The organism is Vibrio sp. S9_S30 (assembly GCF_014694455.1).
Classification (GTDB): domain Bacteria; phylum Pseudomonadota; class Gammaproteobacteria; order Enterobacterales; family Vibrionaceae; genus Vibrio.
Window position 1 is genome coordinate 173,014 of record NZ_JAAUWT010000001.1, and the last position, 57,671, is coordinate 230,684.

Annotated in this window: 50 protein-coding genes (2 of these 50 only partly in view); 31 read left to right on the forward strand and 19 right to left on the reverse strand. The window is 45.1% G+C overall.

What is annotated here, in order from left to right:
• The 8 genes from hpf to HC752_RS00865 form a co-directional block, all read left to right on the forward strand.
• A protein-coding gene (gene hpf / locus HC752_RS00830; RefSeq protein WP_190333188.1) for a ribosome hibernation promoting factor crosses the window boundary here: on the forward strand, nt 1-75 show its end. It extends 213 nt beyond the left edge of the window; 75 of the gene's 288 nt are visible here — the last part of the coding sequence; the start codon falls outside the window, past its left edge; the stop codon is at nt 73-75.
• Between the two features lies 1 nt (nt 76).
• On the forward strand, nt 77-520 hold the full coding sequence (ptsN, locus tag HC752_RS00835) for a PTS IIA-like nitrogen regulatory protein PtsN (RefSeq protein WP_190333189.1): 444 nt from the start codon (nt 77-79) through the stop codon (nt 518-520).
• A 2-nt stretch (nt 521-522) separates the two neighbouring features.
• A complete protein-coding gene (rapZ, locus tag HC752_RS00840; RefSeq protein ID WP_190333190.1) occupies nt 523-1,416 on the forward strand; it encodes an RNase adapter RapZ in 894 nt (297 codons plus the stop codon).
• A 29-nt stretch (nt 1,417-1,445) separates the two neighbouring features.
• A complete protein-coding gene (locus HC752_RS00845) occupies nt 1,446-1,718 on the forward strand; it encodes an HPr family phosphocarrier protein (protein WP_190333191.1) in 273 nt (90 codons plus the stop codon).
• A 92-nt stretch (nt 1,719-1,810) separates the two neighbouring features.
• On the forward strand, nt 1,811-3,169 hold the full coding sequence (gene mgtE, locus HC752_RS00850; RefSeq protein ID WP_190333192.1) for a magnesium transporter: 1,359 nt from the start codon (nt 1,811-1,813) through the stop codon (nt 3,167-3,169).
• 256 nt (nt 3,170-3,425) lie between these two features.
• The gene (locus tag HC752_RS00855; protein WP_190333193.1) at nt 3,426-5,063 is read left to right on the forward strand and encodes an amino acid adenylation domain-containing protein; all 1,638 of its coding nucleotides are present in this window, start codon (nt 3,426-3,428) and stop codon (nt 5,061-5,063) included.
• Complete coding sequence (locus tag HC752_RS00860; RefSeq protein ID WP_190333194.1) at nt 5,060-6,400, forward strand: hypothetical protein; 1,341 nt, start codon at nt 5,060-5,062, stop codon at nt 6,398-6,400. The genes HC752_RS00855 and HC752_RS00860 overlap by 4 nt, the downstream gene beginning before the upstream one ends.
• 13 nt (nt 6,401-6,413) lie before the next feature.
• Nucleotides 6,414-7,178 (forward strand): enoyl-CoA hydratase, encoded by a 765-nt coding sequence (locus HC752_RS00865; RefSeq protein WP_190333195.1) that lies wholly within the window; start codon nt 6,414-6,416, stop codon nt 7,176-7,178.
• A gap of 79 nt (nt 7,179-7,257) precedes the next feature.
• Here the strand turns inward: HC752_RS00865 and HC752_RS00870 are convergent, their stop codons facing one another.
• From HC752_RS00870 to HC752_RS00880, 3 genes are all read right to left on the reverse strand, one after another.
• Nucleotides 7,258-8,703, reverse strand: coding sequence for a sensor histidine kinase (locus HC752_RS00870; protein WP_190333196.1), 1,446 nt, complete (start codon nt 8,701-8,703; stop codon nt 7,258-7,260).
• Nucleotides 8,700-9,506 (reverse strand): response regulator transcription factor, encoded by an 807-nt coding sequence (locus HC752_RS00875; RefSeq protein ID WP_190333197.1) that lies wholly within the window; start codon nt 9,504-9,506, stop codon nt 8,700-8,702. Before HC752_RS00875 ends, HC752_RS00870 begins: the two co-directional genes overlap by 4 nt.
• 273 nt (nt 9,507-9,779) lie before the next feature.
• Entirely contained in the window at nt 9,780-11,153 is a 1,374-nt protein-coding gene (locus HC752_RS00880; RefSeq protein ID WP_190333198.1) for a PhoH family protein, read from the reverse strand.
• Nucleotides 11,154-11,555: 402 nt separating this feature from the next.
• Here HC752_RS00880 and rapA point away from each other — a divergent pair, with 402 nt between their 5' ends.
• From rapA to HC752_RS00895, 3 genes are all read left to right on the forward strand, one after another.
• Nucleotides 11,556-14,465: an RNA polymerase-associated protein RapA gene (gene rapA / locus HC752_RS00885; protein ID WP_190333199.1), complete on the forward strand. Its 2,910-nt coding sequence runs from the start codon at nt 11,556-11,558 to the stop codon at nt 14,463-14,465.
• A gap of 75 nt (nt 14,466-14,540) precedes the next feature.
• Nucleotides 14,541-15,278 (forward strand): bifunctional tRNA pseudouridine(32) synthase/23S rRNA pseudouridine(746) synthase RluA, encoded by a 738-nt coding sequence (rluA, locus tag HC752_RS00890; protein ID WP_190333200.1) that lies wholly within the window; start codon nt 14,541-14,543, stop codon nt 15,276-15,278.
• A 27-nt stretch (nt 15,279-15,305) separates the two neighbouring features.
• Nucleotides 15,306-16,259 carry a D-2-hydroxyacid dehydrogenase gene (locus tag HC752_RS00895; protein ID WP_190333201.1) on the forward strand — a complete coding sequence of 318 codons (954 nt, stop codon included), beginning with the start codon at nt 15,306-15,308 and terminating at the stop codon, nt 16,257-16,259.
• A 152-nt stretch (nt 16,260-16,411) separates the two neighbouring features.
• On the opposite strand, the gene HC752_RS00900 is transcribed toward HC752_RS00895, so the two are convergent.
• From HC752_RS00900 to argR, 4 genes are all read right to left on the reverse strand, one after another.
• On the reverse strand, nt 16,412-16,852 hold the full coding sequence (locus tag HC752_RS00900; protein WP_190333202.1) for a universal stress protein: 441 nt from the start codon (nt 16,850-16,852) through the stop codon (nt 16,412-16,414).
• 74 nt (nt 16,853-16,926) lie between these two features.
• Nucleotides 16,927-19,506, reverse strand: coding sequence for a TRAP transporter permease (locus HC752_RS00905; RefSeq protein WP_190333203.1), 2,580 nt, complete (start codon nt 19,504-19,506; stop codon nt 16,927-16,929).
• A 256-nt stretch (nt 19,507-19,762) separates the two neighbouring features.
• Nucleotides 19,763-20,743: a TAXI family TRAP transporter solute-binding subunit gene (locus HC752_RS00910; protein ID WP_190333204.1), complete on the reverse strand. Its 981-nt coding sequence runs from the start codon at nt 20,741-20,743 to the stop codon at nt 19,763-19,765.
• A gap of 316 nt (nt 20,744-21,059) precedes the next feature.
• Nucleotides 21,060-21,530 carry a transcriptional regulator ArgR gene (gene argR / locus HC752_RS00915; protein ID WP_101113429.1) on the reverse strand — a complete coding sequence of 157 codons (471 nt, stop codon included), beginning with the start codon at nt 21,528-21,530 and terminating at the stop codon, nt 21,060-21,062.
• Between the two features lie 394 nt (nt 21,531-21,924).
• Here argR and mdh point away from each other — a divergent pair, with 394 nt between their 5' ends.
• The gene (mdh, locus tag HC752_RS00920; protein WP_190333205.1) at nt 21,925-22,860 is read left to right on the forward strand and encodes a malate dehydrogenase; all 936 of its coding nucleotides are present in this window, start codon (nt 21,925-21,927) and stop codon (nt 22,858-22,860) included.
• 290 nt (nt 22,861-23,150) lie between these two features.
• Here mdh and ispB read toward each other — a convergent pair whose 3' ends face one another.
• Complete coding sequence (gene ispB / locus HC752_RS00925; RefSeq protein ID WP_190333206.1) at nt 23,151-24,122, reverse strand: octaprenyl diphosphate synthase; 972 nt, start codon at nt 24,120-24,122, stop codon at nt 23,151-23,153.
• Between the two features lie 267 nt (nt 24,123-24,389).
• On the opposite strand from ispB, the gene rplU reads away from it, so the two are divergent.
• From rplU to folA, 6 genes are all read left to right on the forward strand, one after another.
• Nucleotides 24,390-24,701, forward strand: coding sequence for a 50S ribosomal protein L21 (gene rplU / locus HC752_RS00930; RefSeq protein WP_101113345.1), 312 nt, complete (start codon nt 24,390-24,392; stop codon nt 24,699-24,701).
• 22 nt (nt 24,702-24,723) lie between these two features.
• On the forward strand, nt 24,724-24,981 hold the full coding sequence (gene rpmA, locus HC752_RS00935; RefSeq protein WP_190333207.1) for a 50S ribosomal protein L27: 258 nt from the start codon (nt 24,724-24,726) through the stop codon (nt 24,979-24,981).
• Between the two features lie 249 nt (nt 24,982-25,230).
• A complete protein-coding gene (gene cgtA, locus HC752_RS00940; RefSeq protein ID WP_190333208.1) occupies nt 25,231-26,397 on the forward strand; it encodes an Obg family GTPase CgtA in 1,167 nt (388 codons plus the stop codon).
• A gap of 103 nt (nt 26,398-26,500) precedes the next feature.
• Nucleotides 26,501-27,268 carry a threonine/serine ThrE exporter family protein gene (locus HC752_RS00945; protein ID WP_190333209.1) on the forward strand — a complete coding sequence of 256 codons (768 nt, stop codon included), beginning with the start codon at nt 26,501-26,503 and terminating at the stop codon, nt 27,266-27,268.
• On the forward strand, nt 27,265-27,729 hold the full coding sequence (locus HC752_RS00950) for a threonine/serine exporter family protein (protein WP_190333210.1): 465 nt from the start codon (nt 27,265-27,267) through the stop codon (nt 27,727-27,729). Before HC752_RS00945 ends, HC752_RS00950 begins: the two co-directional genes overlap by 4 nt.
• An 18-nt stretch (nt 27,730-27,747) precedes the next feature.
• The gene (gene folA / locus HC752_RS00955) at nt 27,748-28,233 is read left to right on the forward strand and encodes a type 3 dihydrofolate reductase (RefSeq protein WP_190333211.1); all 486 of its coding nucleotides are present in this window, start codon (nt 27,748-27,750) and stop codon (nt 28,231-28,233) included.
• A 64-nt stretch (nt 28,234-28,297) separates the two neighbouring features.
• Here the strand turns inward: folA and HC752_RS00960 are convergent, their stop codons facing one another.
• The 6 genes from HC752_RS00960 to lptD form a co-directional block, all read right to left on the reverse strand.
• Nucleotides 28,298-29,110: a symmetrical bis(5'-nucleosyl)-tetraphosphatase gene (locus HC752_RS00960; RefSeq protein ID WP_190333212.1), complete on the reverse strand. Its 813-nt coding sequence runs from the start codon at nt 29,108-29,110 to the stop codon at nt 28,298-28,300.
• Nucleotides 29,111-29,120: 10 nt separating this feature from the next.
• Nucleotides 29,121-29,501, reverse strand: coding sequence for a Co2+/Mg2+ efflux protein ApaG (gene apaG, locus HC752_RS00965; RefSeq protein WP_190333213.1), 381 nt, complete (start codon nt 29,499-29,501; stop codon nt 29,121-29,123).
• Between the two features lie 94 nt (nt 29,502-29,595).
• The gene (gene rsmA / locus HC752_RS00970) at nt 29,596-30,405 is read right to left on the reverse strand and encodes a 16S rRNA (adenine(1518)-N(6)/adenine(1519)-N(6))-dimethyltransferase RsmA (protein ID WP_190333214.1); all 810 of its coding nucleotides are present in this window, start codon (nt 30,403-30,405) and stop codon (nt 29,596-29,598) included.
• The gene (gene pdxA / locus HC752_RS00975) at nt 30,402-31,391 is read right to left on the reverse strand and encodes a 4-hydroxythreonine-4-phosphate dehydrogenase PdxA (RefSeq protein ID WP_190333215.1); all 990 of its coding nucleotides are present in this window, start codon (nt 31,389-31,391) and stop codon (nt 30,402-30,404) included. Before pdxA ends, rsmA begins: the two co-directional genes overlap by 4 nt.
• Nucleotides 31,381-32,691 (reverse strand): peptidylprolyl isomerase SurA, encoded by a 1,311-nt coding sequence (surA, locus tag HC752_RS00980; protein ID WP_190333216.1) that lies wholly within the window; start codon nt 32,689-32,691, stop codon nt 31,381-31,383. Before surA ends, pdxA begins: the two co-directional genes overlap by 11 nt.
• A gap of 46 nt (nt 32,692-32,737) precedes the next feature.
• Nucleotides 32,738-35,029 carry an LPS assembly protein LptD gene (gene lptD / locus HC752_RS00985; protein WP_190333217.1) on the reverse strand — a complete coding sequence of 764 codons (2,292 nt, stop codon included), beginning with the start codon at nt 35,027-35,029 and terminating at the stop codon, nt 32,738-32,740.
• 150 nt (nt 35,030-35,179) lie between these two features.
• On the opposite strand from lptD, the gene djlA reads away from it, so the two are divergent.
• Nucleotides 35,180-36,046, forward strand: coding sequence for a co-chaperone DjlA (gene djlA / locus HC752_RS00990; RefSeq protein WP_190333218.1), 867 nt, complete (start codon nt 35,180-35,182; stop codon nt 36,044-36,046).
• A gap of 113 nt (nt 36,047-36,159) precedes the next feature.
• On the forward strand, nt 36,160-36,696 hold the full coding sequence (locus HC752_RS00995; RefSeq protein ID WP_190333219.1) for a DUF924 family protein: 537 nt from the start codon (nt 36,160-36,162) through the stop codon (nt 36,694-36,696).
• A gap of 36 nt (nt 36,697-36,732) precedes the next feature.
• On the opposite strand, the gene HC752_RS01000 is transcribed toward HC752_RS00995, so the two are convergent.
• The 5 genes from HC752_RS01000 to leuA all read right to left on the reverse strand — a co-directional run bounded on the left by HC752_RS01000 (nt 36,733) and on the right by leuA (nt 42,617).
• Entirely contained in the window at nt 36,733-37,518 is a 786-nt protein-coding gene (locus tag HC752_RS01000) for a DUF547 domain-containing protein (RefSeq protein ID WP_190333220.1), read from the reverse strand.
• A gap of 129 nt (nt 37,519-37,647) precedes the next feature.
• Entirely contained in the window at nt 37,648-38,250 is a 603-nt protein-coding gene (leuD, locus tag HC752_RS01005) for a 3-isopropylmalate dehydratase small subunit (protein ID WP_190333221.1), read from the reverse strand.
• 10 nt (nt 38,251-38,260) lie between these two features.
• A complete protein-coding gene (leuC, locus tag HC752_RS01010) occupies nt 38,261-39,664 on the reverse strand; it encodes a 3-isopropylmalate dehydratase large subunit (RefSeq protein ID WP_190333222.1) in 1,404 nt (467 codons plus the stop codon).
• A 177-nt stretch (nt 39,665-39,841) separates the two neighbouring features.
• Nucleotides 39,842-40,933, reverse strand: coding sequence for a 3-isopropylmalate dehydrogenase (gene leuB / locus HC752_RS01015; RefSeq protein WP_190333223.1), 1,092 nt, complete (start codon nt 40,931-40,933; stop codon nt 39,842-39,844).
• A 130-nt stretch (nt 40,934-41,063) separates the two neighbouring features.
• Nucleotides 41,064-42,617 (reverse strand): 2-isopropylmalate synthase, encoded by a 1,554-nt coding sequence (gene leuA / locus HC752_RS01020; RefSeq protein WP_190333224.1) that lies wholly within the window; start codon nt 42,615-42,617, stop codon nt 41,064-41,066.
• Between the two features lie 446 nt (nt 42,618-43,063).
• On the opposite strand from leuA, the gene HC752_RS01025 reads away from it, so the two are divergent.
• The 11 genes from HC752_RS01025 to HC752_RS01075 form a co-directional block, all read left to right on the forward strand.
• Nucleotides 43,064-43,744: a TetR/AcrR family transcriptional regulator gene (locus tag HC752_RS01025; protein ID WP_190333225.1), complete on the forward strand. Its 681-nt coding sequence runs from the start codon at nt 43,064-43,066 to the stop codon at nt 43,742-43,744.
• Nucleotides 43,745-43,747: 3 nt separating this feature from the next.
• Nucleotides 43,748-45,058, forward strand: a complete 1,311-nt coding sequence (locus HC752_RS01030) for an efflux RND transporter periplasmic adaptor subunit (protein ID WP_190333226.1) — start codon at nt 43,748-43,750, stop codon at nt 45,056-45,058.
• Entirely contained in the window at nt 45,055-48,159 is a 3,105-nt protein-coding gene (locus tag HC752_RS01035; RefSeq protein WP_190333227.1) for an efflux RND transporter permease subunit, read from the forward strand. The genes HC752_RS01030 and HC752_RS01035 overlap by 4 nt, the downstream gene beginning before the upstream one ends.
• Before the next feature lie 307 nt (nt 48,160-48,466).
• Nucleotides 48,467-49,261 (forward strand): SH3 domain-containing protein, encoded by a 795-nt coding sequence (locus tag HC752_RS01040; RefSeq protein WP_190333228.1) that lies wholly within the window; start codon nt 48,467-48,469, stop codon nt 49,259-49,261.
• 261 nt (nt 49,262-49,522) lie between these two features.
• Nucleotides 49,523-50,065, forward strand: coding sequence for a phosphatase PAP2 family protein (locus HC752_RS01045; protein WP_190333229.1), 543 nt, complete (start codon nt 49,523-49,525; stop codon nt 50,063-50,065).
• Nucleotides 50,062-51,114 (forward strand): MJ1255/VC2487 family glycosyltransferase, encoded by a 1,053-nt coding sequence (locus HC752_RS01050; protein ID WP_190333230.1) that lies wholly within the window; start codon nt 50,062-50,064, stop codon nt 51,112-51,114. Before HC752_RS01045 ends, HC752_RS01050 begins: the two co-directional genes overlap by 4 nt.
• 379 nt (nt 51,115-51,493) lie before the next feature.
• Nucleotides 51,494-52,453 carry a transcriptional regulator LeuO gene (leuO, locus tag HC752_RS01055; protein ID WP_190333231.1) on the forward strand — a complete coding sequence of 320 codons (960 nt, stop codon included), beginning with the start codon at nt 51,494-51,496 and terminating at the stop codon, nt 52,451-52,453.
• A 366-nt stretch (nt 52,454-52,819) separates the two neighbouring features.
• Nucleotides 52,820-54,628 (forward strand): AMP-dependent synthetase/ligase, encoded by a 1,809-nt coding sequence (locus HC752_RS01060; protein WP_190333232.1) that lies wholly within the window; start codon nt 52,820-52,822, stop codon nt 54,626-54,628.
• Between the two features lie 228 nt (nt 54,629-54,856).
• Nucleotides 54,857-55,390, forward strand: a complete 534-nt coding sequence (locus HC752_RS01065; protein WP_190333233.1) for a DUF6795 domain-containing protein — start codon at nt 54,857-54,859, stop codon at nt 55,388-55,390.
• Nucleotides 55,390-56,541: a lipase family protein gene (locus HC752_RS01070; protein ID WP_190333234.1), complete on the forward strand. Its 1,152-nt coding sequence runs from the start codon at nt 55,390-55,392 to the stop codon at nt 56,539-56,541. The genes HC752_RS01065 and HC752_RS01070 overlap by 1 nt, the downstream gene beginning before the upstream one ends.
• Before the next feature lie 513 nt (nt 56,542-57,054).
• Nucleotides 57,055-57,671 carry the 5' portion of an acetolactate synthase 3 large subunit gene (locus HC752_RS01075; protein WP_190333235.1) on the forward strand. It continues 1,105 nt past the right edge of the window, so 617 of the gene's 1,722 nt are visible here — the first part of the coding sequence; it begins with the start codon at nt 57,055-57,057; the stop codon falls past the right edge of the window.

Below are 57,671 nucleotides of genomic sequence, written 5' to 3' on the forward strand. Positions count from 1 at the left end.
GCTGCCATTGACTCTTTAGTCGATAAATTAGTTCGACAACTCAATAAGCACAAAGAAAAGCTAAGTAGCCACTAACATGCAATTAAGCGAAGTACTAGCATTGGACTGCACAAAAAGTGCAGTCCAATGTACAAGCAAGAAACGAGCACTGGAAATCATCAGTGAAATCGCCGCCACACACACGGGGCAAAACTCTACAGAGCTGTTCGAGTGCATGCTCAACAGGGAAAAAATGGGCAGTACCGGAATCGGAAATGGCATTGCTATTCCACATGGCCGAATGATGGACAGTGACCAAGCCGTTGCGGTTTTGCTGCAATGTCAGGAACCGATTGAGTTCGATGCCATAGATAACCGCCCAGTGGACTTGCTGTTTGCATTATTAGTGCCTGATGCACAATGCAAAACCCACCTGAAAACCTTATCCGCCATGGCTGAACGCTTAAACGATAAGTCGATCCTCAAATCGCTTCGTAATGCTCAATCCGATCAGGAGCTTTACGACATCATTACTCAATAGCCATGACGAACTCTGCCCAGCCATCAAACAAAAAACGCTTGATAGTGATCAGTGGTCAATCAGGGGCGGGAAAGAGTGTGGCGCTTCGAGTGTTAGAAGACCTCGGTTATTATTGTGTCGATAATTTGCCCATTTCCTTGTTGGAAAACTTTGTACAGTCTATTCAAGGGGGGCAGCAAAACGTTGCCGTTAGCATCGATATTCGAAATCTTCCTCAAGATCCTGCTTTGGTCACGACGACATTAACCAAACTTAAGTCCGAACTTGACGTGAATGTGCTGTTTTTAGATGCCGATGAAAATACGCTCCTAAAACGCTACAGTGAAACCCGCCGGATCCACCCATTATCGATGAGGCCGAAAGAAAGGCTCTCACTTGAGCAAGCGATTCGATTAGAGAAAGGACTGTTGCTAAACCTTAAAGAATACGCTGATCTGGTACTGGACAGCAGTAATCAATCGCTGCACGATTTGAGTGAAACCGTACGCCAGCGAGTTGAAGGTAGAGAAAGCAAAGAGCTTGTGATGGTGTTTGAATCTTTTGGGTTCAAATACGGATTGCCTAACGATGCCGATTACGTTTTTGATGTCCGTTTTCTACCTAACCCGCATTGGGAGCCTGAATTGCGCTCTCAAACCGGATTAGATGCTCCCATTAAAGCTTTCTTAGAAAACCACGATGAAGTACTGGAGCTGAAAGAGCAGATACAAACCTTTATCGAACACTGGCTACCACTACTGCAAAAAAACAATCGCAGTTATCTGACGGTGGCGATTGGGTGTACTGGTGGTAAGCATCGTTCTGTGTACATCACTCAGCAGCTTGGTGAGTATTTCACCAAGCAAGGTCATCAAGTGCAGATTCGCCATACGAGCTTGGAAAAACACCACCAATAATTATCAAACTGAGAGAGTAAAAATTAGCAATGGAATGCTGTAGAACCGTTTTTATTCAAAATCGCTTAGGGTTGCACGCTCGTGCAGCCATCAAATTAGTCGAACTAGCCCAAAGCTTTAATGCCGATATCAGTGTCAGCAACGGTGAAAAAACCGTGGTTGCGGAAAGTGTGATGGGGCTACTGATGCTGGAGTCTTCACAAGGGCAAAGCGTTACCATTTCTGCGGTTGGGGACGATGCCGAACAAGCCTTAAGCGCCGTGTGCGATCTGATTGAGCATCGTTTCGACGAAGAGGAATAATTTCTCGCCTCTTTCACAATATGTTAGTAAAGTCCTTTTAGAATTATGTATACTCAACATATTGTAAACGAATGTAAAAATAGGGGACGAGAATGGCTGAGCAGTTAGAAATTGACCAAACTCATCAAACCCTACAAGAAGTAAGCGATGCGTTAGACAGCGGTCGATTTGTCCATGTTCGCCGTATACTCCAAGATATGGAGCCGGAAGACATCGCCCATCTTTTGCAAGCTTCTCCGCGTAAAAGCCGTGATGTGCTTTGGCAACTCACGGATCCTGAAGATTACGGTGAAATCCTCGAAGAGCTTTCGGAAGATGTGAAAGACAGCTTGGTGTCCAAAATGGCACCAGAGAGTCTGGCTGAAGCAACAGAAGGGCTTGAAACCGATGACGTTGCCTACGTACTTCGAAGCCTACCTGATGATCTTTCTCGTGAAGTCTTATCCCAGATGGATACGGCGGATCGCCATCGCATCGAAACGGCGTTAGGGTATGACGCAGATACCGCTGGTAGTCTAATGAGCACCGATGTCATTACGATTCGTAGTGATGTGGATGTGGATGTGGTGTTACGTTACTTGCGCATAAAAGGCGAACTTCCAGAAGCGACAGATGCACTGTATGTGATTGATGAAAATAGTAAACTCAAGGGGTATTTACACCTAACAACTTTATTGACTTCTCAGCCTGATGTGCAGATCAGCGAAATCATGAAAGATGCGGATGAAGCCATTTCTGTCAATGCCAGTGACAGTGACGTCGCCAGTTTGTTTGAACGTAGAAATTGGGTATCGGCTCCCGTCGTTGACGAAGACAACCAATTGGTCGGTCGAATTACCATTGATGATGTTGTTGACGTCATCCGTGAAGACGCCGAACACTCGATGATGAGTTTGGCAGGTTTGGATGACGAGGAAGATACCTTTGCTCCTGTTGTAAAATCCGCCCGCAAGCGGAGCGTTTGGCTGGGTGCGAATGTGTTAGCAGCCTTAACTGCGGCGTCGGTTTCTAACCTTTTTGAATCCACCCTACAGGAAATGGCGGCAATAGCCGTACTCATGACCATTGTACCGTCTATGGGGGGAGTGGCGGGTAACCAAACGGTCGCTCTTGTGATCCGCGGCTTGGCGCTTGGGCATATTGGTGACACCAATAAACGTGAATTATTGCTCAAAGAAGCGGCGATCGGGTTTCTGAATGGGTTGCTATGGGCACTGATTATTGGTGGTATTGTCGTCGTTTGGAAAGGCGATTGGCTACTTGGTGGCGTGATTTCTGCTGCAATGATGACGAACTTACTGGTTGCTGGTATAGCTGGAGTGAGCATTCCTATCTTTTTAAAAAAACGGAATATCGATCCGGCTTTAGCTGGAGGAATGGCGTTAACAACGGTGACGGATGTTGTTGGGCTTATGGTGTTCTTAGGGTTAGCTACCTTGTTTATAGTGTAGCGGTTTGTTTGATCAACAAAAAACGCGCTTGCTGCTTCAGTAAGCGCGTTTTTGCTTTCTATCGCTCTGATTAATGTCAATCCAGAACGTCTGGACCTTCCATACTAAAGAATGCCAGAAAAAGAATGTCAGAAAAATATTAGGCGTTTTTCACAAAGTCGAGTAAGGAATTTGTGAAAAACTCAGTATCTCTCTGTGAGAAATTTGTGAACTTCTCTTGTTAGCTTTTTAGCAAGCCAATAACAAGGAGAAAATCATGAAGCTCCCTAAATTACAGCCAGGGAAAAACCTCAATAGTTCGCAGCATTACAACGCACTTCAACCGACACGACGTTTTCATTTTCAACGAGAAGCCATTGCTGAATTGCCATTGAGTGATCAGGTTTTGTTCGAGCAGTTTGGACAAGGTCCTTACGCCACTCCTGAATACTCATGTCTTCATACCGCCATTGAAGCCCAAGCGGACTTCATGCCAAATCAAATCGCTGCGGTTCATGAAGGAGAAAAGATCACGTACGGAGAGCTGAACCAAAAAGCAAACCAACTCGCATTTTTTCTTCAAAAGCGAGGAATTCAACAGGGAGATGCCGTCGGTATTTTTCTCACACGCTCAATTCCCATGCTCATTGGTATATTGGCGACCCTGAAATTAGGTGCTTGTTATGTTCCTCAGCATGCTGGTGTCGCCCCCAAAAAAGTACTTAAACATGTTTGTGAAACCGCTGACGTGAAAATAGTACTGAGTCTTTCAGACTTAGAACCGCATTTGCCAGAATTGACACATCAACATGTCTGTTTCTTAGATGAATTGCTGCCGGAATTATGCGACAGCGAAGGTTTATATCTGCCCGATGTCGAGCCAGAATCACGGTGCTTCATTCTATTTACATCAGGTACGACAGGCACTCCGAATGGCGTGCAAGTCACACATCAGAACGTGGCGAATATCGTTATGACTACGCCAGGGAATCTGGGTATTGAGCCGGGAATGAAGGTTGGGCAGATACTCAGCATCGCCTTTGATATGTGCGCTTGGGAGATTTTTGTCACGTTATGCCATGGTGCGACGTTGCTAATCCGCAGTCGCAATATTGAAGCCACTGTCAGCCAAGCCGATGTGGTGATCGCGACCCCATCCATTCTTGCGAGCCTAGATGCGGAACGCTGTCAATCCATTCAAGTTGCTGCTGTTGCAGGTGAACCTTGCCCTCAACCCTTAGCTGACCAATGGGGAGCCTTTTGTCGCTTTTACAATGCTTGTGGTCCGACTGAAACCACCATCATTAACACGGCGCAGCATTATTCGAATAATTGTGAAGAGCTCACTATTGGTAAGCCGACGCCCAATAACACCGTGTATGTATTGGACGACAACCTCAAGCCCTGTGCCATTGGTGATGTCGGTGAAATGTGGGCGGGAGGCTTATGTGTTACGGCTGGCTATATTGGGAATGAAGTGCTGAATGCCGACCGATATCGTCCAGACCCATTTCTTGGTGGTAAGTACAAAATGTTTCGAACTCGCGATCTCGGGAAATGGACCAAAAACGGTGAACTTCTCCATCTTGGACGTACCGATGACCAAGTGAAGATCCTTGGCTTTCGCGTTGAATTAGATTCCGTTTCCCGAGTACTGGAAAAGACAGAAAACTGCCATCAGGCGGTAACGATAAAGATAGATTGTAAAACGCTCATTGCGTTTGTTACGCCAGCTAACGTCTCCACATCCGATGCAAAAAAACAAGTTCAAAAACACCTACCTTACTACTGTGTGCCCAGCACAGTGTTTGCGCTCAATAGCCTACCTAAAACCTCGCGAGGAAAAATAGATAAACGAGCCCTGATGGCGTTTTACGAGAACAGCCAATCATCCGTTACGGAGGAAACATCATGAGTTCAATCGATTACAGCGCAATTGAGTTGCCAAAGCAGCGTTCTTTGCTTCGTCGAATTTGGTCTTACCCAGCAATGGAACATTACTATCGGTTAGTGATCCTGGTGTTTATGGCGAATCTCTCTGTCTTGGCATATGGCGTAACGGTTGGAGAATGGTTTAGTGCTGGCGGAATCGCGCTACAAACGCTTTCCAATATGGTCGTTTTGAATTTAACTGTTGCCGTGTTAGTTCGTCAGCAGTACGTGATTAACTTTTTATTCTGGCTAGCGACGAGAGCCCCTACCTCTATGCCTTTGTCGATTCGTAGGCATTTGGGGAAAATCTACCATCATGGAGGGTTGCACAGCGGGAGCGCCATGGCGGCAACCTCTTGGTTTGCTATTTTTACGGGAGCATTAGCTTTCAGTTATCAGCACCAGCTAGCGACGATTTCCTCTCATACACTTGGCATTACCTACTCGATATTGGCGTTGCTGATGTTGATCATATTTATGGCATTGCCCAACATTCGTAAGAAATTTCACAACGCATTTGAGAGAACACACCGGTTTGGTGGCTGGAGCGTTTTGATTTTGTTTTGGGGACAGACATTCACGTTGGCGGCTGATTTTAATCCCAATAAGGACGTCAGCACCATCTTGTTGGATTCGTTTTCTTTTTGGGCATTGGTCGCCGTGAGTATCAGTATCCTTCTTCCATGGCTTCGCCTTCGCCGTGTTCCGGTGAAAATTGAAACCCCCTCTGATCATGTTGCATTACTGGAATTTGACTATGGCGTGACGCCATTTGCTGGCTCATCAATGGCGATCAGTCGAAACCCATTGATGGAGTGGCACCACTTTGCCAACGTCCCTAGCCCTGGTAAATCGGGGTATCGATTAACCGTGTCACGTGCAGGGGACTGGACTGGAAAGCTGATTGAAGATAGACCAAGCCACATTTGGGTAAAGGGCATTCCAACCGCTGGTGTTGCCAATATTGAAGTGCTGTTTAAGCGTGTTGTGTACGTAGCAACGGGCAGTGGAATTGGTCCTTGCCTTCCACACTTGCTGGCCAAAGAAGTGCCGATGCATTTGGTTTGGTCCACTCGAACACCACGCGAAACCTACGGTGACGAGTTAGTGGATGAAATATTAGCGGTACAACCGGATGCCGATATTTGGGACACCACAGAAAAAGGCAAACCTGACATGGTGAAACTGGCGTATGCCGCCTACAAAAAATTCGATGCAGAAGCAGTAATATGCATTGCTAATCAGAAACTAACCCAACAAGTGGTCTTTGGCTTAGAGAGTCGAGGCATTCCTGCCTATGGCGCTATCTGGGATTCATAAAGAGGACAGAATTATGACGATCCAAACCGAGCAAATAGGGCGAGTTGTTTTGATTCGACTTAATCGACCCGACAAGCTCAATGCACTCAACAGTGAAGTCATGTCTGCGGTGACGCAGACATTGACCGAGTATGATCAAAACCCCGACATTGGGTGTTTTGTGATCACAGGTTCAGAGCGTGCTTTTGCCGCAGGAGCCGACATTGCGGAGATGGCTGACAAGAGTTATACCGACATGTTAAGCACGGATTACTTTTCTGGCTGGGACGCATTCTGTGCGCTCCGGACCCCGAAAATTGCAGCGGTTTCGGGGTATGCATTAGGGGGAGGCTGTGAATTGGCGATGATGTGCGACCTTATTTATGCTTCAGAATCCGCCTTGTTTGGTCAACCTGAAATCAAATTGGGAGTGATTCCGGGGATTGGCGGAACACAGAGACTGACGCATTTGGTGGGTCGGGCTAAGGCGATGGATCTTATTTTGACAGGAAGGATGATGGATGCCGCAGAGGCGGAAAGAGCCGGGCTTGTCGCCAGAGTGATGCCCGATGAGACCTTATTGGAAGAGACCCTTGCCGTGGCTAAAGTGATTGCTGGTTACAGCAAGCCTTCTGTCCTCATAGCGAAAGAAGCCATCGATCGAGCGGAGCAAGTCTCATTAAAAGAAGGGCTGCTGTTTGAGCGAAGAGTCTTCCATTCGTTATTTTCCACCTATGATCAAAAAGAAGGCATGCGCGCTTTTTTGGAAAAACGCGCCCCAAATTTTAAAGGGTATTAGCGGGGCTTTTTTGTTGTAAATATCATCCTCGCTTTGAAATTAAGTGAGGGTGATTTTTAAGCCTGTTGGAATGTAAGGATCAACTCTGCTCATTTGATGCATTTGCCAATAATGGGGCATTGGAATAGGGCTGCGCTGAAAGCCTAAATTTGGCGATAAATAGCCCCGGTTGCTCGGATATTTCTAACTTCGATTGATGCAACGTCAGAATCGCATTGACGGTTTTTAACCCCATACCAAGCTCTCCTCCACGAATGGCTGGGTCGACCGTATTAATGATGACGATGCTGATATCTTTCACGTTAATCTGAGAGTTTACTCCGCAGTGCGGTTTTACAAATAGCTGAATAGTTGCCTTTTCAGGGCTGTGCCGAATGGCATTTTCCATAAGGTTATCCAACAATCTTACCAATAACTTTCTATCTGCATTCACTTGGGCGTTGACTGAAATGGTACAAAAAATATCAAGCGACTTCTTTTCAAGCCCGATTTCAAAGCGCGCTTTCAGGTCGTTCACGAACTCGACAATATCGATGGACTCATTTTGAATTTCGGGTTCAATGAGCTCTTTTTTGGCCGCATCAAATTGTTCTTGGAGCTGCTCATTCAACCTCAAGGCATTGCTGTGTGCTGTGGAAATGAATTCGGCATTCTGTTTGCCATTGATGAGCCAAGTTTCAAGGTAGCCTTGTATGTTGGCAAGAGGCGTTTTTAAGTCGTGGCTTAAACGCATCAAATATTCGCGCCGTGAATGTTCATGTTGTCTAAGCTGTAAAAATTGCCACTGAATATGATCGAGCAGATACCCAAACTGGCGCGACAACGGTAGCAACTCAGTGACGGGGACAGATAAATTGGGCTCAACCCTAAAATGTTCTTTTGCTGAATGGTCTATCTGACGAATGAGCTGTTGGCTAGGTTTAAGCAGATCTTTCTGAATGAGCCGATAAATCAATATGGTAAACAGTAAAATCAGCACAATACCACCGATCAAAATAGGGGAGTATTGCATCATATAGCGATTAACTCTTGCTATGCTTGACGATTGCCGCCCGATAACGACATACAAATAACCTTCTATACCATCTGGACCTTCGATAGCGGAAACCGAAAACACTTTCTGACGCGTCATATCGCGTGGGTCATCCCCCAAAATAGGGAGAGTGCCATCGGCTAAGAATTGACGGATTGGGGTTAAGTTCACGTGTGTTGCGATGTCAACATCATTATCGATGGCTGTGGTGGTGATTTGCCCATTTTTGTCTAAAAAATAGATTTCAAAATCCGGTCCTAACATCATTAATGTTTGGAAGATGCTTTTTAGTGCTTTGGGTGAATAGTCGTTACCCTCCATGAGCGGGTTATTATCGCGCATGTGACTGGCTAAATCTTTATGCAGGAACTGACGAGCTCGTTGCTCGCTGCTTTTCCACGTAATATGAAAGTGATAAGTGAGAAGCGGGATGCTAACCAAAGACCATACAAGAGAGAGCAAAAACAGGCGCTTTTTGAAAGAGCGAGTCATTGTCTTACCTCGTGCTGAAATTTGTAACCCACACCCCAAACAGTACGAATAAATCGCACGTTGTTCTGTGGTGATTCGAGCTTGTTTCGTAATCTATTTATGGTGCTACAGACCGTGTGGTGATAGCCATCGTAGTTGGTGTTCCAAACTCGAATAAGCAGCTCGTCTTTCGTGAAGACCCTCCCCGGTTTACTCGCCAAGCAATACAAAAGGGAGAATTCGGTCGGTGTGAGGTTGACATTTTCACCGGCCAAACGCACTTCATGCTGCTTTTTTGAGATCACGAGATCATTAAAAATTAATGACGGTTGTGTCGAAGTATCGATTTGCTCTGGCGCCAGTTGATGTGTCGATTGGTTGGCAAGGTGCCAATCTGGTGTGCTTTGTGGTGGTGCGATATCTGGCTTGCTCTCATTGGCTTCTGCCCACCGTGTGTGCTCTGTTCTTCTCAATAACGCTCGAACTCTTGCCTGAAGTTCTATCACACTGAATGGTTTCGTTAGATAGTCGTCAGCTCCAGCTTCTAATCCATCCACCATGTCATGTTCACTGGTGAGTGCTGTCAGCATCAAAACCGGGATCCCAATGTGCTGTTGACGCAGCAGTTTACACATTTCAGTGCCGTCGCCATCACACAGTTTCCGGTCTAAGATCACGGCATCTACTAAGCCTTGGCAAGCGATCTGGTATCCTTCACTGATGCGTGAAGTTAATATGGTTTTATAACCTTGAACTTTTAGATTAAGGCTAATTAGATTCGCCATATCTTGGTCGTCTTCGACCACTAGAATCGTATATGACATCCTACTTCCCTCTCTAGTCGATTCAAGGAGTAGACCACTAGATGCGAGTATCTCTTTCAGCGAAGCGTCAGGAATTCGTTTTTTGGGAAGGAAAAGTGGAACTGGTCTCAAAAATGATGAACTCAACCTGAGAACTTAGCCCAATACTTAAAAAATAGGTGGTGAAACTGGGCTGGAAAATTAGCTCTAAATGTCAGTAAAGACATGCCTCTCACCGAGCAGGTGAAAGGCATTCGTTAGAGTGAACTGTAATGGATTGCAAAGAAATAAGCGTTATAAATTTTCTTCAGCGTATTCTGCCAAGCGGCTTCGCACCACGCCGTTGAGGTGAATGTTGGCACTGCCTTCAAAGTTTTTGAATCGCTCTACCATATACGTTAAGCCGGAGGTGACTGGCGTTAGGTAGGTGGAATCGATTTGTGCAAGGTTGCCCGAACACACGATTTTGGTGCCTTCGCCACATCGGGTAATGATGGTTTTGATCTGGGAGGCGGTAAGGTTTTGGCACTCATCCAGAAGTACGAAGGCATTTTGGATGGAGCGACCTCGCATAAAATTGATCGATTTGAATTGAATGTTGGCTTTGTCGCATATGTATTTGAGCGACCCTTCCGTGCAGTGGTCGTTTTTATGCAGCGCTTCCAGTGTATCGGTCACGGCGGCGAGCCAAGGCATCATTTTCTCTTCTTCCGTCCCTGGGAGGAAGCCAATGGATTCGCCGATGTCGGGTGTGTTCCTCGTAACAATGATCTTATCGAATTGATTCCGTTCAATCGACATCTCCAATGCGGCCGCCATGGCCAGCATGGTTTTACCGCTGCCTGCCGCTCCCGTTAAAATGACTAAGTCGATATCCGGATCAAGAAGAGCATCTAACGCCATTCCTTGATAGATGTTTTTTGGGCTGACGTCCCATGCCTGCCGGTTCATTAAGCGCTCTCGGCTTAAATGTTTGAGGGTTACTGTTTGATTTTCAATGGAATCGACTCGGGCGGCGAAGTCGGTATCTTGGTCGATAATGTATTGGTTTATAAAAGTGGGTTCAAGCAACGCTTTGTTGATGTCATGATAAGTACGCCCTCCTACGCTTCGGCTTTCCACTTTTTCAATGTTTGCCCAAAAATCCCCTTCATAGGTATGGAATCCTTTGGTTAGGAATTGCACATCATCAATCAGTTGGTCTGTTCGGTAGTCTTCAACAAAACGGACTCCTGCGCCTTTAGCACGCAGTCGCATGTTGATGTCTTTGGTGATAAGCACCACTTCTCGGGGGGAACATTTGTTCTGTAGGTAGATCACCCCGTTTAAGATTCGGTTGTCGCCAGCCTTATCGGCAAACGCTCGTACGGTTTCTTGTAATTCAAAATCCGCAAGAATGGCTAAGGTGCCTCCTGCGTTTTCTTTGGAAAGAGGGATGCCTTCGGAGATTTGCTCTGGTGTGGCATCGTGAAATAAGTTTTCCATAGCTCGAATCGCTACGCGTGCGTCCCTCGCGACATCGCGTTTACTGTCTTTGATTCGGTCGAGTTCTTCGAGGACAGTCATTGGAATGACCACATCATGTTCTTGAAAGGAATAAATGGCGAAAGGTTCATGCAGAAGGATATTTGTATCCAATACAAAAATTTTCCGGTCGGTATCGCCCATAAGCGTCTCCTTTTCTGCCGCAGCAGAGTGCTTAGCCAAGCATTTATCTGAGGCATAGGTCACTGCTGAAGGCGAGGGCTACCAAAACCCTGAAAAAGGTACCGCTAAGAGAGTGACTTACTTCAGACCCGTTTAGATACCAAACTCAACACCTTGTCCTATTTCGGTGTGAGCTCATGAATAAGTATAAGCAACAGTTTGTGAGTTTGTATTTTAGATTTGTCACAATTTTTTTACACTTCGATTGCAATTGCGAAATGGGTAAAAAAAAGAGGTCAATTACTCGTGTTGAACGTGACGTGAATCACGTGTTCAAGTAAGATGAGCGCCCTTTGAAACAGGGTAAAGCCATAATGATTTACTCTGGTAAAAACCGAAATATTCAATGAGGTAATCAACCACATGACATTTGCTTTAGGCCAACGCTGGATTAGTGATACAGAAAGTGACTTGGGTTTGGGGACGGTAGTTGCACTGGATGCGAGAACCGTTACATTGCTCTTTGCGGCATCGGAAGAGAACCGTGTGTATGCGCGTTCTGATGCCCCCGTTACCCGAGTCACATTCAATGTTGGTGATGTGATTGATGCTCAAGAAGGCTGGACTTTAAAAGTCGAACAAATCGTCGATGACAATGGCGTTCTTTCTTACCTCGGTACGCGCACAGATACGGAAGAATCCGGTGTGATTTTGCGTGAAATCATGCTGAGCAATCAAATTCGATTTAACAAACCTCAAGATAAATTGTTCGCTGGTCAAATCGACCGTATGGACAACTTTGTTTTGCGTTACCGCGCACTGACCAATCAGTATCAGCAGCATAAAAGCCCGATGCGTGGCTTGTGCGGCATGCGTGCAGGCTTGATTCCTCATCAGTTGTATATTGCTCATGAAGTAGGGCGTCGTCATGCGCCTCGCGTTTTACTGGCAGATGAAGTGGGCTTGGGGAAAACCATTGAAGCGGGCATGATCATTCACCAGCAAGTGTTGTCTGGTCGAGCTGAGCGTATCTTAATTGTGGTGCCTGAGACGCTTCAGCATCAATGGTTAGTTGAAATGATGCGTCGCTTTAACTTGCACTTCTCAGTGTTCGATGAAGAGCGTTGTATCGAAGCTTACGCCGAAGCCGACAACCCATTTGAAACGCAGCAATACGTTTTGTGTTCTCTGGATTTTTTACGGAAGAGCAAAAAGCGCTTTGAAGAAGCGCTAGATGCCGACTGGGACTTGCTGGTGGTGGATGAAGCGCACCACCTTGAGTGGAGCCAAGAAGCCCCAAGCCGAGAATACCAAGTTGTAGAAGGGTTAGCCAAACGCACGGCGGGGGTTCTTCTGCTTACCGCCACACCAGAACAATTGGGTCATGAAAGCCACTTTGCGCGTCTTCGTCTTTTGGACCCAGACCGTTTTTACGATTACCGTGCCTTTGTGGAAGAAGAAAAACAGTACGCGCCCGTTGCCGATGCTGTGGCGATGTTGTTCTCTGGAGAGAAGCTGGAAAACTCGGCGAAAAACCAAATTACCGAATTGCTGTCAGAGCAAGATGTTGAACCCTTGTTCCGCATTATCGAAGGCCGTTGCGAAGAGCAAGACAAAGCCAAGGCACGTCAGGAGTTGATTGATAACTTGATGGACCGCCATGGTACGGGGCGGGTGCTGTTCCGAAATACAAGAGCAGCCATTAAAGGGTTCCCTGAACGCAACGTCCACTTATTGCCGATGGAAATCCCAAGTCAGTACACTACCGCAATGCGTGTGGCGGGTATGCTCGGTGGACAAATGAAGCCAGAAGCTCGCGCCATGAAAATGCTCTACCCTGAAGAGATCTTCCAAGAGTTTGAAGGGGATAGCGCAACGTGGTGGCAGTTTGATTCTCGCGTAAATTGGCTTATCGAAAAAGTGAAAGAGAAGCGCAGTGAGAAGGTGTTGGTGATTGCGTCTCGCTCGAATACAGCATTGCAATTAGAGCAAGCACTAAGAGAGCGTGAAGGAATTCGGGCTACCGTGTTCCATGAAGGCATGTCAATACTGGAGCGAGATAAAGCGGCGGCGTACTTTGCTCAAGAGGAAGGTGGTGCACAGGTTCTGATCTGTTCGGAAATAGGCTCGGAAGGCCGTAATTTCCAGTTTGCGAGCCAGCTTGTGATGTTTGACTTGCCGTTCAACCCAGATTTGCTGGAGCAGCGTATTGGGCGATTGGATCGTATTGGTCAGCAGCGCGATATCGACATTTATGTCCCTTACCTAAAAGGCACCTCTCAGGGCATTATTGCGCGCTGGTTTGACGAAGGATTGAATGCGTTCAGTGAAACCTGTCCAACGGGCAGAGCGGTGTACGACCAATATTCTGAGCAATTGATTGAGATGTTGGCGTGCGGAAACACGGAAACGTTAGATGAGGTGATTGAACAATCGCGCCACATGAACCAAGAGCTGAAAGCCAAACTGGAGCAAGGCCGTGACCGATTACTGGAAATCCACTCTAATGGCGGTGAAAAAGCCCAGAAAATTGTTGAGCAAATAGAGTCAACCGACGGTGACACGAATTTAGTGACGTTTGCATTGAGCCTGTTTGATACCATAGGTCTGAACCAAGACGACAAAGGTGAAAATGCGCTGGTGGTCACCCCCTCCGAGCACATGATGGTGCCAAGCTACCCAGGATTACCGTATGAGGGTGCAACCATTACCTTTGACCGTGATACGGCGCTTTCTCGTGAAGACATGCACTTCATGAGCTGGGAACACCCAATGATCCAAGGGGGCATCGATTTACTGCTCAGTGAAGGGGTGGGAACCTCTGCGGTATCGCTTCTGAAAAACAAAGCGTTGCCCGTAGGCACTATATTGCTTGAGCTGGTTTACCTCGTGGATGCGCAAGCACCTAAGCGCAGTGGCTTGTCGCAATTCTTACCGCAAACCCCGATTCGCATGATGCTGGATGGCAAAGGCAATGATTTGTCTGAGCAAGTCGAATTTGAAGGGTTCAACCGTCAGCTAAGTCCGGTGAACCGTCATCTTGCCAGCAAGCTAGTGAGCTCGGTTCAAGGGGATATCCATAAGTTGATCGAAGCAGGTGAAGGGCATATTCAAAGCCATTTGTCGAAAGTGCGGGAATCGGCGTTGAATGACATGCAATCTAACCTCAATGGTGAACTGGAACGCTTGCAAGCACTGAAAGCCGTGAACCCAAATATCCGTGATGAAGAGCTGGAAGCGATTGAGCAACAAATCAAGGAACTGACGGGGTACATCCAACATGCTCAGATTCAGTTGGATTCACTTCGATTGATTGTGGTCAGCCATAATTGATTGAAAAGCAGGAGGAGAAATGGGCGAGGCTCATTTCTCCTTTATTTACTCTCTCCGCAAAAGAAAATACGTTTTATGGCGATGCTTGAATACACTCCTCCTACGACTCCTTGGACAGACATTACGTACGAAGACGAGGATATCCTGATCGCAAACAAGCCATCGGGATTGTTGTCTGTGCCCGGACGCGCACCTGAGCACGCTGATTGTATGTGGAGCCGTTTACGCGAGGAGTATGCGGAGCTAGAAGTGGTTCATCGCCTCGATATGTCGACATCGGGGTTGATGTTGTTTGCCAAGCATAAAGACGCGGAACGCGCTTTAAAAAAGCAATTTCAATACCGTCTTACCCATAAAATTTACTACGCTCGTGTTTGGGGGCACCCAGATATCGATGAAGGGGCGGTGGATTTACCGCTCATTTGTGACTGGCCGAATCGACCAAGACAAAAAGTGTGTTATGAACACGGCAAACCTTCTTTAACGCGATATCAGATCGTGAAAAAGGAGGCGCTCACCTCCATCGTTCGCTTATTGCCTATCACTGGGCGCTCTCATCAACTTCGCGTTCACATGCAAGCGTTAGGGCATCCGATTGTTGGGGATGAGTTTTATGCCACGCCAGACGCCATGGCATATTCCACTCGGCTTGAACTTCACTCAACAGAGCTGACGTTTTATCACCCTCGTTCTCAAGAATTAGAGGCGATGTTTGTGTCTTGTGATTTCTATCCCGAAGCTGAAGCGGAAATTTTGCAAGAATTTCAGCTTGATAAAACCTTACCCGATTACAAATCCCTGCCTAGACCATAAGCTATGCGGGTGAATAGGAGCCCGTAAATGAACATCGTCTTTTTAGATCGAGATACGATCCCAGCCCATATTTTTGTTCCACGACCTTCTTTTGAGCATCAATGGGAAGAGTACCCGCTTAGCACGCCAGCCCAATCCGTTGAGCGCATAAAAAATGCAGACATCGTGATTTCAAACAAAGCCATTTTAAATGAAGAAATATTGGCACAGGCAACTAAACTCAAACTGATCGCGATTGCCGCTACGGGAACCAATAACGTCGATTTGGCGTATTGCGCCGAGAATGGGATTTCTGTCTGTAACATTCAAGGGTATGCCACCCAATCCGTCCCTGAACATGTGATCGCTATGTTGTTTGCACTCCGACGGAATCTCATGGGATACCATCAAGACATTGCAAATGGGGAGTGGCAAAAGAAAAAGCAATTCTGTTTCTTTACTCATCCCATCGGTGATGTGGCTGGCTCAACGCTTGCGATCATAGGGTCGGGTGCACTGGGCAAAGCGACAGGTGCACTTGGACAAGCCATCGGTATGAAGGTGATCTACTCTGAACGCAAAGGGGAGCATGTTTGTCGCGAGGGCTATGTCTCCTTCGAAGAGGCGCTGGAAACAGCCGACGTGGTTTCGCTGCATTGCCCATTAACGGAAGCAACCACCAATCTTATCGGTCAATCTGAGCTCAGCACCATGAAGCCTAATGCTATTTTACTTAACGCTGGACGTGGAGGGCTGGTTGACGAGTTCGCATTAATTCACGCCTTAAAATCCCAGCAAATTGCGGGAGCAGGAATGGATGTGTTTACCCAAGAACCGGCTGACGAATCCAACCCGTTGATAGCGAATATGCACCTTCCCAACTTGCTGTTAACACCGCATGTCGCGTGGGGAAGCGATAGCGCCATTAAACGCCTGTGTGAGATCCTGATAGACAATCTCGAGTCGTATGTGGCGGGTAATTTAGCGAATCGAGTGGCATAAGAAAAGCACGCCGAAACGTGCTTTCATTTGTTAAACTTCTGCTTTTTAACCATGAATATTTTTAACTTATTAATGCTTTAACTATCGATGCTTTAACTATCGATTTCTCAGCCATCGATTTTTCAGCCATCGATGTCTTACTTGTCGACGCATTAACTCTGAGGTTTGACCACGAGTACGCTAATTTTGGCGCTCTGTACTACTTTGTCTGCAACGGAGCCCAGTACGGCTTTGTTGAGTTTTGAACGCTTGTGGCTTGGCATGATGATCAAATCTGCGTTTAACGAATCCGCGTATTTCAAAATGGCGGCGTAAGGCTTGCCTTCCGTTACATGGGCCTCGTTATTGATGTTGGCGCTGGTTAAGCTGTTATCCGCCACATCTTGCAATTGTGCTTTGACGTCTTTCTTCATTTGGCTCGCGGCATCTTTAGGGAAGTAAGTGGCCACCATTGAGTTGTGAATCCCCGGAAGTACTGTCAGCAAATGCACTTTGGCTTGCGAATGCTTCGCATGCCATACCGCGAGCTCTATTGCTTTATCAGCAAAGCCTTCGTCATTCAGGTCGACGGGAACCAAAATATTTTTATACATAGCTTATCTCTGGTAAGACAGCGTTGAATTCAACGCTGTCGATTTTAGAAGTAGATAACCTGAGCTCAGGTCAATTAAGCTGGAATGGCGTCCTTGTTCGCACGACGCCTTTGATTCCAAGCCATAGCAAATAAGATCATCAGAGCGGGAACAAATACCCATTCTTTCATTGGTCTGTCTGCTTCCAAGACCACAGACTTGATCTCCCAATCGAAATCGACACCAGATGCTTCTGCTGGGCTGCCAAACTCAACCATGTCAACGATCATACGACCTTCCATTTCACTGAGCGTTAACCCCATTGATGCAACACGTTCTTCGCCTGTTATGGCAGAATCGTCAAATGGTAAGCGAACGGTTTTTTCGCTGTAATCACCATCAATGTTTTCACCGCCAACACGCAGTTCTAACGTTTGACCGACGTTTAGACCTTCTGCTACTTGAGCGATCTCGTGACCTTCATAGTAGTCTTTTGCTGGGTAGAGCATGTCCCACCAGAATCCAGGACGGAAGAATGAGAAAGTCAGTACAAGTAGAAGCACCGTTTCCCACCATTTGTTTCTCGTAAACCACCAACCTTGTGTCGCAGCAGAGAAAATCAACATTGCAATGATAGAGGAGATAACGGTTAAAAATAGGTGCCACCAAGATTCAATGCCCATCATCAGTAACTGAGTGTTAAAGATGAACATGAATGGCAATATGGCGGTTCGAATATCGTAAGTGAAACCTTGAATACCCGTTTTAATTGGGTCGGATTTCGCAATCGCCGCAGCGGCAAAGGCGGCAAGACCGACGGGAGGGGTATCGTCTGCAAGTATGCCGAAGTAGAACACAAACAGGTGAACCGCAATCAATGGAATGATCAGCCCGTGAGCGGCACCTAAGGTAACAATAACGGGTGCCATGAGTGTGGATACAACGATGTAGTTCGCCGTGGTTGGCAAGCCCATACCAAGAATCAAACTGATGATGGCGGTAAATAGCAACATCAAGATGATGCTGCCACCAGAGATGAATTCCACAAAGTCGGTCATTACTAAGCCGATACCGGTTAGTGTTACCACACCCACAACCGTACCAGCGGCAGCTGTCGCCACACCAATACCGATCATGTTGCGCGCACCAGAAACCAGCGCTTCAACTAAGTCTACAAACCCTTCTTTAACCTGCTCATTAATGTTGCCGGATTGAGACAAGATAGCCATGAGCGGGCGCTGAGTAATCAAGATGAAAATCATGAATACGGTTGCCCAAAATGCAGAAAGACCGGGAGAGAAACGTTCAACGGTTAAACACCAAACCAGAACGACAATCGGCAGTAAGAAGTGCAATCCAGATTTAATGGTCGGACCCGGCTCAGGAACTTCGGTTAATTCTGCATCGATAGAAATAGCGCCTTCTTCAGAATGCTTCGCTGAAATACGAATTAACGCTAAATATGCCATAAGTAGAGCAACCGTTACGATCGGTGTTGCTGCCTCGCCAAAGGCATCTTTTGTCCAACCTATCCCGTAGTAGACCAATGCACTGATCACACACAAACCTAGAATGGTGCCGGTAAAGGATAGCAAACTCTGTACAAGTGTTGGTACGCGGCGGCGAGGAAGCCCCGTCATGCCCGCTTTACATGCTTCTAGGTGAACGATGTAAATCAAAGCGATATAAGAAATCAGTGCAGGCAGCAGCGCGGCCTTAATAACTTCAACGTAGGAAATGCCGACATACTCCACCATTAAGAATGCGGCAGCCCCCATAATTGGTGGCGTAAGTTGACCATTGGTCGATGCCGCTACTTCTACGGCACCCGCTTTCGTGCCTGGGAAGCCAACACGTTTCATCAGCGGAATGGTGAACGTCCCTGTTGTGACCACGTTGGCAATCGAAGAACCAGACACGAGACCAGATAATCCAGAGGCAACAACGGCGGCTTTCGCTGGCCCCCCACGCATATGACCCAGCAACGAAAATGCGACTTTGATGAAGTACGCACCAGCACCAGCGCGTTCAAGCATGGCACCAAACAGCACAAACAAAAAGACGAAAGAGGTTGATACCCCAAGGGCAACACCAAATACCCCTTCTGTTGTCAGCCATAAATGCGACATTGCTTTATTTAAGCTTGCCCCCTTATGTGCAATGACATCGGGCATATAGGGACCCGCAAACGTGTAAGTAAGGAAGACGGCAGCAACCACCATTAGAGGAGGACCCAGTGCGCGGCGAGTGGCTTCTAATAGCAGCACCATACCTGTGACGGCAGCAACGATATCAAATGTGGTTGGCGCGCCAGAACGGCCTGCGAGCTCAGTGTAGAAGAGATAAATATAAGCCGCGGCAAAACTGCCCGCTAACGCCATTACCCAATCCACCAATGGAATATGATCGCGAGGCGATGTTTTTAGAGCAGGGTAGGCCGTAAAGGCTAAAAATACGGCAAACGTTAAATGGATCGCTCGGGCTTCTGTGTCATTCAGAACGCCAACATTGAAAATAAATGGTAAGGGTGATGCGTACCACAGTTGGAAAAGAGACCAACAAAGAGGGGCAAACCATAAAATCCGACCCGGAATCCCAGCAGGGTTTCGCGATCCAGTATCGGCTTGTGCCACCATATCTTGCACATCTTGAGACGGTGTTGTTGTCTGCGTCATGTACGTTATCCTTATTATATTCTGGTGTTATATGCTGCAAGTCCAGCAGCAGGTCGTTCAATTAATGTAACGAAGGGTGTTAATAAATTGTTAACAAGTTTTATCAGTCTAGCTATTGAGACTGATGAAAACAATGACTTGTATGTTGAAACAGTATGTCTGTCAAATTGAAGTGGTATAGCAGGAGCAACGATTGTTTGATATACCAATAAAGGAGGCGTAAGTGCCTCCTTATTTATCTGAAGTTTCTACTTATTTATTTTAGCAAGCCCACTTCTCTGTAGTACTTCTCAGCACCTGGGTGAAGAGGGATAGAAAGCCCTGCTTTTACCATGTCTTCTTTCTTCAGGCTGGCAAATGCGGGATGCAAACGTTGAAACGCATTGAAGTTTTCGAATACGGCTTTGGCAACATTGTAGGCGACGTCATCAGACACGTCTGATGTTGTGACCATTGTTGCCGCAACACCAAAGCTCTTCACGTCAGAGTCTGTACCACGGTACATGCCAGCAGGGACATTGCTGTAAGCGTAGTATGGGTTGTTCGCAACGATTTCATCGATGTTTTTACCTGTTGCGGAAACCAGTTTGGCATCACAAGACGTTGTAGCCTCTTTGATTGAACCATTTGGGTGACCAACCATGTAGATGAAGGCATCAATCTTGTTATCACAAAGTGCTTGAGAACGCTCAGAACCTTTAAGTTCTGATGCTAGCTTGAAGCTATCGTTCGTCCAACCGAACGCGTCCATAACGACACCCATTGTGGCACGGTCACCAGAACCAGGGTTGCCGATATTGACGCGCTTGCCTTTAAGGTCTGCAACGTTGTCGATACCAGCATCTGCACGAGCAATAATATTGAATGGTTCTGTGTGCAAAGAGAACATGGCACGCAGTTTTTTGTACGGACCTTGTTCAGAGAACTTGCTTGTCCCGTTGTAACCATGGAATTGCCAATCGGATTGAACGATACCAAAGTCCAATTCACCAGCTCGGATGGTATTAACGTTGTAAATAGAACCACCAGTGGATTCAACTGAGCAACGAATATTATGTTCTTTGCGCCCCTTGTTCACAAGCTTACAAATTGCGCCACCCGTTGGGTAATAAACGCCAGTTACAGAGCCTGTGCCAATGGTGATGAATTCTTGAGCATGAACAGAACCAGCACCAGCACCAGCACCAGCTACCGCTGCTGCCATCACACTGATTTTTACAAGGTGTTTAAATGCCATGAATTTCCCTTCCTTATTTTCATTATTCGCCACGAATGTGGAATAGTTTCCTATTGGAAACGGCATCTTTTTCAGTCCATTAGATGAAAAAGTGGCTGAATAATAGCAAAAAATTGGTTGGAAATTACAAGAATGTTAATTTCTATAGAGGATAAGTCTAGGGGATGAAAGGAATAAGGGAAACACCTAGCCCAATAAAATGTTTATTTTTCATGAGGTTAGGTGTTTTTACTGATTTTCTCGTAGATTGCTTTAAATGTGACTCATATCAAAATATTAGTGAAATAATCTATTTGTTAGTTGCATGAGCGTTAATTTAGCCATGGTAATCAAATAAATCACAAACTGAGTCATACAGTTCCTTGGTTGGAACTGGGAGAGTCGGTGTAATAAAGATAGTGTCATCCCCCGCGACAACACCTAAGATCCCTTCGGATTTACCTAAGGAATCCAACAGCCTAGCAATAAGCTGTGCAGCTCCCGGTCCTGTATGGATCACGACCAGTGCATTGTTGTGGTCTATGTCTAAGACTAATTCTCGTAGAGAGCTGGATACGGTCGGTACCCCAAGTTCCGCAGGAAGACAGTACACCATCTCCATTTTTGCGTTTCTTGTACGAACCGCCCCAAACTTGGTGAGCATCCGAGACACTTTGGACTGGTTTATGTTTTCAAAACCTTCCGCTCTCAGAGCATCGACGATCTCCCCTTGTGAACCAAAGCGTTCTTCTTTTAATAGCGCTTTAAAAGCACGTACAAGGTTGTCTTGTTTTTCTGTATTTCGCATGATTCTCAATTTCATATAGTTCAAACTATTTTTGCTATTTTTGCATAGATAACACACCTTCACCAATCTCTGCCCAATTTCTGCTACTAAAGTCACTTCTACTCATTCCTTACTCTTCGATGAAAAGTTCAATATTTCGATGCGTTGAGATGAGATTCATTCCACAAATATGCTGATCAAACTTGTTGTATGCTTTGGGTTTTAAGAGCATGCTTTTGCTTCGTTTTGTAGCACGGAAAAGTCGATTTGCGCGAAGTCGCAAAGATGTCGTTAATTAATTGTAATAAGAACGTAGTTACTATAGTTTCTTATCTACAATTTAGGTGAAAAAACGACTTACAAACGTTTCATACCTTAACGTGATGTATTGCTAAATTACCCAAGGAGAATAACCATGAAAGTAGCCGTCATTGGTGCCGCAGGAGGCATTGGTCAAGCACTCGCACTTCTACTAAAGAACCGTCTACCCGCTGGATCTGATCTTGCTCTTTACGACATCGCACCTGTTACTCCGGGTGTCGCGGCAGATTTGAGCCATATCCCAACTCCGGTTTCAATTAAAGGTTATGCAGGTGAAGACCCGACTCCAGCATTGGAAGGTGCGGATGTTGTACTGATTTCAGCAGGTGTTGCACGTAAGCCGGGTATGGATCGCGCAGACTTGTTTAATGTTAACGCTGGTATCGTAAAAGCATTGGCGGAAAAGATTGCGGTGGTATGTCCAACAGCGTGTGTTGGCATCATTACCAACCCTGTTAACACTACCGTACCAATCGCTGCGGAAGTATTTAAGAAAGCAGGTGTTTATGACAAGCGCAGACTGTTTGGGGTGACAACATTGGATGTTATCCGTTCAGAAACATTTGTCGCGGAATTAAAAGACAAAGATCCAGGCGATGTTCGTGTCCCTGTTATTGGTGGTCACTCTGGTGTGACTATTCTTCCTCTTCTTTCACAAGTTGAAGGCGTCGAGTTTACCGATGAAGAAATCGATGCGCTAACCAAACGCATTCAAAATGCTGGTACTGAGGTTGTTGAGGCGAAAGCCGGTGGCGGTAGCGCAACGCTTTCGATGGGACAAGCAGCTTGTCGATTCGGTCTTTCGCTTGTGAAGGCGCTTCAAGGTGAAGAAGGTGTGGTTGAGTGTGCTTATGTTGATGGTGGCAGTGAGCATGCAGAGTACTTCGCGCAGCCAATTAAACTTGGTAAGAATGGCGTGGAAGAAGTCTTGAGCTACGGTGAAATCAGTGCGTACGAGCAAGCGGCACTTGATGGCATGTTAGATACGCTGAAAGGCGATATCAGCATCGGTGTGGACTTCGCCAAGTAAAAGACTTGCAATATCCAGACATTCAAAACCGACCGTTTGGTCGGTTTTTTTATTTCGAGTATACCGTTGCTTTTGCTGTTAACGGTCTTGAAATGATTTGCAGTAGACTGGCTATTGACGCGTGAATCAGCCTTGTTATAAGAACAAACTCGCTCAGAAGGGACATAAAACACATGTCCATTTAATTTGATGAGTTAGACCGTTTTTGTCCAAGGTTAAGATTGTTTAAAACTTGGTTTTAATATAGTAAAGGAAGGGGGATTCCCCCTGTATCCGTTGATTCCCCTCGGCTACTTACTGCGTTTAACGGCCATATGAGCCAAGCTGACAAGTGCTTGCTTATATTCTGACTCCGGAAGCACGCTAAGCTCCGCAATGGCTTTATCGGCTTCTTGATAAGCAAGATTCGATGTGTACTCCAGAGAAGAGGTGTCATGCATCGCTTGCATGATGTCGTCAAAGCGTTCCATACCATTGGATTTTTCAATCGCTTCACGAATCATCGCTCGCTGCGCTTCTGTACCATTTTGCATGGCGTATAGAATAGGTAAGGTTGGTTTTCCTTCAGCAAGGTCATCCCCCACGTTTTTGCCCATATCACTGCCGTCAGATGTGTAGTCCATAACGTCATCAATGAGCTGGAACGCCGTACCTAAGTATTTTCCATAGTTTTGCATTGCCTTTTCAACTTCTGGAGATGCCCCAGTTAAAACGGCACCAATTTGAGTTGCAACTTCAAATAAACGCGCTGTTTTTGAATAGATGACCTGCATATAGCTTTCTTCTGTTGTGTCAGGGTCATTACAATTCATTAATTGCTGAACTTCTCCTTCAGCAATAATATTGACCGCATCGCTCATGAGTTTAAGGATTTCTATGGACCCCAGTGTCGTCATCATCTGAAAAGAGCGAGTATAAATAAAGTCTCCCACAAGTACGCTGGCTGCGTTTCCAAACGCTGCATTGGCAGTAGCCTTGCCACGACGCATATCGGATTCATCAACAACGTCGTCGTGTAACAAAGTAGCGGTGTGAATGAACTCAATAAAGGCTGCCGCAGTGGTATGGCTATTCCCTTCATAGCCCAGTGCACGAGCCGACAACACAGCAAGTAGCGGACGAATTCGTTTACCGCCACCACTCACTATATAAAATCCTAATTGGTTAATTAAACTCACATCAGAGTTCAGTTGAGCAAGGATGGTTTCGTTCACTTTTGCCATATCATCGGCTGTGAGCGCTTGGATAGCTTTAAAATCCATTGTTCTTCCGGCTGAGGTTATACCCTGTAAGGCTTAATGATTTTGATTAATTGCTGAATATTACACTAAAATTCGTTGCGAAATGCATTATCTAACGGCATGATTGGAGCACTTTTCTTTGGCGATTAGCTTTTCGCCAATTTTTTAAAAATATGGCTTGTCATGGGGATAGCCTTTCTGTAGAATCTGCGCCCTATTGATGATTAGTTTAGCGCACACCCAAATTGCTCACATAGCATAGGCTGTGCGGAAAAAGCGGAGTAAAATATGTACGCTGTTTTCCAATCTGGTGGTAAACAACACCGTGTAAGCGAAGGTCAAACTCTTCGTTTAGAAAAATTAGACGTTGAAACTGGCGCAACTGTTGAGTTCGACAAAGTTCTTCTTGTAGCTAATGGCGAAGAAATTGCTGTTGGTGCTCCTCTTGTAGAGGGCGGCAAGGTAACTGCTGAAGTGGTTAAGCACGGTCGTGGCGATAAAGTTAAAATCGTTAAGTTCCGTCGTCGTAAGCACTCTCGTAAGCAACAAGGCCATCGTCAGTGGTTCACGGAAGTGAAAATCACTGGCATCAACGCTTAATCGATATTAGGAGAGTTTAACAATGGCACACAAAAAAGCTGGCGGTTCTACTCGTAACGGCCGCGATTCAGAAAGCAAACGTCTTGGTGTTAAGCGTTTCGGTGGTGAATCTGTTCTTGCAGGTAACATCATCGTTCGTCAACGTGGTACTAAGTTCCACGCTGGCACTAACGTTGGTATCGGTAGAGATCACACTCTTTTCGCTCTTACTGAAGGTAAAGTGAAATTTGAAGTGAAAGGTCCTAAAAACCGTAAGTTCGTGAGCATCGAATCTGAATAAATTTAGTTTCTAGCTGAATTTAAAAGCCCTGCCGATTCGGCGGGGTTTTTTATTTATGACAGAGCCAAAAGCAAGATCAGGTTATTATCTAAATGATAAATATCGAATTCTATTTTAGATGGTCTTTCTTTTTGTTCCTGAATGCAGAGTGAACCTGGGTTTCAGGTGATCGATCTTACATCTGGATCGGCTAGAATTTATATCACTTTACTCAGGTGGTATTGCAACGCACAAAATGCGGAGTAAAAAATGAAATTCGTTGATGAAGCGGTAATTAAAGTTGATGCTGGCGACGGCGGTAATGGCGTTGTGAGTTTTTGGCGTGAAAAGTTTGTCGCCAAAGGTGGTCCCGATGGTGGTGACGGTGGTGATGGCGGTGATGTGTATGTCCAAGCGGATGAAAACCTGAATACCCTTATCGATTATCGATTCCAACGTTTTTACAACGCTGAGCGTGGCGAAAACGGTCGTGGTGGTAACTGTACGGGTAAGCGTGGTAAAGATATCATCTTGAAAGTGCCGGTAGGTACTCGTGCGGTCGATATCCACACGAATGAAGTTGTGGGAGAAGTGGCAGAGCACGGTAAGAAAATCATGGTCGCCAAAGGTGGTTGGCATGGACTGGGGAACACACGCTTTAAGTCGTCTGTTAATCGTGCGCCACGTCAGAAAACCATGGGAACGAAAGGCGAAGTTCGTGAACTGCGTCTTGAGTTACTATTGTTGGCTGATGTCGGTATGCTGGGATTGCCAAATGCGGGTAAATCGACATTTATCCGAGCAGTATCGGCAGCTAAACCCAAAGTGGCTGATTACCCTTTTACCACGCTTATTCCAAGCTTAGGCGTTGTGAGTGTTGTTCCGGAAAAAAGTTTCGTGGTTGCGGACATCCCCGGTTTGATTGAAGGTGCAGCCGAAGGGGCTGGTTTAGGGATCCGTTTTCTCAAACACCTAGAGCGTTGTCGAGTATTGCTTCACATGATCGACATTATGCCTATTGATCAAAGTGATCCGATTCAGAATGCATTAACCATTATCGATGAACTTGAACAATACAGTGAAAAAGTGGCTCAGAAGCCACGCTGGTTAGTTTTCAATAAAACAGACTTAATGTCAGAAGATGAAGCTAACGAGAAAATTCAAGAAATCTTGGATGCACTTGATTGGGAAGCTCCTTATTTCAAAATTTCTGCTGTGAATAAGCAAGGCACAAAAGAGCTGTGTTATAAGCTTGCTGACTTTATGGAAAGTCTTCCTCGTGAAGAAGAAGTGGAAGAGACAGAAGATAAAGTCGACTTCATGTGGGATGATTACCACAAAGATGCCATGAGTGGTAAAAATGTCATCACAGAAGATGATGATGACGACTGGGACGATGAAGAAGATGACGGTCACGTTATCTACGTTCGAGACTAACCCACACGTATCTATTTTAAAAATGCCGCAAACTTTGGTTGCGGCATTTTTTATTTGTCCAGCAATTGTATAATTTTCTGCTCATCAATTGAGGGGCAAAGTTATGGGGAACAATCAGCGAGAAGTCACTCGGCTTATCGCTCAAGCAGCGCAAATGCTATTGGCTCATGGTGCGGAAAGCACGTTGGTCGGCGATATCACACGGAGAATTGGGTTAGCAAGCCATATGGATGAAGTGGAGGTGTCTCTGTCTGCGAGTTCAGTCGTGGTCACCACGTTAAAGGACGGTAATTGTATCACCACTGCAAGACGTAGCCCCGATCGGGGGATTAATATGAGAGTGGTTACCCAAGTTCAACGTATCTGTATCTTGATGGAAAAAGGATTGCTGGATTGTGAGCTTGCTAAAAATAAGCTGGCAGGGATCAGTCCTGAGCGTTACAACCGTTGGTTAGTGGTATTGATGATAGGTTTATCATGTGCATCTTTTAGCCGGTTGGCGGGAGGGGATTGGTGTATTTTCCTCATGACGTTTCTAGCCTCCTCGGTCGGTATGGTCGTTCGGCAAGAAATTGGTCATCGACATTTCAATCCCTTTCTCAACTTTTCAGTCACGGCGTTTGTCACCACGTTAGTTTCAGCCCAAGCCGTTGTTTTCCATATCGGTAATGAGCCATTTATTGTGATGGCGTCATCCGTTTTGATGTTGGTTCCTGGTGTGCCTCTGATCAATGCAGTTGCGGACATGCTAAAAGGGTATGTCAACATGGGGATCGCCCGATTCGTTATGGCAAGTTTGTTGACGTTGGCAACCGCGTTGGGAATTATCGGAGCCATGAGCATTGTCGGTGTGTGGGGGTGGATAGAATGAGTGTTATTTTAGCGCTGATTAACGATATGTTTTTCGCCGCCATTCCTGCTGTCGGCTTTGCGTTGGTTTTTAATGTTCCGGTGAACGCACTTAAATTTTGTGCCATTGGTGGCGCTTTAGGGCATGGTAGCCGTTTCTTATTGATGGAATACGGTGTCCCTATTGAGTGGGCGACGTTTCTTGCTGCCACCGTTGTGGGGTTTATTGGTGTGCGTTGGTCACATCGATTTTTAGCCCACCCCAAAGTGTTTACGGTAGCTGCTTTAATTCCTATGGTACCAGGGGTTTATGCGTTTAAAGCCATGATTGCATTGGTTGAGTTGAACAGCCTTGGGTATAGCGAAATTCTGTTTAGCGCCTTGGTTGAAAACTTCTTGAAAGCCATGTTTATCATTGCGGGTTTGGCCATTGGCTTAGCGATGCCGGGTTTGTTATTCTACCGCCGCAAACCCATTGTTTAGTTGCACCAAGGGATCCAAATGAAGATTAGTATGATTGCCGCAATGGCTCGTAACCGTATAATTGGCAAAGACAATGATATGCCATGGCATCTACCTGCAGACTTCGCATGGTTTAAGCGTTGTACGATGGGGAAACCTGTCGTTATGGGGCGAAAAACTTACGAGTCTATTGGGCGACCTCTGCCTGGACGTCGAAATATTGTTGTGAGTCGAGATCCGAGTTTAGCCATTGATGGTGTAGAGACAGTCACCAGTATTGAGCAAGCCAAGTCACTGGTTGATGGGATGGAAGAGCTTATGATCATCGGTGGCGGTTCAATATACGCAGAGTGCTTACCTATTGCAGACACACTTTATGTAACCCATATTGATGCTGATATAGATGGCGATACTCAGTTTCCTGATTGGGGAGAAGGTTGGAAGCAAACGTACCAAGAACAGTTTAGCAAAGATGAAAAAAATGCGTATGACCTAGAATTTGTGGTTTTAGAGCGTGTAAGCTGAGTTTTCTGTTAGGGAAGGAGTCACACTTCTTCCCTTTATGTTTTTCGAATCTGACGTGGGCGTTCTAGCCTAACGTTAATGCATTTTGTGTAAATAGTTTTCTGTCTTCCCAACGAATCATCGTCAGTTCCCCTCCCCAGACACACCCTGTATCTAACCCGATCACCTTGTCTTGGATCACCCCTTCTAGTGCAGCCCAATGCCCAAATAGGATGGTTTTTTCGATATTTTCCTTGTTAGGAAACTCAAACCAAGGCATTAAACTGCCATCGGAAATGTCGGATGGGGGAAGTTTACACGCCATATCTAAGCTCCCATCGGAATGCACAAAGCGCATTCTTGTAAACGCATTAATGGCGTATCGATAACGTTCAATGCCTTGCAGCGTCGGATCCCATCGCTCTGGCTGGTTATCGTACATATTTTCTAGTAACCAGATCCATTTATCGCTTTGCAGAACGGATTCGACCTCCCGTGCTTCTTTACGTGCTGTGTGTAAGTTCCATAGAGGTGAAATGCCCGCATGACACATCACAAATTCATCATGTTCTGCGATAAGAGGTTGTTCTCGTAGCCATGCCATCAGCTCGTCACAATCGCCAGCCTCAATAATAGGGGCGGTTTTGTCTTTCTCTTTAAGAGGGCTAATGCCATGGTATACCGCTAGTAAATGCAAATCGTGATTACCAAGAACCACTCTTGCTGCATCACCTAGTTCCTTTACAAATCTGAGTGTTTCCAGTGATTTACTCCCTCGAGCCACAAGATCACCCGCCAACCACAGTGTGTCTTTTTTTCGGTTAAATTGAGCTGATGCCAATAAGAGGGTCAGCTCATCGAAACACCCTTGAATGTCACCAACAATGTAATTTGCCAATGAATTTTCCTTAATTGAGGATATTAGGTACAGCGAGACGGAAAGGATCGATATCGGCTTTGAATTCACCGCCAGATTGATCGTGCATTAGATAGTGACCTTGCATAACACCGATTGGTGTTTCAATCGCGGTGCCACTGGTGTAAGTGTATTCGTCGCCAGCGTCAATGATGGGCTGTTCTCCAACGACGCCATCCCCTTCCACCACCAATTGTTTTTGGTTGCCATCAGTGATAAGCCATTTTCTGCTCATCAGTTGTACAGACTGATGACTGAGGTTTTTGATGGTGATGATGTAGGCAAAAACGTATCGATTTTGATCGGGTTGGGATTGTTCAGGAACATATTTCGTGTGTACCTGACATTTGATACAAGGATGGGATACGTCCATATAAGCGCTCCTTGGATGCAAAAAAGCCTTAAATCCGGTATATGAGTTAACTATAACAGACTTAAGGCATTAATCAGCTTTCGAAGTGCAGATTCTAGTTAGAGTGGTTAGAATCTAGCCAGTTTGCCATGTCGACAAACTGCTTCAATGTGATATTTTCAGGGCGCATACTGGCGTCGATGCCCAGATTTTCTAACTGTTCTGCCGTGAGTAGACCCTTGTAGCAGTTTCGAATGGTTTTACGACGTTGGTTAAAGCCTTCACGACACACTCGATCCAGCCATTTCAAACTGGTAGCAGGGTATGGGATGTCTTCGTAAGGCACTAAACGAACAACCGCAGAATCCACTTTCGGTGGCGGAACAAATGCCGTGGGCGGGACTTCCAGTACAGGCACCACTTTGCAATAGTATTGAGCCATGACCGTCAGTCGACCGTAAGCTTTGCTACCTGGTGCTGCTGCTAGGCGATTAACCACTTCTTTTTGCAGCATAAAGTGCATGTCTTGAACGTCTTTGTGAAATTCGAACAAGTGGAACATCAGCGGTGTAGAAATGTTGTAAGGCAGGTTACCAAAAATACGCAGCTTGTTGTTCGGCTGAACCAATTGCGTAAAATCGAAACGCATGGCGTCACCTTCATGAATCGTCAGCTTTTCGCCTAATTCTGGGTGATTTCGTAGACGCTCAGCCAAATCTCGGTCTAGTTCAATCACCGTAAATTTGTCGACCTCTTTACCTACGGGTTCAGTGATGGCACCAAGTCCAGGACCAATTTCAACCAAATTTTGCCCCGGTTGTGGATTGATCGCCGAAACGATTCCGTCAATGATGTAAGGATCGTTTAAAAAGTTTTGACCAAAACGTTTACGCGCTTTGTGTCCTAAATGGACATCGTTTCTCATTGTTTCTTCTCTACTAATTCGATAGCGTGCGTGAGCGCTGTTTGGAAACTTCCTGTATCCGCCTGACCAGTCCCTGCCAAATCAAGTGCTGTACCATGGTCTACTGAGGTTCTAATGAACGGCAAACCGAGCGTGATATTAACAGAACGCCCGAACCCTTTGTACTTTAATACCGGTAATACTTGGTCGTGATACATCCCAAGGACAGCGTCAGCTTCTTGTAAATACTTTTGATTGAAGATGGTGTCGGCAGGAAGTGGACCTATCAACTCATACCCTTTTTCTTGACGGATCTTCGTTAGAGTAGGGGTGATGGTTTCGATTTCTTCCATACCCAAACAGCCATCTTCACCCGCATGCGGATTCAACCCACATACGTAAATTTTAGGGTGTTTTATTGCGAACTTATCAACCAGATCCTGATGCAAAATATCAATGATTTTTTCTAGACGATCTCCCGTGACAGCCTGAGAGACGTAAGCCAAAGGAATATGAGTGGTCACCAAAGCAACACGCAACCCTTCAGTTGCCAGCATCATCACAACTAATGGGGTATTCGACTTTTCGGCAAAGAATTCAGTATGCCCGCTAAACGGAACGCCGGCGCGATTAATGACGCCTTTGTGCACGGGACCGGTGACAATAGCATCAAATTCATTATTCATACAGCCCTGAGCGGCTCTTTCTAATGTTTGAAGTACATAGTGACTGTTGGCATCGTTGAGCTCCCCTGCAACAACGTCTTTAGCGGTAGACAAATGATCCACAATGAGTGTGCCGCTTTTTTGAGGAACCGCAGCACTGCTGGCATTGTAATCAATGAGATCAACGCGGATATTGAGTTGCTGAGCACGCTGGATTAGCATTGCTTTATCGGCAATGACAATGATTTGGTGATCCCAATTATGTTCGGAAAGCGCAAGTACGAGGTCTGGACCAATTCCTGCAGGTTCACCCGCCGTGACAGCAATTCGTCTAACCGCCATTTTTATCTCCCAGAATTTCAACGTAAGCACCAGCACGTATTTCCTGCATCCATGCGCCTACTTCTTCATTGAATTTCCGGTTGAATAGAATTCGATACGCTTTATTGGTCATGGCTGAATCGGTTCTATCCACTTGTCGTCTTTCTAAAACTTCAACAATGTGCCAGCCATGTACGGTTTTAAATGGTTGACTCAGTTGACCAACAGGAAGGGATTCAATTTGGTGTTTGAATTCCGGTACGTAAAGATCGGGTGTTTGAAAACCTAGCTCACCATTATTCGCAGCCGAACCGGGATCGGCACTGTATTGTTGGGCTAAGTCGCCAAACGTTCTTTCTCCGGCTTTAATTTGACGGAGAAATTCGTTCAGTTCTCGCTTCGCTCCCTCATCGCTCAGAATGACGGATGTTTTGAGCAAAATATGACGAGCATTCACCTCTGTCACTGAAACGGTTTCCAAGCCTTTTACATCTTCAAGCTGAATAATGTGGAAGCCCACACCACTTCGAAAAGGTCCAATAACGGCGCCTTTCCCCTGCGTGGTAATTTGATCTGCAAAAATGGTGGGCATCTCTTCTTTTCTTAACCATCCCCAGTCCCCCCCTTGAAGGGCTTTAGGACCTTTTGAGAAGGTATATGCCATGGTTTTGAAGTCTTCACCATCGTTGATCCGAGAGACTAGTAGGTTAGCTTGATCCTCGACCTCTTGCTTAGTTTGAGAATCATTAAATCGCAATTGGATGTGGTTCACTTTGTATTGAACTGTCGCATTGCTCTCCTTCGCTAAAATGTCAGCCAAACTTTCGACTTCGGCAGGAAGAATATTAATTCGGCGACGTACTTGGGCATTTCGAGCTTCAGAGGCTGCAATTTCATTTCGTATTTGATCACGAAACTCAGCGTAGCTCAAACCTTCGCTCGTCAATAACTCACGTAACTGAGGCAGGGTTTTCCCTTGGTTTTCCGCGATTTCTTTAATCGCACTTTCTAGGCGATTATCATCGATTCGGACCCCCAGCCTTTCCGCTAGCTGCGTTTGTATGGTGTCTAGGATCAGTTTTTCTAAGACTTGCTCTTTCAGAATGTCTTCAGCGGGTAACGATTGATTGGCGGAACGTGCATTGGCACGGATGGTTTTCATTGCTGAGTCAATGTCACTTTTTAATATGACACCCTCGTTCACGATCACTTCGACTTTATCAAGCTCTACTGGCTGGGCGAAGGCTTCTAATGGACCAAGCGCGCCAAATGAACCAAGAGAAACGGTGAGACTGAGTAGTGTTTTATTCCAGATTTTCATTTATGTTTCCATGTACATCAGGAACGTCGTTCCTGAAATAATTCAATTAGTTGTTGAGATAAAATGGGCGACCATAGCTTAGCGCGTTATCACCGCTGGATGGTGTTGGCGCTCCTACACTGGTTCCAAATCCAAATATGCCGAAGCTCAACGAAAAATTGTCATCGTAAATCGGTATAGCATTCGGATCCGTCACGAAATTGCCATTCCAACTGCGCAATTGATTACTGTAGGTAAAACTGACGTACCAACAGTCGGAGCGATACCCTAAATGCGTCATGTATTCGATGTTCTGGTTGACGGTCAAATCATAGAAATATTGGGCGCTAGCGTACCATCTAGGTGTAAATTGATAGGACGCTAACAGACCTGCCTGAGAGATCCCTGACTTGGTGATGTCCGTTACGTCTAACCCATCGATTGAGCTTTCGATGTACTCTTTGGTAACGTATCGGTAATTGGATTGAATATAACCGCCGTCGAATCGATATTCTAATGCACTGTTTGCGAGTTGAATGGCACTGGATTCAATATCGTACTGAATGCCACCGTGATAGAAAAGGTAGTCACTGAAGTTGAAATCCGTTTCTACAGCCCAAGCGGAGTAGTTCGACGCATTTTCGGCGAAAGAGACCGGTTCAAGATAATAGATTTGACCAAAAGAAATGTTCATTCTTTCTTTGTAATCATCATCATAAAATCGGGTTGTGGCACCATAGCTAAACTGGTTAGCTTTCTGAATTCTATCCACACCACTGTGCTTACGACTTCTAAATAACCCATAGTAATCGGTCTGTAGAAGTGTGGTGTCGTAGAGTCCAATACCACTCTGATCCACGTCGGGGATGTAGAGATATTGGACTTGAGGCTCTAAAGTCTGAATATAATTTCCAGTTTGGCGCTCCAAATTCAATAAACCATGAACTCTGACTTCAGGAATAGTCCGTGTTACGGATCTGATGAGTGTTGAGTCGCTGGTGTCGGTCAGTTCTTGTTGATAATGGGTTGCCAGCATTCTGGCTTCACCCGTGAGTGAGCCCCATGGTCTTGAAAAAGGAATCATTACGCCCGGTTCAATGTGTACACGGGTTGCGGAAGGTCTGTCACTGTCATCGGTCATGAATCGACTGATATGACTGGTGAGATCAAAGTTTACCCCAGTGTAAAAATCAGGTGCGTAATAGTTGTATTTTAGCTGAGGAAGCATTTGGTAGGGCTGGTTACCCGCTTCATCTAAGATTTGGAAGTCTTTTAGAGTAAGAGTTAGATCCCAATCCTGAGTACGGTAAGCAGCGCTGCCCGTTTGTAAGAGCTGCCCATCTTCTCGGTTACCAATGCTGGACTTGAAATCTCGAAAGTAATCAATATCGCTTGCGATTGAGTAGTCAACATTCACCTTCCAAGCGTTAGCAAAGATTCCGTTATGGCTAAAATTGAATCCCCAGCGTTCATCGAACTCTTGGTTTCGTTGGTCTTTATTTATGAATTCGCCGTGCAAAGAGCCCGAACCATAGGGGGTTAAATAGCGAAATTTGCTGTCGAATTGAAGCCCTCGACGTTCCATATAGTTGAATTTGGTCAAGAGGTCATAATTTGGCGCAATATTCCAATAGAAGGGGATATTCACACTCAGACCATCATTGGTATCAAGGGATACCCGTGGGAAAAGCAGCCCTGTTTTACGCTTGTCGCCGATCGGCATGCTCATATAAGGAAAATAAAAGATGGGTACGTCCATGACTTCAAAGCGCGTATGATAGAAATAAGCTTGCTCTTCATCTTGATCGATTTCGATATCGGACGCTTTTACTCGCCAAGCGTTGTTACCTTCTGGACACGCCGTTAATGAACCGTCTTCCATTTCATAGATGGCTTGACCTGTCTTCAAAATCCGCTTGGCATCACCACGCCCTGCTTCACACAAGAAATGGTATTGTGTGTTCTCTATTGTGACTAATTCATCATCAATGTTGGATGTCACTAAGTCAGATCGAGATTGGATTTGTCCGTCACTGAAGCGAACATTGCCTTCTGCTCTTAGTGTATTTTCTTTAGGGTTGTGGGTGACCGAGTCTGCCTTCATTTGGCGGTGACCTTGTGTGATCACAACGTCGCCTTCATACACGGCACTTTTCTCTGCTTCTACAGTCACATTATCGGCTTCGACGAACACGGGTTGTGAGTTGACGTTGGCTGTGTCCACTTTAGGAACGTAGCATTGGTCAAAAGTGGGCATTTCCTGCACACTGTTATCTTTGAGGGTATCGGCCTGCGTCGAAGGCACTGAAAGCGTAGCTGTTATTGATGCGACCAAAAATGTGCGGGAAGAAAAAGACATCGAGTTGAGCTATCCTGTGAAACCTAATCCATTCGGTAATATCGTCGGATACCGAATACAAATATCGTCCTTTATCATAAAGGAATTTATATTAACCGACACTATAAGACCGCTTTACTTGGTAAAAATTCATAGATTGAGAGCACAATAATGCAGATTTTCGGCAAAATCTTAGGTTTTTTCTTCGGATTCCTGTTTGGCAATATTCCGGGGGCACTTCTGGGGCTTTTTTTGGGGCATCAGTTTGATAAGGCCAGAAATCGTCAGTCAGGCGGATTTCGGACATCTGGCGGTTACAAAGGGTTTGGTGGTCCTTCTCAGGCAGAGAAGCAAGCCGAGTTCTTTAAAAGTGCCTTTGCTGTTATGGGACATGTCGCAAAGGCAAAAGGGCAAGTCACTAAGGAAGAAATCCAACTGGCTTCAGCCATGATGGAGCGTATGAGCTTACACGGAGAGCAGCGAATGGCTGCACAAGAAGCGTTTCGCTCCGGTAAATCTTCCGACTTTCCATTAGAAGAAATACTTCATAGTGTTCGAGTCGCCACAGGTGGACGTTTTGATCTGCTACAGTTCTTTTTAGAGCTGCAAATCTCTGCCGCTTTTGCTGATGGGGATCTACACCCGAGCGAACGCAGCGTGTTACACGTTATTGCTCAGGGGCTTGGCTTCTCATCTCAACAACTAGAGCAAAGACTGCAAATGCAAGAAGCGGCTTTTCGCTTTCAACAAGGCGGTTTTGGCAGAGGGCACTCCGGTCATCAGCACAATGGTTCATCCAGTCAATGGCAAGCATCGTCGGCAAGCCAGTTACCCTATGCATACAAAGTTCTTGGAATAGCGGAAAGTGCGGATTCAAAAGCGGTGAAACGGGCTTATCGGAAATTAATGAATGAACATCACCCAGATAAATTGGTCGCAAAAGGGTTACCGCCGGAAATGATGCAAGTAGCAAAAGAGAAGGCGCAGGAAATCCAGTCGGCTTACGATCTCATAAAAAGGGAGAAAGGGTTTAAATAACGGAAGGGTTTAACATAGCTGAAAAATTGAAAAAGCCGAAAGCAGTTGGCTCTTATTCTGCTCATTCGCCACATGGTGTGAACGCTTTTTGCAAGCGATATTAAGGAGAAGATATGTATCAGGAAGTGCTCGATTTTTGGTTTAAAGAACTCAGCCCTAAAGATTGGTTTGCTGGAGAAGAAGAGCTGGATGCGCGGATAAGTGAACGCTTTGGTACGGTGCACGCGATGGCGGTTCAATGTGAGCTCAGCGAATGGCGAACCTGCGCTCAGGGAAGGTTGGCTGAAGTGATTGTGCTGGATCAGTTTTCTCGCAATATTCATCGAGGTACCCCCGATGCTTTTGCTTCTGATCCCTTGGCTTTGGCGCTCGCTCAGGAGGCAATCTTTCAAGAGTTAGATAAGTCTCTCTCTCAAGCAGAAAGAACGTTTTTGTACATGCCTTTCATGCACAGCGAATCGTTAAAAATTCACGAGCAAGCCGTAGAGTTATTCAAAGCAAACGGTGTTGAAAGCACGCTAGATTATGAGTACAAGCACAAAGTCATTATTGAGCAATTTGGTCGATACCCTCATCGTAATGACATATTGAATCGGGTATCAACGGAAGAAGAGGTTGTGTTTCTCAGTCAGCCGGGATCGAGCTTCTAAGCTCGAAACTTGACCCGCACTCTTCATGGTCTCAGGCTATTGCTTGTTCAGATCCCAGTCGTACTCGTACTTGATATTACTCTTTGTCGTTAATTCTAAGTTGGTACGGTATTGTTTTAAGTGAGCAATAACGCCTGCTTCATTTCCACCAAAATCGGCAACAAACCATTCGTAGATGGAAGAGAGTGTGGCGTCGTTTCCATTTACAACGACGCCTTTGTCACTGTTCACAAAGCTTGAAGCGGCTTGCTCGAGTAGCGTTTCTGTATTTTCAACGGTAAATGCGGACAGTTGAAGGTTAGGGCAACCAAGGCTCGCGCAATTCACGGCGTAATGAGTACGAGGATCATTCCATATTGGTCTTAGAATTCGGTGTTCAATGTCGTTCAGAGTCAGATCTTTTCCCGCAATACTAACCGCTTTATCTCCCCAAGGTCCAAAGGTGAATAGTCCGCCCAGTTTGGTGATCGATTTAATGGGGTAGTTATCGACGATCAGATCCACAGTAATGGCGTTATACAAATTGACCCAGTATGCATATTGCTGGGCTTTGGAGTATTCGCGTGGGTCTAGCGTCGCTAGGTCTTTAATGTAGTTTTTCAGCGCGTTTTTATCAGAAGAAGATATGTTCGCATAATCAAATAAATGATGCTGACCAGACACAGCCAAATTCTGGCTAAGAATCGAGTCCCAAGCTTGATGCGAAATGGTTGCATTATTGGTTTCATTGCTTTGATTCCAATATGCCCAAAGCTCAGACTTTGGTGCTGCAAGCGTTAGGCTAGAAAAAAGAAGAATAAGTACAGTAATTAAGGTTCTCATGATGGCTTCAGGTTTCTTAAGTGAATAGAGTTAGTATAGAAGACCAGAGGGAGTTAGAAATTCTTTCGTGTTAATGAAAAAAGCCCCTTCTGGGGCTTTTTTCATGGGGCTGTTTTAGCTGAGATGCCATTACGCTAAAAAGTTAGGTATTTTAGATTCAAATTCAGAGATTTTTTCTTCGTGTTGAAGCGTTAATCCAATGTTATCCAAACCATTCAAAAGGCAATGGCGGCGGAATTCATCAATATCAAAGTCGTATTCTTTGCCATTGGCTCTAACTTTCATGGCTTCGAGATCCACTTCCACTTCAGCCCCTTCATTACTGTTCACGAATTGGAATATTTCATCCACTTCTTGCTCTGTAAGGCGAACGGGTACCATCTGGTTGTTGATTGAGTTACCGTAAAAAATATCGGCAAAGCTTGGCGCAATCATGGCTCTAATTCCGTAGTCAGCCAGTGCCCAAGGCGCGTGTTCACGTGAAGATCCGCAGCCGAAATTCTCTCTTGCAATTAAGATAGATGCCCCTTTATAACGCGGTGCATTCATTACAAACTCTGGGTTTGGCTGTTCACCCGCATCGTCCAGAAATCGCCAATCGTGGAACAAATGTTTACCGAAACCTAAGCGAGAAACTTTCTGTAAAAACTGTTTTGGGATGATGGCATCGGTATCAACGTTGGCTGCATCTAAAGGAACAACCAGACCTGTATGTTGCTTAAAACCTGACATGATTCTTTCCTTATTTATTCAATTCACGGATATCGACAAAGTGACCAGCAATTGCCGCTGCCGCTGCCATGGCTGGGCTTACTAGATGGGTTCGACCATCACGCCCTTGGCGTCCTTCAAAGTTACGGTTACTGGTTGAAGCGCAACGTTCATGCGGACCTAAGCGGTCATTATTCATCGCTAAACACATAGAACAACCCGGTAAGCGCCATTCAAAGCCCGCGTCGATAAAGACTTTATCTAACCCTTCCAATTCTGCTTGAGATCGCACTTGTTCAGAGCCAGGAACAATTAAGGCCTGAACATGGTCAGCGACTTTTTTACCCTTAGCAATCGCGGCGGCAGCGCGCATGTCTTCAATGCGTGAATTGGTGCAAGAGCCCACAAAGACTTTGTCAACTTTGTAATCGGAGAGCTTTTTACCGGCTTCGAGCCCCATGTAAGCCAGTGCTTTTTTCGCCGACGCTTTTTCTACTGGGTCGGTAAAGCTTTCTGGCTCTGGAATGGTCGCGTCGATTGCGATGACTTGCCCTGGGTTGGTTCCCCATGTCACCTGGGGTTTGATCTCCGTAGCATCAAGAGTGACAACCGCATCAAATGTGGCATCATCGTCTGTTTTCATGGATGACCAATACTCCACCGCAGCATCCCAATCTTCACCTGAAGGGGCAAACTTACGACCTTTGATGTAATCAAAGGTCGTTTGATCTGGGGCAATAAGACCGGCTTTTGCACCCAATTCGATTGCCATGTTGCAGACCGTCATTCGACCTTCCATTGTGAGGTCGGTGATGGCTTCACCACAAAATTCAACCACGTATCCTGTGCCACCAGCCGCGGTTGTTTTGCCAATGATGGCTAAGACAATGTCTTTCGCGGTAATGCCTTCCGCCACTTTGCCTTGGACTTCGATTTTCATCGTTTTGGCACGGGCTTGCTTTAAGGTTTGTGTCGCAAGAACATGCTCCACTTCGGATGTGCCAATACCAAACGCCAAAGAGCCAAAAGCACCATGGGTTGCGGTGTGCGAGTCGCCACACACGATGGTCATGGCTGGCAGTGTGATGCCAAGCTCAGGTCCCATGACATGCACAATGCCTTGGTACTTGTGATTGATGTCGTACAGTGTGACACCAAATTCTTCACAGTTTTTAGAGAGCGTTTCCATTTGAATACGCGCCATCTCACCAGAGGCATTGATGTCCTTTGTTTGCGTGGATACGTTGTGATCCATGGTGGCAAACGTTTTGCTGACTTGGCGAACTTTTCTGCCTTTTTCACGTAATCCATCAAACGCTTGAGGCGAGGTGACTTCGTGCACTAAATGGCGGTCGATGTATAAAATGGGGTTTTCGCCTTCTGCCGCGACCGCGACATGAGCATCGTAAATTTTTTCGTATAATGTTTTCGACATGGCTTCTTCCTTGAGCGAAGCGCTCTGTATTTCTCTATCTTAAAGTTAAGCAGAAGGCGATCACTGTGATGGTGAGTGGTACACCTTCATGCTAACTTTGAAGTATCTCGTAGATGAATCTTTTTTTGCGAAATTATCCGTCTGTTGAAGCGATGGAATGATTACGCGCTAACATGACTATGCGTTAACTATGTATTGAGCAATCTTGTCGCCCATTTCAGATGTAGATAGCGCAGGTTTGCTTCCCGCTAAATCACCCGTTAACTCACCTGCCGCAAGTGCTTTCGATACGGCGATTTCAATGTCTTGTGCCGCCGCTTCTTCGTTTAGGCTGTACCGTAGCATCAGTGCAGCAGAAAGGATCTGGGCAACAGGGTTGGCGATGTTTTTCCCTGCAATGTCAGGCGCGCTTCCGCCTGCAGGTTCATACAAACCGAACTTGCTTTCGTTAAGGCTAGCTGATGGCAGCATCCCCATTGAGCCTGTAATCATGGCGCACTCATCAGAAATAATGTCACCAAAGATATTGGAACACAGCATGACATCAAACTGAGATGGATCTTTGATCAACTGCATGGTGGCGTTATCGATGTACATATGAGAAAGCTCGACATCAGGGTAGTCCTTTGCAATCTCTTCAACCACTTCACGCCATAAGATGGAGCTCTGAAGTACGTTTGCCTTATCGACAGAGCAGACCTTTTTATTTCTTAAGCGGGCCGATTCAAAGGCAATTTTGGCGATGCGCTCTATTTCGTAACGGTGGTAAATTTCCGTATCAAAGGCTTTTTCATTTGGACCTTCACCTTCACGACCTTTTGGTTGACCAAAGTAAATACCGCCCGTCAGCTCTCGTACAACCACAATATCAAACCCGTTGCTCGAAATATCAGCACGCAAAGGCGAGAAAGATTCTAAACCTTTGTGAATTTGAGCAGGACGAAGGTTACAAAACAGTTGGAAGTGTTTACGCAAAGGAAGTAATGCACCACGCTCAGGTTGATCATTCGGTGGAAGGTGCTCCCACTTAGGACCGCCAACCGAACCAAATAGAACGGCATCGGCATTCTCACAGCCTTTTACTGTACTTTCTGGTAGCGGGCAACCATGGTTATCAATCGCAATGCCGCCAACATCATGCTCTTCGCGCTGAAAGGTGATGCCATGTTTCTTTTCGATCGCATCCAGTACCTTATGAGCCTGTTGCATGACTTCTGGACCAATCCCGTCTCCCGGTAATACGGCAATGTTGTAGCTTGAGCCTGCCATGGTGAAATATTCCTTGTTAGTTAAGTTGTGTTTGAATTTTTAGCGTAAGCAAAATTTAGCGTAGGAAAAACGAGGCAGAAAGACGCGCTAGACTCGCGGTGGTGAATTCTGCCCACGTTTTTCTCTATTTTTATACGGTCTCTATCTTATCTTTTTTTTGCTTAATGTCAGCAATTTGGTCTGCACGATGAATACTGTTGATAACATGCAATAATGCCTGACCTGAAGCTTCAATAATATCGGTGGATACACCCGTGCCGTGGTATTTTCTGCCTTTGTAGTTGGCGATGATGTCGGCTTGACCCAAACCGTCTTCACCTTCCCCTTTCGCAGTGAGATCAAATTTATCCAGCACAATGTCATACCCAGTTAAGCGGTAAATACACTGGTACAGCGCATCGACTGGACCGTTTCCTACCGCCGCTTCACATTTTTCCTCGTCACCACACTTCAATTTGATGCTGGTGGTTGCCATCAAACTGCCGGATTGAACACTTAAGTAATTCAGCTTGAAGAAGTCATCTTCTTCACGAAGGTTGGCAAAATGCATCAATGCCTCTAGATCGTAATCGAAAACCTGTCCCTTTCTGTCGGCCAGTTTTAGGAAGTCGGTGTAAAGCGTATCTAGGTTGTATTCGTCTTCTTTGTACCCCATTTCATCCATATGGTTCTTAACGGCAGCACGTCCGCTTCGGCTGGTTAGATTAAGCGCTTGATTCTTAAGACCCACGGATTCTGGCGTCATGATCTCGTACGTATTTTTGCTTTTGATGACGCCATCCTGATGAATGCCAGAAGAGTGGCTGAATGCATTTTCCCCAACGACGGCTTTGTTACTCTGGATTGGCATATTGCAAAGCTGACTGACCAGCTTACTGGTACGGTATATTTCTTCACTCTTGATATTGGTGGTGACGTTCAGTAGATCGGCGCGTGTTTTAATAATCATCGCGATTTCTTCTAGTGCGCAGTTACCAGCCCGCTCTCCAATACCATTAATCGTTCCTTCAACTTGGCGCGCTCCAGCTTGAACTGCCGCAATCGAATTGGCCACCGACATGCCTAAATCATCGTGGCAATGTACTGAAATTACCGCTTTATCGATATTAGGAACTCGATTAAACAGCGTTTCAAAGATGGCCCCGAACTCACCTGGAATCGTGTAGCCAACGGTGTCCGGAATATTGATGGTGCTAGCACCGGCGTTAATGGCGGCTTCCACCATACGGCACAAGTTATCAATGGGCGTTCGTCCTGCATCTTCACAGGAAAACTCCACATCATCGGTGTATTTACGAGCACGCTTAACCGCTTGGACCCCCATTTCTATTACATCTTCATAATCACGGCGCAACTTGTTCTGAACGTGAACTGTAGAAGTGGAGATAAAGGTATGAATTCGAAACGCTTCTGCCACTTTTAAGGCTTCTGCGGCTACATCAATGTCTTTCGCAACGGCACGAGAAAGACCACAGATGCGGCTATTTTTAATATTTTGGGCAATGGTTTTCACCGACTCAAAGTCGCCCGGTGAAGAAACGGGGAAGCCCGCTTCAATCACATCTACTCCCAAACGCTCGAGTGCATAAGCGATCTGCAGTTTTTCCTTAACGGTTAAACTTGCTGACAAAGCTTGTTCGCCATCACGCAAAGTAGTGTCAAAAATAATGACTTGATCGCTCATGTGTGCTGTCCTTTTCCTGTTGGTTAATCGTTTTCTGTCCGCGGATGCTGATTTTTTATTTTCTTAAGCTATAAAAAAACCCGCATTTTAATGCGGGTTTTGAGAATCTTATGTGGTTATTTTTCTTCCACTGCCTACCCGCGCGATCGATTCACGATAAGGAGGAGGCTTAGCAGGATAGAAAAACGAGATGTCATGTAAAACATTTCCACAAAATTAAGTTAACAAATTAGTACCGTACTCCTGATGATGCGTCAACCTTTTCGTTGTTTTTTTCTGCATATCGGATCAGTTCAGCGGTGAAATGCCATAAACACATCGTATTTAATAAGGGCAGAGCTTAGTCTCTTAATTATTCGAATGATGAAATAGTGATTAATTATTCTACTATCGAGATGGAATGTTGGTCTTTATAATTATTCGAGCGATTAATTCTGGAGAATGGTATGGGCCGAAAAGTTGGGCGTCCTGTTGAACCGATCGATGCTAGAGGAAGGCTGATTTTAGAAGCAAGAAAACTGTTTACTTTGCATCCCTATGAAAAAGTGTCGACTCGTTTGCTGGCTGAGAAAGCAGACGTGAATATGGCGATGATTCGTTATTACTTTGGCAGTAAAGATGGGTTGTTCGAAGCCATGATCCGAGAGACATTGGCACCCATGAAAGAGCATATCGGAAGAATTGTCGAGCACGGTGGGCGTGGAAGCAAAAAGGGCAATAGCCGTGTCAGTGGAAATGATTTTACAGGCATAATGAGAACCTATTACAGCATGATGGCGAAAAACCCAGATTTTCCTAGGTTGGTTGTTCGAATCATGATGATGGAAGAAGGTGCTGTTCAGCGTCGGATGATGGAAAAGGTCTTCATGGAAATTGCGATGCCTGCTCAGAAGCTTATTTTCCAAGCGATGCAGAACAAGGGCATGATCAGATCGGATCTCGACCCTATGTTGTGTAAGGTCAGTTATATCAGCTTGATGGTCTTCCCTTTTATTGCTCCTCCTCAGCTTTTAAAAATACACGATGTCACATTGGATGAAGATTTTCTTGCAAGATTGTTAGAGCACAACTTGCAATTATTGTCCCGTGGCTTTTTATCTTCATCCTTTGAACATCACGAGGAGTAATCGATGGCGATTAATCGTAAGTTACTGTTCTTTCCAGCGTTAGCTGTTGGCATTGTTATTCTTATTTTAGCCGTAAAGCTGAGACCAACCCCTCCCACGAAACCCGCAGGCGATCGTGCTCGATTGGTTGAAACCATGCCGCTTGAATTGAAGGCAATAGCACCGGCGGTGATTGGCTTTGGTAAGGTGACACCTAAATTGGAGTGGAAAGCCATTGCGGAGGTGTCTGGCAAAGTAGTGTACAGACATCCTCAGCTGGAAAAAGGGCGGATGTTAGCGGCAGGCACAGAGGTGTTAAGGATTGATCCACTCGATTACGAGTTAAAACTGGCACAAGCCGAAGCCGATTTAAGTTCGAGTCAGACTCAGTTAGCGAAGCTTGATCTTGAAAAGGTCAATTTAACCAGCACGTTAAAGATCGAAGAGAATCGTTTAGCGATCAGCAAAACAGAATTGAACCGTAAGGAAAACTTGCGCAAAAAAGGCCTCACATCACAGTCGGATGTGGATCAACAAACTCAGTCCTACTTGTCTCAGCAAAAACTGGTTCAGGATATGCGAAATCAACTCGTCCTCTTTCCAGATGAACGCAAGGTTGCATTAGCGCAAGTGAAAGTAAATGAAGCAAGACTTGACGAAGCTCAACGCGCGCTAGACAAAACGTCTATTGTTTTGCCTGAAAACCTGCGTATTGCAGAGGTCGATATTGAACAAGATCAAGTTGTTAATGTGCAACAAACGATGATTGTTGCCCATGGCGTCACCACGATGGAAGTGGAAGCGCAATTACCTATTCATGACATGAGAACGTTAGTTTCCAGTTTCAGCGCATTCAGCAGGGATGAGTATGGAAATCCAATCCCCCCCACCGAAGGAATACAAGCAAGCATTGAACTAACCAGTGGCAGTTTGGTTGCCAATTGGACCGCAAAAGTGGCTAGAGTCAGTGAAACGGTAGCCTCCAACCAAGCTACGGTAGGGGTGATTTTGGAGATAGAACAAGACTACCGCCAGTTAATGCCAAAGAACTCACCGCCATTAGTCAATGGCATGTTCGTAAAAGCGAAAATCATCGGGCAAGAAAACCCAAGCTGGGTGATTCCAGAGCGAGCCCTACACGGTAACCGAATCTACATCAAAGATGACCAAGATACACTCGTAATTAAAAACGTGACCGTGCTCTACCGCCGTGATAACCAAGTCATCGTAGATGGTGATTTAGAACAAGGTGACGCGCTGATTTTGAATGATTTGCTTCCTGCGATTGAAGGGATGAAGTTGAAATCAGCGCAAGCTCTGGAGGCATTGGAATGATTCGATTTTTTGCCAGACATCCCACGGCTGCGAACTTATTGATGTTGGCGCTTTTGATTATAGGAATAACGTCTTTGCCCAAGTTAAAGCGTGAGACGTTCCCTGAGTTTTCGCCACTGTATATTTTGGCTGCCGTTGTCTACCCAGGGGCTTCTCCGCAAGAAGTGGAGGAAAGCTTGTGTGTGCGGATGGAAGATGCCGTGGACGGGTTAGCCAACATTGAAGAAACCCGATGTGAAGCGGTAGAAGGTTCGGCGAGATTGATGCTCAAGCTGAACGAAAGAGCGGATATTGGTCGTATGCTGGTGGATGTTCAAACTCAGATTAATTCGATCAATGATTTTCCTGACGAGATTGAATCACCTGTTGTAAGAGAAATGAATTGGAATGAGCCAGTTGTCGATGTGGCGATTACTGCCGACACTACTTGGCCTGAGCTTAAAGCGTATGCTGAACAACTTAAGCGTATCCTAAAGCTTGATTATGGCGTTTCCTTGGTTGATGTCAGTGGTTTTTCCGATCACCAATACCGAGTGGAGTTAGACACCACTGCTATACGACAATTAGGGTTAAGTGTCGGTGATATTGCTGAACAGATAGGCAGACAGAACGTCAAGCTTCCCAGTGGAAATATAGAAACGCCCGATAAAAACTTCCTTATCCGTTTTGACGAACGAAGCATTACGCCTAACGAGCTGAGCCAGATTGTTGTTGGATCGGCTCCTAATGGTAGCGTCATCAGGCTAGCAGACATTGCATCTATCACCGATAGATTTGAGCGAGATGAACAAAAAGTGTTATTCAATGGGCAGCCTTCTGCTGTATTGAAAATCAGTAAAAATAAGGAAGATGATGCGTTAAGGATCAAAGATCAGATTATTAAATTTGTTGAAGCGCAGCGCGCGGTTGCGCCAGACGGCGTCACTCTGGAATTAACCAACGATCTTTCTTCTGTTTTGTGGGATCGACTTAGTATGATGCTCACCAACGGTTGGCAGGGGATCGTGTTGGTGTTTGCAACCATGTGGCTTTTCTTTAGCTTTCGTTACTCTTTTTGGGTGGCTGCGGGGTTACCTGTCGCTTTCTTGGGCGGTATGTTCTTGATGGCAAACCTAGGGCTTTCCATTAACATCATGTCTTTAGTTGGGCTGTTGATGGCAATCGGTATCATGATGGACGATGCCATTGTTATTGCAGAATCGATCGCTTCGCATTTGGATCGCGGGCAAAGTGTTGATGAAGCCGTGCATAACGGTGTGCGTAAAGTGTTCCCAGGTGTATTGTCTTCTTTCCTAACGACGGTCTGCATTTTTGGCAGCTTGCTGTTTCTTGAAGGAGAGATGGGCGCTGTGCTGAGTGCGGTTCCTCAAGTACTCATTTTGGTTTTGTGTTTAAGCCTTGTCGAAGCGTTTCTGATTCTACCGAATCATTTATCCCATTCATTACACAAACAAAAAAATGACCGTCCACCTTTAAAATTCAAACGTATCCTGCTTGCGCGTTTTGAGAGTTTTCGCAACAACCAATTGGTCTTTGCCGTCACCCAAGTAGTGGAGTGGCGCTATGCCTTTTTAGGCGGCGTTTTGGCGACATTGTTGGCATCCGTTGCCATGTTAGTGGGTGGGGCAGTGAAGTTTGTGCCGTTTCCTGATCTAGATGGCGACATTGCAGAGGCACGGATCATCCTTCCACCTGGAGCGTCGTTAAGCCAAACAGAGTCGGTCGTTGATCATATTGTGCTGGCGGCGGAAAGATTAAACCGAGATTGGAGTGAGCGAGTCGAAGGCGGAAGAACGTTGGTTCAGCACATAACCAGTAGTTACAATGTCAATGCGGACGCAGACGAATCTGGTCCACACTTGGCAACCGTGCGGCTTGATCTCTTGGGGGCGGAGTCACGCAATGCTCTGATTGATGAGTTTGTAGAAGCTTGGCGTAATGAGGTGGGAGAGCTTGCCGAACCTATTTCACTTGTGTTCAAGCAGCCCACCATGGGACCCGGAGGGCGAGCGATAGAAATTCGAGCCAAGCATGATGATCTGTCGGCACTCAAATCGGCGTCCATTGACATACAGAGTTATCTCAATGAGTTTGATGGCGTGCATGGTGTGCTGGATGATATGAGGCTTGGTAAGGAAGAAGTGCTAGTAAAGCTTCGACAAGGAGCGGAAACCTTTGGAGTCAACGGTCAAATGATCGCGGGTCAGTTAAGGGCTGCTTTTTTTGGTCAAACCGCTGACGAAATTCAGCTTGGTGTGGAAAACATAAAGATCGTCGTTCAGCTTGATAAAAAGCAGGCCGGCGATCTGCAGCAGCTCGCGAATTTCCCCATTATAAAGTCGGATGGCTCTCAAATTCCACTTGGGGCTATCGCCACATTAGATTTCCAACGTAATTATGTACGAATCCAGCGAGTGGATGGTTTGAGAACGGTCAGAGTCTACAGTGACGTGGATAACTCAAAAGCCAGTTCGTCGGAGATCATTGCCCAGTTCCAAAAAGAAGAAGCGCCAAAACTCATGACGAAGTATCCCGGGTTAAGATTTGACTTCGAAGGTGAAGCGAAAGACGCGGCCAAAACAGGCCGCTCCATTGGCAGTGGGTTCTTGCTGGGTCTCTTTGGTGTGTTCATTATCTTGAGCTACCAGTTCCGAAGCTACATGGAACCAGTTGTGGTGATGGTGGCGATACCCTTGGCGTTAATTGGTGTCATTTGGGGGCACTTCTTGTTAGGCTACTCATTGAGTATGCCAAGCATTATGGGCTTTGTTTCGTTGGCTGGAATTGTTGTGAATGACTCTATTCTTCTGGTTCAATACATACGTCACCATGTTAATGAGGGCGATTCTGTGTACGAATCGGTGGTAAAAGCAAGCAAGGAACGTTTCCGAGCGGTATTCTTGACGTCTATTACCACTGCCGCAGGGTTATTACCGCTGCTGACAGAAACGAGCCTTCAAGCTCAAGTGATACAGCCATTGGTCATCTCCATTGTATTTGGCATATTTGCCTCTACGCTATTGGTGCTATTTATGATTCCGGCCGCGTATGCAGTACTGGCAGACTTTGGATTGGTGCGTAAACACCAAGACTTTCACTAGCGAAGGAATCATAAATATTCATGCACAAGCACTAAGGGGGAAAGATGCCCCCTTTCGTCGTGATTTGACTCTAAAAATAATAATTTTGATGTTTGTTGCACTTGAATATCAACAGTATGTAAATACACCATATGCATATGTTACGATGGCTTATCTAAACGCATATCAAATCAGTCGCCCATTGTCTTTGTTATGATTCTTCGCTTGGCTGGCAAAGAATGAAAAGCATGAGCATTGATCTCAAGAGATGCGTATTGAAGCAAGTAACACTTAGCTTGCCGAACAGAAAATATAAGGACCCATATCAATGTCATGGCAGAAACGCAAAATTCAATTACGCCCACTTTCCATCAAAAGTCTTATCGGGTGCGCAGGGCTGATCCTGCTGACAGGATGTCAAAGTACCGGAACAGATTCGAATGCCGCATCTGCTAACAGAGTGTCTGGTAGTACAAGTTCAAGTTTGGTTAGCACACAGCTAGACGCGTTTTTTAGTCAAGAAGCGCGAGATCAGTTCTTAAAACAGTCCATTGAAGCGTTGGAATCGAAAGGCACGAATGAGTGGCAGGGAATGGACTCATCAGGCAATGCAAAATGGCTGATGACAGTCGGTTCTCCAGAAGTACAATTGGTTGAAGCACATTACCCAGTTGAAGCAACGGTCGATACCTCACAAAACTTAACGTTTGTTGGTTTGACGCATGAAACGACAACAGCACTGAATTTAAGAACGAGTCCAAGACAATCCAGCCAAAAGATTGGTCAATTGCAAAAAGGTGAAGCCTTTAATGTGTTGGCTCAAGCAAGTGGAAAACCTTGGGTTTTGGTTGAGCAAGAAGGCGATGTACGCGGTTACGTGCATCATGATTACATTAAGTTAGCAGGTCCGCAGGAAGATTTGATTGCTTCTAAAGTGGGCATTCAAAAGGACTTAGAGACAGATAAAGCAACGTCCGTGTTAGCAGGCAGTTATGTATGTCGGGATGTGCAATATTCCTTCTCTCGTGATGAAAAAGTACAGTTGGGCGAATTCACCGCGTGTCAGAAGCAGCAAGGCTCTTGGTACATCGAAGAGGGCAGCGCCCGAATTGTAAAGCATTAAACTATCCCAGTTTGGATCGTTAACTCAGGGGATAAAGGCTTCCCCTGAGTTGCTTGATATTTCATTTGCTTGATATTTCAATCAATAAAAGTACGCACAAAGTGACGCGAAAGACGATCATTTCAGAGCCTCCTTATCAAGCCCATCCTTTTTAACTGTCATCGAATTGAACTGTCATCGAAATACAAACGTCTCGTCACTTAGTTGTCACCTGTTCCACCTAAATTTCTAAGCAAGAATTCGGGAAATAAGGAATGGGCTATGCGAGCTATCGACCCCATTGTCAGACTCGATCTGGCATTTTCAAGCTTTTGCTTACAACATCGGTTTAATCTGCAAGTGGCCAAAATCAGCAAAGCCGTCTCTCGAAGTGGAGATGGACCTTTCTATGCTGTGCTCGGCTTAGTGCTTTGGCTGATGGACTCAATATCCGGAAGCCAGTTTTTCTTTGCGGGATTGATGGCATTTGCCATTGAACTTCCTATTTACTGGGTATTAAAAAACGGCTTTAAGCGACGACGCCCTCAAGAGTTGAGTAACTTGCTCACCGCTTTTATCACACCTTCTGATCGTTACAGTTTGCCGTCTGGGCATACTGCGGCTGCATTTATAATCGCGACTCTGATAGGGGAGTTCTACTTCAGCTTTTATCTACTGGCACTGATATGGGCTTCACTTATCGGGCTTTCTCGCATTCTTTTAGGCGTTCATTTTATTACCGATGTGGTGATTGGAGCGGGGCTTGGTCTTATATGTGCCAAAGCCGCCTTGTTGCTTTTGGGTGATGGAGCACTTTGGATATGAAAATACTCTATGGTGTTCAAGGCACGGGAAATGGGCACATCGCGAGAGCAAGGGCGATGGCAAATGCATTTTCCAAACAAGGTATCGAAGTGGATTTTCTGTTTTCGGGCCGAGATAAAGACAAGTATTTTTCCATGGAACCTTTTGGTGATTACCAAACCCGAAATGGGATGAGCTTTATCACCAGTAATGGAAAAATCAATGTTACGCAAACCATTCTCAAGAACAGTTTGCTCAACATAAAGAAAGAAATTGATGGGCTAGATCTGAGTGGGTACGACGTGGTAATCAATGATTTTGAACCGGTATCGGCTTGGGCGGCAAAAAAACAAAATGTGCCTTGTATTGGGCTGAGCCACCAAAATGCTTTTCGCTTTAAAGTGCCCATTAAGGATTCTCGTTGGTTTGATCACTGGATCATTCGCTATTTTGCGCCAACCAGTATGCCTATCGGGTTACACTGGTATCACTTTGACCAACAAATATTGCCGCCAATTGTTCATATCAGCACGGATTTATCGGACGATGCGGATACGTCCATATTGGTATACCTTCCCTTTGAGTCCCTAGAGGATATTCAAGAGTTACTGGATAGGTTTGGCCATCAGCATTTTGATTGTTACCACCCTAGCATTGAGACCCCCCATACTTTGGGGAACATCACTTTTCATCCCCCTTCTCATGAGCGATTTCAAAGCAGTTTGAAGTCGTGTTCAGGGGTGATTGCTAATGGCGGATTTGAGTTGCCTTCAGAAGCGCTGACGCTCGGGAAAAAACTGTTACTTAAACCTCTGAAAGGTCAATTTGAACAGCAAAGTAACGTTGCGACTTTAGAGTATCTAGGGCTTGCATCGGCAATGGATTATCTTGATCCTACCGCTGTGCGTAACTGGCTTGATGAACAAAGTGCAGAAAAAGTGATTTATCCTGATGTCGCAGCCTCAATGGTAAGTTGGATTATGCAGGGGCAATGGGACGGCGTTCAAGAATTGTGCTCTTTGCTTTGGGAACAAGTCGATTATCCGAGTTATGCAACGATTCAAGGTTAGATAAAAGTTTTGATCTCTGAGCCGAAATGGGGTGGGGGCTTAATGATTTAATCGTTGGTCGCCACTTCCATTAACCATTCAAATCGTAAGTCTGCGTTACATTTGTCTCATTCATGAGATGTCCTTTTCTCAATTTTTATCAAAATTCGTGTTTTAGTTTTTTTTAGGCGTAACTATATGTAGTTGATATATATGGTTAAATAATTAAATAGACTAAAAAATGATAATTTAATATTAAACCACTTGTCTTACACATAGTATTTAAGGATATGCTTGAAAAGAGCGAAAGCATTAGTGCAGTAAATACCAATCAAAGGCTTTCGATTAACCGAGGCTAATGCCAATTTAAAAGAATTGTTGATAAGTGAGAGGCAAACCAATGTCGAATAGGATTGAAGCAAATCAAGCTGTAGCAGGTTATCGAATGGAATCAACATTACGTGGTGTGGATCTAAATTTACTCACCGTCTTTGATGCAGTAATGCAAGAGCAAAATATTACCCGTGCGGCGCACAATTTAGGCATGTCGCAGCCTGCTGTGAGTAACGCGGTTGCCCGTTTAAAAAACATGTTCGATGATGAATTGTTTATGCGTCATGGGCGTGGAATACAACCGACGCAACGTGCTCGTCAGCTATTCGGTCCTGTACGGCAAGCACTTCAATTGATCCGTAATGAATTGCCAGGCTCGATATTTAACCCTAAAACGTCATCTCGGCTTTTCCGTTTAGCAATAAGTAGCCCTTGTGATGTACGATTCGCACCCGTAATCATGAATACCATTGCCAGCCAAGCGCCAATGATTCAATTGCAAATGGAATCGGATGTGGATAATGGATTATCGGAAAAAATGCGCTTTCAAGAAGTGGACTTTGTCATTAATTATGAACGCTTCGAGGAAGTGGGCTATTCAAGTACAGAGATCTTCAGTGATGAATTGGTTGTTGTCGCGTCTTCTTCTCATCCACGAATTGATCATGATATTTCTCTCGAAGCACTCCAATCTGAAATGCATGCAACATTGTCCAAAGTAAACGGTGTGCGTTGCTTCTCTGAGCAAGCCTACAAGAATTTGGATTGCCGTAGCGCGTACCAAGGAACAAGTTTAAGCAACATTCTTTACGTTGTAAGCCAGTCTGAACTGATTTCAATTGCACCTAAGTGGCTAGTGGAAAACGCAGTGAATGTGCGGAATTTGAAAGTGTTGGCGTTGCCTATGCCAAATACATCCATTTCAGGCTACCTTAGTTGGCATGAATCCAGTGAGAAAGATAAAGCGCACATCTGGATGCGTGATCAGTTAATGAAGATTTGCGGTGAAACAGTCGCCATTCGCTAAAGAAAATAAAGCACTACGCCGGCATTGTCCGGCGTTCTTTTTATCCAACTATCGAATACCAAATGGAGGTCAACGCTTGGGGAGGATACGGAATTTGAGCTTTTACAATTTATGAGTATTTACAATTTATGAGTATTTACAATTAATGTGGTAAAGCTTGGTCTACATCAGTTGCCTTTTAAAATCCCGCTTGTACACTTGTCACCTGTTCAGCTTACATGTGTTTACTCAAAATACCGCACGGTCTGTAAGGTACATATGATTTAGCAAAGCTGTATGAAGTGTCGTTGGAAATGGCATAAGGAAAAAGCCAATCATCCGAGCCTGAATTAGGAAACTGAGGCGCTGTTAGAGGTAAATATAAACATGTTGAATAAAGACTTTCACATCGTAAAGTGCATTCGAGAGCGAATTGCGCAAGGTGGAGCCAAAACAGCGCTCAAACACAAAGTTTCGGACAAATGGGAAAACATCAGTTGGAAATCGTTCGGTGAGCAGGTTGATACACTTTCTCTGGCGTTATTATCGCAGGGGCTCGATGTTCAGGATAAAGTGGGGATATACTCCAACAATATGCCTGAATGGACGATTGCCGATATAGGCACGTTGCAACTTCGCTGCGTTACGGTTCCAATTTATCCAACAAACACGGCGGCTCAAGCGGCGTATATTCTCGATAATGCCGACATAAAAGTACTGTTTGTTGGTGAACAAGAACAATACGATGCGGCTCTATCCATATTTGAACAGTGCTCACAGCTCAAACTGATCGTTGCTATGTCTAAGGACATTGAGATCGTAGAAGAGTCGAACAGCCTCAGTTGGGAGGCGTTTTTGTCACTGGGGCAGGAACAGATGACCGATGAGCTTGGTCGACGACTGGAAGATATGGATCTAGAGGATTTAACGACGCTTATTTATACGTCTGGCACAACAGGTCAGCCAAAAGGCGTGATGCTCACATATTCAAACATAGCGGCACAGCTTGAAGGGCATGACCGTCGGTTAGGCTTAACGCCAAAAGACGTGTCACTGTGTTTTCTTCCGTTATCGCACGTATTCGAGCGTGCTTGGACATTTTATGTGCTGTATAAGGGCGCAGTGAACTGCTACCTAAAAGACACCATGCAAGTACGAGAAGCGCTTGCCGACATCCGCCCAACGGTAATGTGTGCCGTCCCTAGATTTTACGAGAAAATATTTTCTGCCATCCATGAAAAAGTCTCCAAAGCGCCTGTTATTCGAAAAGTCCTCTTTGCATGGGCTGTCAACATGGGCGCAAAAGTGGCGGAGTGTAAGCGTACCAATACCCAACCTTCTTTCTTGTTAAAACGCTGTCACAAATTGGCAGACAAATTAGTGCTAAGTAAACTCCGCGCGCTGTTAGGAGGAAACATCAACTTTATGCCGTGTGGTGGCGCCAAGTTAGATGAAACCATAGGTCGCTTTTTCCATGCTATTGGTATCAACGTCAAGCTTGGTTATGGCATGACGGAAACAACGGCAACAATCTCGTGTTGGGCGGATGGTTCGTTTGATCCCGATTCCATCGGTACATCAATGCCGGGGGCGCAAGTAAAAATAGGCGAAAACAATGAGATTCTACTTCGCGGTCCTATGGTCATGAAGGGCTACTACAAGTTACCTGAAGAAACCGCGAAAACGTTTGATGAACATGGTTTTCTAAAAACGGGAGATGCAGGAACATTTGATGACAAAGGCAACTTGTTCATTACCGACAGAATTAAAGAGTTGATGAAAACGTCGGGGGGCAAATACATCGCGCCTCAAATGATCGAAGGTGCCATTGGAAAAGACCACTTTATTGAACAGATTGCTGTTATTGCCGATACGCGAAAATTTGTTTCTGCTCTGATCGTTCCGTGTTTTGATTCCCTAGAAGAATACGCAAAAGAACTGAATATCAAATACCAAGATAGAATGGAGCTCATCAAGCATTCTCAAGTCGTTGAAATGTTCGAAAGCCGCCTTGCCGAACTTCAACATGAATTGGCGAAATTTGAGCAAGTGAAAAAATTCACATTACTTCCAAAAGCGTTTTCTATGGATTCTGGTGAGCTAACCCCAACACAGAAACTTCGTCGAAAAGTGATAAACGATCGATATCAAGATGAAATTGAAGAAATGTATACAGAGCTTCCGAATAAAAAGTAATTTGGAATGCAATTAATAAAAAAGCCTGCAATGTTGCAGGTTTTTTTGTTGGTAATAAATATTAATGCCCCTTCTATTTATAAATCATTTGAGAGTGGATTCAATAATACCTTATTGTTTTAAATGTCAATTTATAGTTTTCGATTCATGTCAAAAAATTAAAATAAATAATATTAACGATTGAATGTGTGAAGTACTATTTGTGGAATGTTTATTTGAGTGAAAACTATGAAGTTTATAAGAGTTTTTTCTTATTTGATTGTTTTACTAATTTCATTCGGTAGTTATAGCAACATGTTGGATTTTTTAAAGCCTTATTCTTATACATTGTCACCAAAAATTTCAGGCGTTTTAGAAAAAAGTGGTGAGCCGTATAAAAACTCAAAGATCGAGTTATATGTTGAATTTGGTGAAGTAAATTATACGTTTTATTCAATGTCAGATAATTCTGGTTACTTTTCTTTTGATGAAGTCATTTTAAAGCGATGGACAAAACCATGGGGCATTGACAATAACCTAATGGCTATTAGGTTGGCAACACACTTCAATGGGCAAGAAAAACTGCTCTGGCTTTCGTATTCTGGTAAGTATGATCACAAACCTTATGTTTTAAATAATTTGCCTTCATTAAAGTGTGATTTGGATAGTGGCGAATATGCGTATGGTTTTAAAAATGAAAAAGAGGGTGGAGCACCTTATTGGGTATATGGCATTTGTGAGCTTTACGGATTCGAAGAAATACACAATAGAGATATAGATTAATGACAGTGTTATCACCTAAATTGGCATCATCAGCTGCATACTTACCTTATCAACTAGTCTCACATTCAGGCGCTTTAAGAGTAGAGCCTCATTTGGATAAGCACTTCTCATTTGACAGAACAACGCGAAGCTACGAAGGAAAAACAGGCGGTTTTTTCGGCATTGGTGCTACTACCGCTGGCTTCGCTGTTATTGGTCTTGGTAAAGGGAAATATAAAGACGACTTAGTCATATCTGTGCGCGGTACTAAGCAAAAAAATGATTGGGTAACGAATCTTAACCTTGGAGTTAAAGGCTCACCTAATGGAGCGATAGGTCATGCAGGGTTTATTAATACATTCCATACCCTACGTCCTAAAGTTAAAAGTTTCTTGTTGTCTCAGAAAAAGTTACCTAAACGAATTCACTGCGTTGGTCACAGTTTAGGTGGTGCTTTGGCCTCTCTATTTGCAGATTGGTTGAGAGCTGAACTATCAATGAGAGTGAATTTGTATACATTTGGTGCACCTCGTGTGGGGCACCAAATGTATGCTCGTAAATCTGAGCACGCGAACGATAAAATTTTTCGTTGTACTCATGGGGCTGACCCCGTACCAATGATTCCTTTATGGCCCTTCCAGCATGCACCATATTCTGGCACGGAGTATCGCTTAGACAACAGTTCTGGAATCGACGTTGGAACACACGGTATGGGACCAAATGATAGCCCTGGCTATGTAAATACAGCGAGAAGTGAAAGTTGGACCTCATTGAATGTGCGCTCTAATCATTTTTTAAATAAGCCTGTAAGGTTAAAATTTGAGAATAGAAACCAAGCCACCTTTACGGAATATTGGGCAGACAAGCTTAGTGCTGCGTTAACCACATTGCTAAAAGATGCAGGGTATTTTACTGCCATATCCATGCAGGCAAACATATCTTCCGGTCTTACTTTTTACGATAAGTTGGCTCAGTGTATCGAGAAGGTTGCAGCAGTGTCTGAAAAGCTCGCAGATCAAACAAAAGGCTTATTGGGACACATGTTGGCTTTTGTTGGTCGATCTGTAACGAAAATTACAAACTTAACGGCTAAATACATTCGGTGGGTTTTTGATGTCACACTAAAGAAGCTTTATAACGCTGCTCATCGAGCCATAGATTCACTTGATTAAACAGTGATACCAACAAATAAACTTCGTCGAAAAGTGATAAACGATCGATATCAAGACGAAATTGAAGAAATGTATACGGAATTTCCGAATAAAAAGTAATTAAGCGTTACTTTCCTTTCAAAAATAGCCTGCATATTTGCAGGCTTTTTTGATTTCATAAAGCCAATATCTTTACCACTGTGAATCATAGTTTGTCACATGCGTAAAAAATTTTGAGTTTATTTTTTGCGGTATTTAGGTTTTTTGTTTTATTTATGGTTGGTTTGCTGATTGTATAACCTGCGAAAGGCGTATTCGGCAACATATCGACAAAAATGCGGAAAATGAACCCATAGACAGCCAGCTTCATTCGGATGTACAGTTCAAATGTGATCTTTTTGTTGGTTATGACTGACAAAGAGTACATAGGTGAAAAATTGGAAGTATTTCGAATAGGCTACGAATAAGCCCTAGACTATGTGACATCAAACTCGACAGTTGACCTTACTGTTGTTTGTTTGATAAGGAGAAAATATGGCAATGTTGTCCGGCGCAGAGATGGTTGTGCAATCTCTGATTGAAGAGCAAGTCGATCAAATCTTCGGCTACCCTGGGGGGTCCGTCCTTGATATTTACGATGCTCTGCATGCAAAAACTGAACAAATCAAACACGTATTAGTACGACACGAGCAAGCGGCCACACATATGGCGGACGGTTACGCTCGTTCTACCGGCAAACCCGGTGTGGTACTGGTATGTTCAGGTCCTGGTGCGACCAATACTGTTACAGGTATTGCGACAGCTTACATGGACTCCATCCCGATGATTGTCATTTCTGGTAACGTGCCAAATAATCTAATAGGCAATGATGCCTTTCAGGAATGCGACATTGTTGGTGTATCTCGACCCATCGTAAAACACAGCTTTCTGGTCAAGAAAGCGGAAGATATTCCGGAAACCATTAAAAAGGCATTTTATATCGCGACGACTGGGCGACCTGGTCCGGTAGTGATTGATTTGCCTAAAGACGTCATGAATCCGCAAATCAAATTCCCATACAGCTACCCTGAAACGATTGGCATGCGCTCCTATAAGCCAACCACCTCTGGTCATAAAGGGCAAATCAAGAAAGCGCTGAAAGCATTGTTAGA

Excerpts from the sequence above, each read along its gene's own strand:
- djlA (WP_190333218.1), top strand. The coding sequence starts at position 35,180 with ATGCAGATTTTCGGCAAAATCTTAGGTTTTTTCTTCGGATTCCTGTTT.
- HC752_RS01070 (WP_190333234.1), top strand. The coding sequence starts at position 55,390 with ATGACAGTGTTATCACCTAAATTGGCATCATCAGCTGCATACTTACCT.
- cgtA (WP_190333208.1), top strand. The coding sequence starts at position 25,231 with ATGAAATTCGTTGATGAAGCGGTAATTAAAGTTGATGCTGGCGACGGC.
- HC752_RS01030 (WP_190333226.1), top strand. The coding sequence starts at position 43,748 with ATGGCGATTAATCGTAAGTTACTGTTCTTTCCAGCGTTAGCTGTTGGC.
- HC752_RS00895 (WP_190333201.1), top strand. The coding sequence starts at position 15,306 with ATGAACATCGTCTTTTTAGATCGAGATACGATCCCAGCCCATATTTTT.
- HC752_RS00870 (WP_190333196.1), bottom strand. The coding sequence starts at position 8,703 with ATGACTCGCTCTTTCAAAAAGCGCCTGTTTTTGCTCTCTCTTGTATGG.
- HC752_RS00875 (WP_190333197.1), bottom strand. The coding sequence starts at position 9,506 with ATGTCATATACGATTCTAGTGGTCGAAGACGACCAAGATATGGCGAAT.
- rplU (WP_101113345.1), top strand. The coding sequence starts at position 24,390 with ATGTACGCTGTTTTCCAATCTGGTGGTAAACAACACCGTGTAAGCGAA.
- HC752_RS00880 (WP_190333198.1), bottom strand. The coding sequence starts at position 11,153 with ATGGGCGATACCGACCGGAAAATTTTTGTATTGGATACAAATATCCTT.
- HC752_RS01000 (WP_190333220.1), bottom strand. The coding sequence starts at position 37,518 with ATGAGAACCTTAATTACTGTACTTATTCTTCTTTTTTCTAGCCTAACG.
- leuO (WP_190333231.1), top strand. The coding sequence starts at position 51,494 with ATGTCGAATAGGATTGAAGCAAATCAAGCTGTAGCAGGTTATCGAATG.
- folA (WP_190333211.1), top strand. The coding sequence starts at position 27,748 with ATGAAGATTAGTATGATTGCCGCAATGGCTCGTAACCGTATAATTGGC.
- pdxA (WP_190333215.1), bottom strand. The coding sequence starts at position 31,391 with ATGGCGGTTAGACGAATTGCTGTCACGGCGGGTGAACCTGCAGGAATT.
- HC752_RS00855 (WP_190333193.1), top strand. The coding sequence starts at position 3,426 with ATGAAGCTCCCTAAATTACAGCCAGGGAAAAACCTCAATAGTTCGCAG.
- HC752_RS01025 (WP_190333225.1), top strand. The coding sequence starts at position 43,064 with ATGGGCCGAAAAGTTGGGCGTCCTGTTGAACCGATCGATGCTAGAGGA.
- HC752_RS00845 (WP_190333191.1), top strand. The coding sequence starts at position 1,446 with ATGGAATGCTGTAGAACCGTTTTTATTCAAAATCGCTTAGGGTTGCAC.
- HC752_RS01065 (WP_190333233.1), top strand. The coding sequence starts at position 54,857 with ATGAAGTTTATAAGAGTTTTTTCTTATTTGATTGTTTTACTAATTTCA.
- ptsN (WP_190333189.1), top strand. The coding sequence starts at position 77 with ATGCAATTAAGCGAAGTACTAGCATTGGACTGCACAAAAAGTGCAGTC.
- leuB (WP_190333223.1), bottom strand. The coding sequence starts at position 40,933 with ATGGCAGGCTCAAGCTACAACATTGCCGTATTACCGGGAGACGGGATT.
- HC752_RS00995 (WP_190333219.1), top strand. The coding sequence starts at position 36,160 with ATGTATCAGGAAGTGCTCGATTTTTGGTTTAAAGAACTCAGCCCTAAA.
- HC752_RS00865 (WP_190333195.1), top strand. The coding sequence starts at position 6,414 with ATGACGATCCAAACCGAGCAAATAGGGCGAGTTGTTTTGATTCGACTT.
- HC752_RS01050 (WP_190333230.1), top strand. The coding sequence starts at position 50,062 with ATGAAAATACTCTATGGTGTTCAAGGCACGGGAAATGGGCACATCGCG.
- argR (WP_101113429.1), bottom strand. The coding sequence starts at position 21,530 with ATGCGAAATACAGAAAAACAAGACAACCTTGTACGTGCTTTTAAAGCG.
- HC752_RS01040 (WP_190333228.1), top strand. The coding sequence starts at position 48,467 with ATGTCATGGCAGAAACGCAAAATTCAATTACGCCCACTTTCCATCAAA.
- HC752_RS01045 (WP_190333229.1), top strand. The coding sequence starts at position 49,523 with ATGCGAGCTATCGACCCCATTGTCAGACTCGATCTGGCATTTTCAAGC.
- HC752_RS00950 (WP_190333210.1), top strand. The coding sequence starts at position 27,265 with ATGAGTGTTATTTTAGCGCTGATTAACGATATGTTTTTCGCCGCCATT.
- rluA (WP_190333200.1), top strand. The coding sequence starts at position 14,541 with ATGGCGATGCTTGAATACACTCCTCCTACGACTCCTTGGACAGACATT.
- surA (WP_190333216.1), bottom strand. The coding sequence starts at position 32,691 with ATGAAAATCTGGAATAAAACACTACTCAGTCTCACCGTTTCTCTTGGT.
- HC752_RS00910 (WP_190333204.1), bottom strand. The coding sequence starts at position 20,743 with ATGGCATTTAAACACCTTGTAAAAATCAGTGTGATGGCAGCAGCGGTA.
- HC752_RS00945 (WP_190333209.1), top strand. The coding sequence starts at position 26,501 with ATGGGGAACAATCAGCGAGAAGTCACTCGGCTTATCGCTCAAGCAGCG.
- rsmA (WP_190333214.1), bottom strand. The coding sequence starts at position 30,405 with ATGAGAAACGATGTCCATTTAGGACACAAAGCGCGTAAACGTTTTGGT.
- apaG (WP_190333213.1), bottom strand. The coding sequence starts at position 29,501 with ATGGACGTATCCCATCCTTGTATCAAATGTCAGGTACACACGAAATAT.
- leuA (WP_190333224.1), bottom strand. The coding sequence starts at position 42,617 with ATGAGCGATCAAGTCATTATTTTTGACACTACTTTGCGTGATGGCGAA.
- HC752_RS00860 (WP_190333194.1), top strand. The coding sequence starts at position 5,060 with ATGAGTTCAATCGATTACAGCGCAATTGAGTTGCCAAAGCAGCGTTCT.
- HC752_RS01060 (WP_190333232.1), top strand. The coding sequence starts at position 52,820 with ATGTTGAATAAAGACTTTCACATCGTAAAGTGCATTCGAGAGCGAATT.
- ispB (WP_190333206.1), bottom strand. The coding sequence starts at position 24,122 with ATGGATTTTAAAGCTATCCAAGCGCTCACAGCCGATGATATGGCAAAA.
- mdh (WP_190333205.1), top strand. The coding sequence starts at position 21,925 with ATGAAAGTAGCCGTCATTGGTGCCGCAGGAGGCATTGGTCAAGCACTC.
- leuD (WP_190333221.1), bottom strand. The coding sequence starts at position 38,250 with ATGTCAGGTTTTAAGCAACATACAGGTCTGGTTGTTCCTTTAGATGCA.
- rapA (WP_190333199.1), top strand. The coding sequence starts at position 11,556 with ATGACATTTGCTTTAGGCCAACGCTGGATTAGTGATACAGAAAGTGAC.
- mgtE (WP_190333192.1), top strand. The coding sequence starts at position 1,811 with ATGGCTGAGCAGTTAGAAATTGACCAAACTCATCAAACCCTACAAGAA.
- leuC (WP_190333222.1), bottom strand. The coding sequence starts at position 39,664 with ATGTCGAAAACATTATACGAAAAAATTTACGATGCTCATGTCGCGGTC.
- HC752_RS00900 (WP_190333202.1), bottom strand. The coding sequence starts at position 16,852 with ATGTATAAAAATATTTTGGTTCCCGTCGACCTGAATGACGAAGGCTTT.
- lptD (WP_190333217.1), bottom strand. The coding sequence starts at position 35,029 with ATGTCTTTTTCTTCCCGCACATTTTTGGTCGCATCAATAACAGCTACG.
- HC752_RS01035 (WP_190333227.1), top strand. The coding sequence starts at position 45,055 with ATGATTCGATTTTTTGCCAGACATCCCACGGCTGCGAACTTATTGATG.
- rapZ (WP_190333190.1), top strand. The coding sequence starts at position 523 with ATGACGAACTCTGCCCAGCCATCAAACAAAAAACGCTTGATAGTGATC.
- HC752_RS00905 (WP_190333203.1), bottom strand. The coding sequence starts at position 19,506 with ATGACGCAGACAACAACACCGTCTCAAGATGTGCAAGATATGGTGGCA.
- rpmA (WP_190333207.1), top strand. The coding sequence starts at position 24,724 with ATGGCACACAAAAAAGCTGGCGGTTCTACTCGTAACGGCCGCGATTCA.